This window comes from Rhodanobacter sp. DHB23 (assembly GCF_014842975.1).
Taxonomy (GTDB): Bacteria; Pseudomonadota; Gammaproteobacteria; order Xanthomonadales; family Rhodanobacteraceae; genus Rhodanobacter_A.
Window position 1 is genome coordinate 112784 of the sequence record NZ_JACYXK010000027.1, and the last position, 57671, is coordinate 170454.

Here is a 57671-nt window from a genome sequence, read left to right on the forward strand (position 1 = left end):
TCCCGCACCCTGCTCCAGCTCGGCCAGCGCGTTCGCCAGCAGGTCGCGCGTCGGGTTGCCGCTGCGCGAGTAGTCGTAGGGGCGCTTCTTGCCGAAGCCCTCGAAGCTGTAGTTGGTCGAGAGGTGCAGCGGCGGCACCACGGCGCCGTGCTGGGTGTCGCTCTCGATGCCGGCGCGCACGGCGCGGGTGATGGAGGTGGCGTTGTCGCTCATGGGGTTGCTCCCGGAATCCAGAATGTCGTTGTTATGTGTGTTTCAACGCAGGGCTTCGCGCAGCAGCGGCGCGAGTTGCTCCGGCTCCTTGAGGAAGGCGTCGTGGCCGTAGGGCGACTCCACCACTTCCAGCGTGGCGGGGCCGCGCAGGCGGCGCTGCAGTTCGCAGAGGTCGGCCAGCGGCACCAGGCGGTCCGACGGGAAGCCGATCAGGGTGGTCGGCAGCGGCACCTGCTCGGGCGCCACGTCGTGCAGGTCGATGGACTCGGACAACGCGAGGAAACGGTCGGCGTCGAAGCGCTCGACGAAACGGCGTCCCTGGTGCTCGAGGTAGTCCTCGACCGGGAAATGGAAGCGCTCGCCGCGCCATTCCGGCTCGCCGGCGAAGCGGCGGCCGAACTCGGCGCTGCCGCGGTAGGTGGTGATGGCGAGCTGGCGCGCCAGCGCCAGCGCCTCGTCCAGCTGGCCGCTGGACTGGCCCAGCCGCACGATGCCGCGCTGCACGCTGCGCTGCGCGGTGGACAACGGGTGGGCGCGGTGCGCGCCGGCCAGCAGCACCAGCCGGTCGGCGCGCTGCGCGTGCCGCGCGGCGAACGCCAGGCCCACCATCGCGCCGTAGGACGAACCCACGAAGGCATGCGCCTTGACGATGCCCAGCGCGTCGAGCAGGGCGGCCAGCGCATCGGCCTGGTCCTCGCTGGAGATAGTGGCGGTGCCCAGCTCCGCCGGGGTAAGCCAGTCGATCGCCAGCACGCGGAAACGGGCGAGGTCGATCGCCGCATCCTCGGCCACCAGCGCCTGCCACCAGCCCGCCGCGGTATCGGCCGGCGCGGTGACGTCGCGGTTGGCGGAGATCCCGCCCTGCACGATCACGGTGGGCGCGTCCGGCGCACCGCACCACAGGTAGCGCACGTCGACTTCGCGCGGGCCGTTGCCGTACTTCGGGCTGAGCGCCAGCCGCCGCGTGCTGCGCTGCGCGCCCAGCGCGCGCGGCGCCACGGACGGGCCGACCACGTCGGCACAGGGAATACAGGTTTCGGGCTGCGGCTGGCTCATGCGTCTCTCCGTTCGGCATCGTCCTGCGGATGCCGGAGAGGAGCCCCGCGCAGATGCGGCACGACGCCGCTGCGCAAGCTGCCCATCTGCCGGCGTGCCTTCGCACCACCGCAGGAGTTGGCACCGTCGCGGAACATTCCGCAGGTTGCCCCGGCTTCAAAGGGCCTGTCCCTCAGCCGGTCTCGATGAGTACGGCGGATTCTGCATATGACTTTGCGCCATGTCAATAGACGTCTAAACGTCTGGACGTTCATATGGCCATTTGTCATGGGCGATTTGAACCGCACGACCGCTTCCTCCCCTCTCCCGAGAGCGGGAGAGGGGCTAAGGTAGAGGGCACGGATTTACCCAACCACCTCGCCCTGCCCGGACACCCTCTCCCGCCCTCGCGGGCACCCTCTCCCGCAAGCGGGAGAGGACTTCACCAGCCGGCGCAAGGCTTTGCCCGCATCCCGCCACGTACCAGCCAGTGCCGCTTCATGCGCAAACTGCTAGTTTTGCGCGGATGGACCACCCCACCTATCCCGACCTGCACGCGACCCTGCAGCGCGACGGCTTCGCCTTCGTCACCGCCGACGCCATGCGTGGCCTGCTAGACGCGGCCACGCTCGCCGACTGGCCCGTGTTCGCCGCGAGCTGGAACACACTGGGCGACGACGGCTACCTGGCCGCGCGCGGTCGCCACCGCCGCCGCCGGCACGCGGTTTTCGCCGCCACTGCCGATGGCGCAATCCGCCACGAGCCGCACCAGCCGCATTACCAGAGCGTGGCCTACAACGCCCTGCAGGGCGGCATCGAGCGCTGGTTCGAGCCGGTGGAGCCGGCCGTCGCGGACGGCGCCAGCCTGCAACGCATCCTCGCGTTCTGCCGCGACGGCTTCGGCGCGCTGGCACCGCAGGTGCGCAACTGGCGCATCGAAGTGCACCAGTTCCGCATCGAGGCGCGCGCCGACGCGGCCGGCGAGCCCACGCCCGAGGGCGTGCACCGCGACGGCGTGGACTACGTGCTGGTGCTGCTGGTCGACCGCGAGAACATCGAACGCGGCACCACCACCATCCACGCCCCCGACGGCCGCGAACTGGGCCAGTTCACCCTGGCCCGCGCCTTCGACGCGGCCCTGCTGGACGACCACCGCGTGTTCCACGGCGTCACCCCCGTGGTGCCGAAGGACCCGGCGCAGACCGCGCACCGCGACGTGCTGGTGGTGACGTTCAAGGCCGCCTGAATCCGCCCATCTCATGCAAGGAACCCCATGTCCCCACGCTTCCTGAAACGCGCCCTCGCACTCGCCGCGCTGCTATCCGTCGCACAGGCCGCGTTCGCGCAGACGCCAGCCACCGTGCAGCTGCAGGACCTCACCTGGACCGAGATCCGCGACCAGGTCCACGCCGGCAAGACCACCCTCATCATCCCCATCGGCGGCACCGAGCAGAGCGGCCCCTACATCGCGGTGGGCAAGCACAACCGCCGCGCCACCGTGCTGGCCGAGCGCATCGCGCAGAAGCTGGGCGACGCGCTGGTGGCGCCGACCGTCGACTACGTGCCCGAGGGCGGCTACGCGCCGCCGACCTCGCACATGCGTTTCCCCGGCACCATCACCATCCCGGACGCCACCTTCGAGCAGCTGCTGGCCTCGGCCGCGAACAGCTTCGCCGTGCATGGCTTCCGCAACGTCGTCTTCCTCGGCGACCACGGCGGTTACCAGAAAGACCTGCGGCAAGTGGTCGCACAGCTGAATCGGCAATGGGCCGGCACGCAGGCGCGCGCCTTCGCGCCGCCGGAGTATTACGAAGCCAGCTCCACCGGCTACGCGCAGATCCTGCGCCAGCACGGCGTCCGCGACGACGAGATCGGCACCCACGCGGGCCTGGCCGACACCTCGCTGCAGTTGGCCGTGGCGCCGCAGATGGTGCGGCTGGACGCGCTGCACAGCGCGCCGAAGCCCGGCACCGCCGACGGCGTGTACGGCGGCGACCCGCACCGCTCCAGCGCAGCGCTGGGCCAGCTCGGCATCGATGCCATCGTGGCGCGCACCGTCGAGGCGATCCGCAAGGACACGTCTGGGCGATAATGACTCGCTCGCTTTCCCCATTCCCACAGCGAAACCGATCATGACCCAACGCACCCGTCGTCCTCCCCGCCTCGCCCTGCTCGCCAGCGCCTTCGCCGGCCTCTGCGCCTCCGCCGCGGCCATGGCGCAATCCGTGGCCACCGTGCCCGGCATGCCGCGTGTGGTGAACCCCGCCGACATGTACAGCCAGGCCGGGCGCGACATGTTCAGCCCCGCCGTGGCTGGCGCGCTGCCGCGCATCTACGTGCCGAACCTGCGCGGCGACAGCGTCAGCGTGATCGACCCGGCCACCTACAAGGTGATCGACACCTTCAAGGTGGGCCGCAGCCCGCAGCACGTGGTGCCCGCGTACGACCTGCAGACGCTGTGGGTCACCAACAATTCCGAGGGCCGCAACACCGGCAGCCTCACTCCGATCAACCCGAAGACCGGCAAGCCGGGCGCAGCGATCCCGGTGGATGACCCGTACAACATGTACTTCACGCCCGACGGCAGGTTCGCCATCGTGGTGGCCGAGGCGCATGCGCGGCTGGATTTCCGCGACCCGCACACCATGGCGCTGAAGTTCAGCGTGAACGCACCGGAGTGCAAGGGCATCAACCACGCCGACTTCTCCATCGACGGCCGCTACGCCATCTTCACCTGCGAGTTCGGCGGCAAGCTGGTCAAGATCGACATGGTCGAGCACAAGGTGCTGGGCTACCTCGACCTCGACAAGCACGGCATGCCGCAGGACATCCGCGTATCGCCCGACGGCAAGGTGTTCTACGTCGCCGACATGATGGCCGACGGCGTGTTCCTGATCGACGGCGACAGCTTCAGCAAGATCGGCTTCATCAAGACCGGCGTGGGCACGCACGGCGAATACCCGAGCCGCGACGGCACCCGGCTGTACGTGGCCAACCGCGGCTCCAACAAGGTGCACGGCCCGCGCGGCGGCAAGGGCAGCGTGTCGGTGATCGACTTCGCCACGCGCAAGGTCGTCGCCAACTGGCCGATCCCCGGCGGCGGCAGCCCGGACATGGGCAACGTCAGCGCGGACGGCAAGACGCTGTGGCTGTCCGGCCGCTTCGACGACGTGGTCTACGCCTTCGACACCAGCACCGGCGCGGTGCGCAAGATCAAGGTCGGCGCCGAACCGCACGGCCTCGCGGTATGGCCGCAGCCGGGCCGCTACTCGCTGGGGCATACCGGCATCATGCGCTGACGGCAGGGCAGCATGCTTCCACGAAGAGCCCGGGCCATGACCCGGGCTCTTCGTTTCGGGACGGCAGCTATGCCTCGCCGTCGGCCCTACTCTTTGGCGCAGCCGCCGAACCGGCAAGGATGCCGCCATCGATGTGGAGTTCGCTACCCGTCATGTAGGTCGCCTCGTCCGAAGCGAGCAGGACGGCGACGGCCGCCACCTCTTCCGGCCTGCCGAAACGCCGCAGCGGCGTATCCCTGACGAAAGCCGTCATGTTCGCCTCGCGTTCCTCGCCGCTACCGAGCATCGGCTCCCACATCGGCGTGAGCACCGCGGCCGGATGGATGGCATTGCAACGCACGCGCAAACCCTGCTCCGCACAATAGAGCGCCACGCTCTTGGTGTGGTTGCGCACCGCCGCCTTGCTCGATGCGTAAGCGGCCGCCGCCGGGATACCGACCACGCCGGAGCGCGACGAGAGGTTGATGATCGACCCCGGCCCGGTCGCGCGCATCGCGCGGATCGCCTCGCGACAACCGAGGAACACACCGTCCAGGTTGGTTTCGTGCACGCGCCGCCACTCGGCAAGGCTGGCGTGCTCCGGATCGTGCGATACGAAGCCGGCCTCGAATCCCGTGATGCCGGCATTGTTCACCAGCACGTCGAGGCGCCCCGATAGCGCCAGCACCCGACCGACCGCCTTGCGCCACTGCGCTTCATCGCGCACGTCCAGCGGCAGGAACACCGCCGCCTCGCCAAGCCGCGATGCCGTCGCTTCACCGCACGCGGCATCGATGTCGGTCACATAGACCGACGCACCTTCATTGACGAAGGCCGCTGCGATGGCAGCGCCAATCCCCTTTGCCGCGCCAGTCACCAGCGCGACCTTGCCCTTCAGACGACCCATTGTTGCGTCTCCAGCAAAAAGTCATGGAAAGCGAGGCGCGCAGGCGCCTTGCCGTTGGCTTATTGCCTGGACGTGTTCATGGCACGCTGCTCCGCAGCTTCGAGGGAGGGCACGGATCATCCCCGGGATGGCCGGGCCGGCGCAACCCGGCCTGGGGCCAAGCGGGCCCGTGCAAGCTAGAATAGGCGGTTAGCACATCGACCGACGCCTCTCATGTCCACCCATCTCGACGAAACCCGCCGCCGCCGCACCTTCGCCATCGTCAGCCACCCTGACGCGGGCAAGACCACGCTGACGGAAAAGCTGCTGCTGTTCGGCGGCGCGATCCAGATGGCCGGCTCGGTGAAGGGCCGCAAGGCCGCGCGCCACGCCACTTCGGACTGGATGGCGCTGGAGAAGGAGCGCGGCATCTCGGTGACCTCGTCGGTGATGCAGTTCCCCTACGAAGGCAAGATCGTCAACCTGCTCGACACCCCCGGCCACGCGGACTTCTCCGAGGACACCTACCGCGTGCTCACCGCGGTGGACTCGGCGCTGATGGTGATCGACTGCGCCAAGGGCGTGGAGGAGCGCACGATCAAGCTGATGGAGGTGTGCCGCCTGCGCGACACGCCGATCATGACCTTCATCAACAAGCTCGACCGCGAGGGCAAGTCGCCGATCGAGCTGCTGGACGAAGTGGAATCCGTGCTCGGCATCGCCTGCGCGCCGCTGACCTGGCCGATCGGCATGGGCAAACGCCTGAAGGGCGTGTACCACCTGCTGCTGGACGAGGTGCACCTGTTCGAGCAGGGCAAGAACTTCACCCGGCAGGACTCCACCATCTTCAAGGGCCTCGACGCGCCGGGCCTCGAAGCCGCCCTCGGCAGTGAAGCCCTGGCCGAGCTGCGCGAGGAGCTGGAGCTGGTGCAGGGCGCCGCGCCCTCGTTCGACCTGGACGACTACCTCGCCGGCAAGCTCACGCCGGTGTTCTTCGGTTCCGCCGTGAACAACTTCGGCGTGCAGCTGCTGCTGGACTTCTTCGTCGAGCACGCGCCCGCGCCGCGCGCGCGCGCCACCACCTCGCGCGAGGTGCAGCCGGAGGAGGAAAAGCTCACCGGCTTCGTGTTCAAGATCCAGGCCAACATGGACCCCGCGCACCGCGACCGCGTGGCCTTCATGCGCGTCTGCTCGGGCACCTACAGCGCCGGCATGAAGATGATCCAGACGCGCACCAGCAAGGAGGTGCGCATCGCCAACGCGCTGACCTTCATGGCCAGCGACCGCGAGATCGTGGAAACCGCCTATCCCGGCGACGTGATCGGCCTGCACAACCACGGCACCATCTCCATCGGCGACACCTTCACCGAGGGCGAGCCGGTGTCGTTCACCGGCATCCCGAACTTCGCGCCGGAACTTTTCCGCCGCGCGCGTCTGCGCGATCCGCTGAAGATGAAGGCGCTGCAGAAAGGCCTGGCGCAGCTGTCCGAGGAAGGCGCCACGCAGTTCTTCCGGCCGCTGATGTCGAACGACCTGATCCTCGGCGCGGTGGGCGTGCTGCAGTTCGACGTGGTGGCCTACCGGCTCAAGGACGAGTACGGCGTGGACGCCGCGTTCGAGCCGGTGACCGTGTCCACCGCGCGCTGGGTGCACTGCGACGACGCGAAGAAGCTGGAGGAGTTCCGCGAGAAGAACGCGATGAACCTCGCCATCGACGGTGCCGGCGAGCTGGTCTATCTCGCGCCTTCGCGGGTGAACCTGCAGCTGGCGCAGGAACGTTCGCCCGCGGTGCGCTTCTCGGCCACGCGCGAGCACGCGACCGCGGTGGAGTTGTAACGCATCCTCGCGTGGCGGAAGTCACGCAGACGGAATGCCGTGCACCCGCTAGGCTCTGCGGCACTTCATCCAGGGGATAGCACGCATGAATCCGACACCGTCGCTCGCCTACGCCACGCCGGCCACCGCGCCGGCCTGGAAACGCTGGCTGGTCTGTTCACCGCTGGCGCGCATCGTGATCTTCATGGCGGCCTTCATCGTGCTGAATCGGGCGGCCTCGGCACTCGTCCACGCGCTCATGCGGGGCATGGCCAGGACACCGATGAGTTCGGCGCTGGTCTACCTGGCGGTCTTCGTACTGCCGGCGATCGTCACCTACCTGTTCCTGGTCCGCATCGTCGAACGCCGCAAGCCGGCGGAACTGGCACTGCGACGCTGGCCCGGCGCACTCGGCGGCCTGCTGGCCGGCGGCCTGCTGTTCAGCACGGTGGTCGGCGTGCTCTGGCTGCTGGGCAGCTATCACGTCACCGGCTTCAATCCGCACGCCGACTGGCTGCCGGCGTTGCTGCTCGCCGGCATCGGCGCCGGCATCGGCGAGGAGATCCTGTTCCGCGGCGTGCTGTTCCGCATCATCGAGGAAGGTCTGGGCACCTGGGCCGCACTGCTGGTCTCGGCGCTGTTCTTCGGTTTCGCCCATGCCGGCAATCCGGGTGCCACCGCATGGAGTTCGGCCGCCATCGCGATCGAGGCCGGCCTGCTGTTCGCCCTGCTCTACCACGTCACCCGCTCGCTGCCGCTCTGCATGGGCCTGCACGCGGCCTGGAACTTCTGCCAGGGCACGGTCTACGGCATCCCGGTGTCGGGCATGAAGGCCGACGGCTGGCTGGTGTCCACGCGCACGGGGCCGGACTGGCTCAGCGGCGGCGTGTTCGGCGCCGAGGCCTCGGTGGTGGCCTTGACGCTGTGCCTGCTGTGCTCGGCGGCCTTGCTGGCGCTGGCCCTGCGCCGGCACTCGGTGGTGCCGCCCAGCTGGCGGCGACGCTGAGAGCCTGTTCAAGGTCTCCAAGCCCCGGCGGGCGCCCGGCTATGGCCGGGTGCCCGCAGCGGTTACCCTAGTGCGCAGCAACTGCCCCGCGCACGACAGGGACGTGCGATGGCCAGTCCTCCGGAACATTCGGCGACACGACCATGCCCGCGACGACCCGCACCAAGCACCGGAAATACTCCTGGCTGGCGAACCAGCCGATCCAGCGCAAGATCCAGCTGGCCATCGTGCTGCTGCTCGGCGTGTCGCTGGGCGCCAACCTGCTCACGCTGGATTCGCTGCGCCAGCAGGACGTGGCGCGGCACTGGTACGTGCACACCTACGCGGTGCTGCAGCAGATCGACGAGATCACCCACGCGGCCAAGACCGCCCAGGTCGGCATCCGCGGTTACCTGCTCGACCAGCGCGCCGACGAGCGCTCCAGCTACCTCGCAAGCATGCAGGAATACCCCGGGCTCGCGCAGCAGCTGCGCAAGCTGACGGCCGACAACCCGCTGCAGCAGGCACGCATCGACCGGCTGGACAACCTGATGGCGCAATGGCGTCAGGAAGTGAATGTCGGCATGCTTGCGCCGCTGCAGAGACTCGAGACGCTGGACCCCGCGCAGCAGGTCACGGAAAGACAGCGCATCCAGGCCGACTACATCGAGCACCGCTCGGTGCGCGCCGACAACATCCTCGCCCAGCTCGACCTGATGAGTGCCGACGAACGGGACCTGCTGTCCAGCCGTACGGCACGCCTGGACAGCCTGATGACGCGCACCCGCGTGACCGACGGCGCCTTCACCCTGCTCATGCTGCTGCTGGGCATGATGGTGATTTCGCTGTGCTTCCGCCTGATCACCCGGCCGCTGCGGCGCATCACGGACCAGATGAGCCGGCTCGCCGCGCACGACCACAGCGTCGAGATCCGCCAGGTAGAACGTCGCGACGAGATCGGCGAGATCGCCCGCGCGCTGCAGGTGTTCAAGGAAATGGCGATCGAGACGCACGACAACGCCCGGCTGAAAGGCCAGGTCACGGCGATCTCGCGGCAACTGCAGGAGACCACCACCCACCGCGCCTACGCCGAACGGCTGACCAGCGAGCTGATGCCGCTGCTCAAGGCCGGCGTCGGCCTGTTCTACCTGCACGACGAACCCAGCGGGCGGCTGGACCTGATCGGCAGCTACGGCCTGCGGCTGGGTGCCGATCCCGCCGTGCGCTACCTGCCGGGCGAGGGCCTGGTCGGCCAATGCGCGCTGAGCCGCCAGCCGATCGAACTGGACCACCTGCCCGACGACTACCTGCGCATCGACTCCGGCAGCGGCAGCGCGCTGCCGCGCCACCTGTCGATCCGGCCGGTGCTGCTGCGCGACCGCCTGATCGGCGTGCTGGAATTCGCCGGCTTCGAGGCCCCGGCGGCGCTGCACCGGCAATTGCTGGAACAGCTGCTGCCGATGGTCGCCCTGTCGCTGGACAACCTCGGCCGCGCCGTCCGCACGCAGGACCTGCTGGAGCAGACCCAGGAGCAGGCCGACCAGTTGCATGTCGGCAGCATCACCATGCGCCAGCAGCAGGCAGCGCTGCGCGAGTCGCACGACATCCTGCAGGCGAAGACCATGGAGCTGGAGGAGCAGTCGCAGCGCCTGCTGGCCTCCGAGGAGGAACTGCGCGTGCAGGCGGAGGAGCTGCAGGCCTCGAACGAGGAGCTGCGCCTGCAGAGCGACACCCTGTACGAACAGAAGCAGACGCTGGTGGCATTGCAGGCGGACACCGCCGAGAAGGCGCGCGAACTGGCGCGCGCCAGCCAGTACAAGAGCGAGTTCCTCGCCAACATGTCGCACGAGCTGCGCACGCCGCTGAACAGCCTGCTGATCCTCTCGCGCAGCCTGGCCGAGAACGCGGGCCACCGGCTGGACGCCGAGGAAGTCGAATCGGCGCAGATCATCCACGACGCGGGCAGCAGCCTGCTGCGCCTGATCAACGACATCCTCGACCTGTCCAAGATCGAGGCCGGCAAGATGGAGCTGGCGCTGGACGACTACGCGCTGGAGGACCTCGCGCGCAGCCTGCGCCGCAATTTCGACCACGTGGCCCGCGACAAGGGGCTGGGCTTCGACGTGCAGCTGGTCGACGGGCTGCCCGCGCACATCCACACCGACCCCGGCAAGCTGGAGCAGATCGTCAACAACCTGCTGGCGAACGCCTTCAAGTTCACCGCCGCCGGCTCGGTGCAGGTGCGCATCGGCCATCCGGCCGCCGACCTGACGCTGCCCGTGTCGCTGGAAGACCAGCCGTTGCTGGCGATCAGCGTCACCGACACCGGCATCGGCATTCCCGCCGACAAGCTGGAAAAGGTGTTCGCCGCGTTCGAGCAGGTCGACTCCAGCACCAGCCGCCACTACGGCGGCACCGGCCTGGGCCTGAGCATCTCGCGGCGCATGGCCGCCCTGCTCGGCGGCGACATCGCGCTGCGCAGCGAGAGCGGCCGCGGCAGCGAATTCACCCTGCTGCTCCCCGAGCGCAGCGTGGCCGCGCCGGCGGCGGCCGCGGAACCAGCAGCCCCCTCGCCCATGCGGCCACTGCCCAACCCCGCGCTGCGGCCGGGCAACCTGCCCGACGACCGCGAACGCCTCGCCCCCGGCGAGGCGTCGATCCTGATCGTCGAGGACGACCCCGCGTTCGCCCGCATCCTCGCCGACATGGTGCGCCAGAAGGGCTACCCCATGCTGCTCGCCAACGACGGCGAAAGCGGGCTGGAGCTGGCGCGACGCTACCGCCCGCTGGGCATCCTGCTCGACGTGATGCTGCCGGGCATCGACGGCTGGACGGTGGCCGAGCGGCTGCAGGCCGACCCGGCCACGCGCTCCATCCCGGTGCACTTCCTCTCCGCGGCCGACGACGCCGCGCACGGCCGCGAACTCGGCGCGGCGGGTTTCCTCACCAAGCCGGTCAGCCGCGAGCAGATCAACGCGGCGGTCGACCGCCTGCTGCACGCGGCGCATGACCGCATGCGCCGCGTGCTGGTGGTGGAGGACGATGCCGCCGAACGCAGCGCCCTGCGCAACCTGCTGCGGCAGGACCGCGTCGAGATCGACGAGGCGGGCTCCGCCGAGCAGGCGCTGGAACAGATCGCGCGCAACGCCTACGACTGCGTCGTGCTGGACCTCGGCCTGCCCGGCCTCTCCGGCATGGAACTGCTGGAGCGCCTTGGCGCCGACGGCAGCGTGCCGCCAGTGGTGATCTACTCCGGACGCGACCTCAGCCGCGAGGAAAACCTGCGCATCCGCCAGTACACCGACAGCATCGTGATCAAGGGTGTGCGCTCGCCGGACCGGCTGCTGGACGAGGTCAGCCTGTTCCTGCACCGCATCCGCCAGCAGCCGTCCGCCAGCACGGCCACCGTCGCCGACGGGCTCGAGGGCCACCAGTTGCTGCTGGTGGACGACGACATGCGCAACCTGTTCGCGCTGTCGAAGGTGCTGCGCGGCTGGGGCCTCAAGGTCAGCATGGCGCAGGACGGCCCCAGGGCGCTGCGCATGCTGGAAGAGGAGGACGCGCTGGAACTGGTGCTGATGGACATCATGATGCCGGGCATGGACGGCTACGAGGCGATCCGGCAGATCCGCGCCCAGCCGCGTTTCGCGCAGTTGCCGATCATCGCGCTCACCGCCAAGGCGATGCGCGGCGACCGCGAGCAGTGCCTCGCGGCCGGGGCGAACGACTACCTCTCCAAGCCGGTCGACCTCGACAAGCTCAACGCGATGATCCGCGTCTGGCTGCGTCGTTGAGGCTCCAGTGAGTCGCGCGCCCGATGACATCGAGCTGGAAGGCATCGAACTCGACCTGTTCGTCGAGGCGATGCGGCGACGCCACGGCTACGACTTCGGCCAGTACGCGCCGGCCTCGCTGCTGCGCCGCGTGCGCCAGCTGGCCAAGCGCCACGGCGACGGCGACGGTGCGATCAGCACGCTCATCCATCGCGTGCTGCACGAGCCGGAACTGCTGCCGCAGTTGCTGGAAGGGCTGTCGGTGCCGGCTTCGGACATGTTCCGCGACCCCTCCGTGTTCCGCGCACTGCGCGAGCAGGTGCTGCCGCAGCTCGCCACGCACCCGCAGATCACCATCTGGCAGGCGGGTTGCGCGCGCGGCGAGGAGGTGTATTCGCTGGCCATCCTGCTGGAGGAGGCCGGGCTGTACGAACGCAGCCAGATCTTCGCCACCGACCTCAGCGAACTCATGCTGGAGCAGGCACGCGAAGGCATCTACCCGCTGCGCGCCGCGCAGCAATGGTCGCGCAACTACGTGGCGGCCGGCGGCAGCCATTCGCTGGCCGATTACTGCAGCGCGCGCTACGGCCTGCTCAAGCTCGACCGGCGGCTGCGCCGCAACGTCACGTTCGCCCAGCACAACCTGGTGGCCGACGAGGTGTTCTGCGAGGCGCAACTGGTGCTGTGCCGCAACGTGCTGATCTATTTCTCCAACCCGCTGCAGCAGCGCTGCCTCGCGCGGTTCCGCGACTCGCTGGTGCGTGGCGGCTTCCTCTGCCTGGGCTTGCGCGAGCGCCCGGGTTCCTCCGGAGCCGCGGCCGACTTCACGCCCGTGGATGCCAACCTGCGGATCTACCGCCGCGCGGCCGCAGCGGGGCCGGGGCCGTGAAGCGCCCGGCCGCGATCGTGCTGGGCTGCTCGGCCGGTGGTCCCGAGGCGCTGAGGGCCGTGCTGGGCGGGCTCGACCCACGCCTGCCGCAAGCGGTGCTGGTCTGCTGCCACACCGGCTCGGAGACGGTGGATCTGTTGTGCGAACTGCTGGCCCGCGCCTCGCGGCTGCCGCTGATCGAGGCCGCGGAGCGCGAGCCGGTGCGCGGCGGCGTGGTGCAGGTCGCTCCCGCCGGCTACCACCTGCTGGTGGAACGCGACCTGCACTTCACGCTGTCGGCGGATGCGCGCGTCAACCTGTCGCGCCCCTCGATTGACGTCCTCTTCGCCTCCGCCGCCGCAGCATGGCGCGACGCCCTGGTCGGCGTGGTGCTCAGCGGCGCGAACGCCGATGGCGCCGAGGGCATGCACGAGTTGCGCCGGCTGGGCGGTTGCGCCATCGTGCAATCGCCGGACAGTGCACTGGCCCGCGCGATGCCGCAGGCGGCCATCGACCGTGCCGGCGCCGACCACTGCGTTCCGCTGGATGCGATCGCTCCCCTGCTCAACCAGCTGTGCCTGCCATGAACGATGCACGCCCGAAGCTCCTGGTCGTCGACGACACCCGCGCCAACCTCGTGGCGATGCGCCGCCTGCTCGGCGACTGCGGCGCCGAGCTGGTCGAGGCGACCAGCGGCAACGAGGCGCTGGCGCTGTGCCTGGAACACACCTTCGCGCTGATCCTGCTCGACGTGAACATGCCCGACATGGACGGCTTCGAGGTGGCCACCCTGCTCGGCGAGGCCGAGCAACTGCGTGGCACGCCGATCATCTTCGTCACCGCTGCCTATGCCGACGACGTCAACCGCCTGAAGGGCTACCGCTCCGGCGCGGTGGACTACATCGCCAAGCCGGTCAACGACACCATCCTGCGCTCGAAGGTGCGCGTGTTCCTCGACCTCTACAACGCGCGCATGCAGTTGCAGCAGGCGCTGGGCGAGCTGTCCGAGCGCAACCGCCAGCTGCAGGCGGAGATCGCCGAGCGCCGGCGCGTCGAGGCCCAGGTGCGCCACCAGGCCACCCACGACATGCTCACCGGCCTGCCGAACCGCGCGCTGTTCCACGAGCGCCTGCGCGACGCCATCGCGCAACCCGCGACGCCGGGCCGCGGCTTCGCGCTGGCCATGCTCGACATCGACGGCTTCAAGGCGGTCAACGACACCCATGGCCACCCCGTGGGTGATGCCCTGCTCAAGGCCATCGCCGACCGCCTGCGCGAACACGTGCGCGCCGACGATACGGTGGCGCGGCTGGGCGGCGACGAATTCGCGCTGATCCTCGAAGACGCCACCGAGCTGTCGCTGCTGCTCCAGCGCTGCCAGCAGCTGTGCGACACGCTGGCCCTGCCCTACCCCTTGCCCGGCCCGTCCGGCGAGGTGGTGGCCAGGGTCAGCGCCAGCATCGGCATCGCGGTATGGCGCCACGACATGCCGTCGGACGAGGTGCTGATCCAGGCCGCCGACCGGGCGCTCTACGAAGCCAAGCGGGCCGGCAAGAACCGTTGCCTGCTCGACGTGGCGCACGCCGCCTGAGGCTTCATTCCCGGCGGCGTGGCGACAGCCACATCTCGATGCGGGCGCGGAACACCTCGGTACCCGCGCCGTCGCGCACCTGCACCAGCGCCGGCCAGGGATAACCCTCGGCGGACTCCGCGGCCGGATGCTCCGGCACCGCTGTCGCATGCATGTCGCCGCACGCCCTGGCGAGGTATTCGACCGCCATGCCCTTCGGTATCCAGCGCATGCCGGCGGGGATCGTGGCCTCGGTCATCATCCCCGCGCACAGTTCGGCAAGGTTGCACAGTGCGATCGCATGCACGGTGCCGATATGGTTGTGCACGCGGCGGCGGTCGCGCATCGCGATCTCGCAGCGCCCCGGCTGCAGCACCACGAAGCGTGGCGCGATGGTGGCGAAGTACGGCGCCCTGAGGCAGATCAGCCGGCCATAGAGCCAGCGCCCGGCAGGCGATCCGGACAACCGCTGCCACAGTTTCAACGCGCTGCCCATGTTCCTATCTCCTGACGGACGAACGGGGCGACCTGCGCCCCGTTCGTCCATGGTGCCGGCTGCGGCGAGGCTTACGCCGCGTCGGCCAGCTGCTTGCGGCGCTCGTCCGCGCGGGTCACCGCCGCGCGCAGTTCGGACGGATCGAAATCGTCCACCGAGATGAACTCGAACACCGCCGTGTGCACCCGCTTCAGCAGGTCGTGCTCGGCCTGGCTGAGCACGCCCGCGGCCAGCGCCTCGGCCAGCTGGCCGTCGTAGTCGTGCGCCTTGAACTGGCCAGCCTTCAGGCCCTTGAGGAACTTGCGCTCCACCGGCTCGGCGGCGATCACATCGGGCAGCAAGGCCTCCATGCGGCCCACCGTGTTGTTGGCCGTGGGCGTGAGGTACACCCATTCGGCAAGGCGCGCGCGTGCCTCGTTCGGCGCGGTGAGCAAGGTCGCGACACGCCGGCCCAGGCGATCCGACGGCGGCACCTCGCGGCGGCCGAACGGGAACACCAGCGCCCGCAGCACCCACGCCACCGGGCGCACCGGGAAGTTGCGGATGGCGCCGTCCAGCGCGTTCTGGATCAGCCACATGCACTCGTGGAAACCCCAGGCGAGGAACGGGCGATCCGCCTCCGGTCGGCCGGTGTCCTCGTAGCGCTTGAGCATCGCACTGGCGATGTACAGGTAGCTCAGCACATCGCCAAGGCGCGCGGAGAGCTTCTCCTTGAACTTCAGCTTGCCGCCCAGCACGCCCATGAAGGTGTCGGCGCACAGCGCCAGCGCCGCCGAGTAGCGGTTGAGCTTGCGGTAGTAGCGCCGCGTGTAGGCATCGCCGGCGGCATCGCCCAGGCGGCCGCCGGAGAGGCCCATGGCGAAACTGCGCACGGCGTTGGAAATGCCGAAGCCGATGTGGCCGAACAGCGCCTTGTCGAAGCTGCGCAGGCGATCGCCGTAGTCGGCGATGGACAGCGCCTGCATTTCCTTCAACACGTAGGGATGGCAGCGGATCGCACCCTGCCCGAAGATCATCAGGCTGCGCGTCATGATGTTGGCGCCTTCCACCGTGATCGCGATCGGCACGCTGTTCCAGCCGCGCCCGGCGTAGTTCCTCGGGCCGAGCTGCACCGCCTTGCCGCCATGCACGTCCATGGTGGCGCCGGCCACGATGCGCGCCCACTCGGTGGCGTGGTACTTGGCGATGGCCGAGGGCACCGCCGGTTTCTCGCCGCGGTCCACTGCCGCCGCCGTGGCACGCGACAAGGCGGTGGTGGCGTAGGTGAGGCCACCGATGCGGCCCAGCGCTTCTTCCACGCCCTCGAAGCGGGCGATGGCGAGCCCGAATTGCTTGCGCATGCGCGCATAGGTACCGGTGGCCACGGCCGAACCGCGCATCGCGCCGGTGGCATTGGAGGGCAGCGAGATCGCGCGCCCCACCGACAGGCATTCCACCAGCATGCGCCAGCCGTGGCCGGCCATCTGCGGGCCGCCGATCAGCGTGCTGAGCGGCGCGAACACGTCCTTGCCGTGGATCGGGCCGTTCTGGAACGGGATGTTGAGCGGGAAGTGGCGGCGGCCGATCTGCAGCCCCGGCGTGGAGCGCGGCAGCAGGGCCAGCGTGATGCCGAGGTCTTCCTTGTCTCCCAGCAGGTGCTCCGGGTCGTACATGCGGAAGGCCAGGCCCACCACGGTGGCGATGGGCGCCAGCGTGATGTAGCGCTTGTCGAAGGTAAGCCGGATGCCCAGCGTCTCGACGCCGTCGACGACCTGCTTGCACACGATGCCCACGTCGGGAATCGAGGTGGCGTCGGAGCCGGCGTAGGGGCCGGTGAGGGCGAAGCAGGGAATCTCCTCGCCCACCGCGAGGCGCGGCAGGTAGTAGTTCTTCTGCTCGTCCGAGCCGTAGTGCAGCAGCAACTCGGCCGGGCCCAGCGAGTTCGGCACCGCCACGGTGGACGCCACCGTCGCCGACATCGTCGACAGCTTCTGCAGCACCGCCGAATGCGCCAGCGCGGAGAACTGCAGGCCGCCGTACTGCCTGGGGATGATCATGCCGAAGAAGCGGTTCTTCTTGATGAAATCCCAGATCTCCGGCGGCAGGTCGGCCAGTTCGTGGGTGATCTGCCAGTCGTCGATCATCCCGCAGAGCTCCTCCACCGGGCCGTCGAGGAAGGCCTGCTCCTCCACGCTCAACTCGGGCCTGGGCTGCTTCAGCAACTCGTGCCAGTCCGGCTTGCCGGAGAACAGCTCGCCCTCGAAACCCACCGTGCCAGCTTCCAGCGCGGTCTGCTCGGTCTCGGACAGCTTCGGCGTGACCTTGGCGAACATCTTGAGCAGCGGCGCCGTGATCTGCCTGCGGCGGAAGCCGTCCATCAGCAGCGGCACGGCGGTGCCCAGTTCGATGACCAGCAGCAGGAAGGTGGTCCAGTGCGCGCCGGCAGCCAGGCCGACGAGCAGCGTGGCCACGGGCGCGACGATCGCGAACGTGCGCAGGCTGCTGCGGTGGTAGGCACAGGCGCCGGTGGCGACCAGCGCCGCCAGCAAGGTGAGTATCACGGCCATCTCGACTTCCTCGTTGCGGACAGGCTGTTGCGATCAGGCGATGCGCGCGCCCGGCCGGGCGTCTGCATCGTCCAGTGACTGGATGAAATGTGCGATCTCGCGGGTGAACGCGTCGTTGGCGTCGCCCGCCAGCATGTGGGTGGCGCCCGCCACCTCGACGTGGCGCGAATGCGGCGCCAGTTGCCGGAACTCGGCGACGGTGGCGTGCGACACCACGTCGCTGTGCTCGCCCGAGAGCAGCAGCACCGGCACGTCCACCCGCGCAGCGGCGGCGAACAGGCGTGGCTGGTAGCGCTCGCTCTCGGCGATCAGGTCGCCGGCCAGCAGGGCCGGGTCCCAGTGCCAGCGGAGACGGCCATCGCTGCCGGCACGCATCAGCGGGCGCAATTGTTCCTCGCTCTTGCGGCCGGGGCGATGCGGCAGGTGGGCGGCGATCTGCTCCGCGGCTTCGGCATAGCTGGCAAAGCCGGCCGGATGCGCCTGCATGAAGGCCAGGATGCGTTCCACGCCTCTGGTCTCCCAGCGCGGCGTGATGTCCACCAGCACCAGGGCACGAAACGGCGGCGGCTGTGTCTCGCCCGCGGCCACCAGCCCCAGCAGGCCGCCCATCGAGGCCCCGACCAGCACGGGCGGTTCGGGTTGTGCCCGCGCCAGCGCCAGCAGATCGTCCACGAACTGTTGCATGTGATAGGCGCCGCCCGGCACGCGCCCGCTCTCGCCATGGCCACGCGCATCGAAGCTGATGCAGCGGCAACCGCGTGCCGCCAGCGCGGCGACTGCGCCGCTCCACGCGCCGCGTGTCTGGCCGAAGCCGTGGGCGAACAGCAGGGTGGGCGCGCCATCCGCGTGATGCGTTTCCACGGCCAGCGATACGCTGTCGCCGGTGGCGACGGATTCGATGCAGGTTGCGTGGGTGATCGACTTATCCATACGGATGAGTATGGATTGCCTGCTCGAGTGCCGTCAACCCGCCCCCGTGGATTACAAAGCACGGCACAGCGGCTACCATACGGTCATGGATCCAAGCCCGAAGCCCGAACGTACCCGCCTCACCGCGGAAGACTGGGAAGTAGCCGCCCTGCAATTGATCGCCGACCAGGGCGTCGGCGCGCTGGCCGTCGAAGCCCTGGCCCGCCAACTGGGCGTCACCAAGGGCAGCTTCTACTGGCACTTCCGCACCCGCGAAGCCCTGCTGCAGGCCGCGCTGGAACGCTGGGAGCAGTACGGCGAGAACGAGGTACTGGGCCAGATCGAACAGATCGCCGATCCGCGCAAGCGCCTGCCCGAACTGTTCCGCCGCGTCGCGCACGAACTGCAGCCGCACCGCGTCTATGCCGCCCTGTTGAAGGCGCTGGATCACCCGCTGGTGGTTCCGGTGATGGCACGCGTGTCGCAACGGCGCACCGAGTTCCTGCACACCGCCTACCGCGAAGCCGGCCTGCCGCCACGCGAAGCGCTGAACCGCGCGCGGCTCACCTACGCTGCCTATGTCGGCTTCCTGCAACTGAATTTCACGCTGGGCCTGCCGCGCATCAACCACGAGGAATTCGACGCCTACGTGGAACACATGATCGCCACCCTGATCCCGGCCTGACCCGCCCAGGCAAGAGCTTGCGAAACGGCGCCGCTCGGCGCCGTTTTTGCGACCGTCATCCCTGAAGATCATGGCCCGCGCCATCGTCGACGCGGCGCAGAAAATCACCGCCGATGCTTTTTGCTGCATCCTTCCTTGCAATGCCAGTGTCCGCAAACTACGGTTCCTTCACCCTTTTTCATGAAGACCAGTGAGGACACGATGGCAAGCACCCTGGAAGCGCTCGAACGCTGGATCAACGACGTTGCGGCGCTTACCCGCCCCGCTAAGATCCACTGGTGCGACGGTTCGGAGGCCGAATACCAGGCGCTGGTCCGGCAGATGCTGGCCGACGGCAGCCTGGTCGAGCTCAACCAGCAGACCCACCCCGGCTGTTACCTGCACCGCTCCCATCCATCGGACGTGGCGCGCGTGGAGCACCTCACCCTGGTCTGCCACCCCACCGAGGAAGATGCCGGCCCGAACAACCACTGGATGGATCCGGCCGAGGCGCACGCGAAGATGGACGCGCTGTTCGACGGCTGCATGGAAGGCCGCACCATGTACGTGATCCCGTACTGCATGGGCCCGATAGCCTCGCCATTGTCGCGCTGCGGCGTGGAGATCACCGACAGCCCCTACGTGGTCGCCAACATGAAGATCATGACCCGCATGGGCAAGGCGGCGCAGGAGCGCATCGAGCGCGAAGGCACGTTCGTGAAGGGCCTGCACTCCACCGGCGAACTGGATCCGGAGCGCCGCTTCATCATGCACTTCCCCGAGGAGCGCACGATCAAGTCCTACGGTTCCGGTTACGGCGGCAACGCGCTGCTGGGGAAGAAATGCCACGCGCTGCGCATCGCCAGCAACCAGGCGCGCGACGAGGGCTGGCTGGCCGAACACATGCTGATCGTGGGCATCGAGAACCCGCAGGGTGAAACCCACTACGTCGCCGCCGCATTCCCTTCCGCCTGCGGCAAGACCAACCTCGCGATGCTGATTCCACCCGAGGGTTATCGCAGGGATGGCTGGAAGGTGTGGACGGTCGGCGACGACATCTGCTGGATGCGCCCCGGCGCCGATGGGCGCCTCTATGCGATCAATCCCGAAGCCGGCTTCTTCGGCGTCGCGCCGGGCACCAGCGACAGCAGCAATCCCAACGCGCTGAAGAGCATTTCGCGCGACACCATCTTCACCAACGTCGCCGTCACCGCCGACAACCAGCCATGGTGGGAAGGCCTGCCCGGCACACCGGTCACCGACTGGCAAGGCCGACCCTACGATCCCGCCAATGGCCCCGCCGCTCACCCCAACTCGCGCTTCACCGTGAGCGCGAAGCAGTGCCCCACGTGGTCACCCAAGGCCGAGGATGCGCAGGGCGTGCCGATCAGCGCCATCGTGTTCGGTGGCCGCCGCCCCTCCCTGCTGCCGCTGGTGATGGAAGCGCGCGACTGGACGCACGGCGTGCTGATGGGTGCGGCGATGGGCTCGGAAACCACCGCCGCCGCCACCGGCGCGGTTGGCGTGCTGCGCCGCGATTCGATGGCGATGAAACCGTTCTGCGGCTATCACTACGGCGACTATTTCGCGCACTGGCTGAGCTTCGACCGGCCCGGGGCACAGTTGCCCAAGATCTTCCACGTCAACTGGTTCCGCAAGGGCAAGGACGGCAAGTTCCTGTGGCCCGGCTTCGGCGACAACCTGCGCGTGCTGGAATGGATGATCGCCCGTGTGCAAGGCAAGGTGCATGGCAAGGAAACACCCATCGGCACCCTCCCCGCTGCCGGCGAGCTGAAGCTCGACGGGCTGGGCCTCGACAAGGCCGCGCTGGCCGAATTGCTCGACGTTGACCAGGCCGGCTGGCAGGCCGAACTGGCCGCCATCGGCGAATACCTTGCCAGTTTCGCCCCGCGCATGCCTGCGGCCCTGCATGCGGAACAGCAGCGCGTGGCCCTTGCGCTGGAAGCCACCGAGCGCAGGGTCGCCACGGCCTGAGCGCAGGTTTGCATCGCTGCGGGCCGCTGCCCGCGGCGATGCAAACCCTTTTGGCGCGGCGGGCATCCAAGCTGGCAAGATGATCGCCGCCTGTCCCGCCACCGACCGCTCGATGCCGCCAGCCCCCGCCGCCGACCACGATATCGACGACGCGCGCGCGGCCGCGGCCGGCGACCGCCGCGCGTTCCAGCGCCTGTACTGCCGGCACGTCGAACGCATCCACGGCGCGGTCTACCGACTGGCCGGCTACGACCATGCCCGTGCCGAGGACCTCACCCAGGAAGCCTTTGTGCGCGCGTGGCAGAAGCTGCCCGGCTTCCGCCACGAAAGTGCGTTCGGCACCTGGCTGTACCGCCTCTCGGTCAACGTGGCGCTGATGGAAATCCGCGCCCGCCGCGCCGATCCGGTCGGTTTCATGGACGAGGAACAACTGCCCGACCCCGGCGACATGCCGTTCTGCGCCGCCGAGCGCGAGGAACTCGAGCGCGCTATCGGCAAACTGCCGCCGCGCGCACGCGCCGTGCTGGTACTGCACGACGTCGAAGGCTGGCGGCACGAGGAAATCGGCGAGGAAATGGACATGGCCGTCGGCACGTCCAAAGCGCAATTGCACCGCGCGCGGCAGCTGCTGCGCCGTGCCCTGGGAGAAAACCCGTGAACGAATTCGAATGGCGCCAGCAGATGCGCAAACTGCGCGGACCCGTCACACCGCACCACGATCTGTGGGACAACATCGACGCCGCACTGGAAGATCGCGACGAAGGCGCGACACGGCCGCAAACCGCACGCCACGCGTCGCCACACCCCTGGCTGGCCGCCGCCGCACTGGCTGGCGCCTTCCTGCTGGCCGGCAGCATCGGCCTGCACCTGTACCGCAACGCCGGCGCCACGTTCGGCGACGCACGTGCGCTGGCCGACGCGCCATGGCGGCCTTCCGATCCGCGCCTGAGTGGCGCGGCAATCGAGTTGGACGCGGCGCGCATAGAGCTGCAGCAGGCCATGCAGCAGTCTCCCGATTCACCTTCGTTGCAGCGCCTGCTGGCGCGCACCGAGCAGCAACAAACGCAACTGCGCCATCTCGCCCAGGAGGCCGGCTAACCGCAGCCGGGAACGACCATGAAAACCGCCATCCGCTGCACTCCTTTGCTGTTGTGCCTGTGCGCAGGCCAGGCCTTGGCAAGTACGCCGATCAACCTGCAGCACGCCGCCACGCCCACGGCGCACATCAGCATCAGCAACATCTCCGGCGAAGTGCGCGTCACCGCCTGGGATCGCCCCACGGTACAGGTCGACGGCCAGCTCGGCGACGGCGCCAAGCCGCTGGCGATCACCGGCAGCGACGACAAGCTCGCCATCGAAGTGCAGCCCCAGGGCAACGGCGGCGGCTGGCTCAACTGGGGCGGCGACAACCGCATGGGGCCGACCATGCTAGACCTCCACGTGCCGCGCGGCGCGGCGCTGGACGTGCGCGTGGTCAGCGCACCGCTGGTGGTCGACGGCATGGAGGGCGGCAAGATCTCCGTCAACACGGTGAGCGGCCGCGCACGCATCAACGCGAACAGTCCTGCGCTCGACATCGAAAGCGTCAGCGGCAACATCGAGCTGGCCGGCCACGCCATGCAGGCCAACCTGCAGACGGTGAGCGGCGACATCCTCGCCCCTGTGCTGGGCGACCAGGCGAAACTGCAGACCGTTTCCGGCCGCATCCAGGCCAACGGCGGCCCCTGGCACCAGCTCACGCTGAGCACGGTATCCGGCGACGTGCAGCTCGCGGGCAACCTCGCACCCGACGGCAAGCTGGCCATCGACAGCATGAGCGGCAACGTGCAACTGCAACTGCCCGCCAGCGCCAATGCCACGGTGCACGCCAGCAGCTTCAGCGGCGACCTCCGCAGCGACGCCGGCACCGCACAGAAATCCGAGCACGGCCCCGGCAGCAAGCTCGATACCACCCTGGGCAATGGCAGCGGCTCGATCAACGTCCAGACATTCAGTGGCGACCTGCGTATCCGTACCTCGAACTGAATCGTCCGGCGCGATTCGAGTACCACAATCCGCCTCGAATCCCGGCTGAAAGCCCGGGCGACATTCGGGCCTCTGCCTGCCGCCACCCGGGTCAGGCATCGGCGCAAGGCTTCATGCCTTCTGTCCAGGCTGACACGCTCCAAATACCCAAAAAAAAGCCACCGGTCTTGCGACCGGTGGCTGAGTTGCATCGATGCTGCGGCTTGTCGGATCAGTAGTCGTAGGTCACCGACAGGCGCACGGTACGCGGCGGCGTGGTGTACAGCGGCTGCCCGTAGTAGTTGTTCGTGATCAGCGTGTTGCTGCCCGCGTCGAACCCCGACTGGTACGACGGATCCACCTGCAGGGCACGCTGCTGGTTCAACGCATTCATGACGTCCAGGTTGAAGCCCAGCTTGTTGTCGGCGAACGCCGGACGGTAATGCACGCCCAGGTTGAGCAACTCCGTCCACGGCGTATGGCCGTTCGAACCCGGCGTCACACGCTGGCCGTTGCACCAGTGGTAGTTGCCGGTACCGGAGTTGTTGTATCCGGTCGGATCGTTGTCACCACCCGGCTCATAGCCATCCGGGCCCTGCGTGTACGGGCCGAAGTAGCCCAAGCACTCCTTCGGCATGCCGGATTGCGCCAGCAGGGTGGCCGACACCAGCCATTCCGGCGAGATCTGGTAACTGCCGCGGATCTTGATCTGATGCTTGCGGACATTGGCGAACTCGCCGTACTGGCCGTCCATCAACTGCCAGCTGTCCCAGTCTTCCGTCTTGGAAATGTCTTCCTGGCCAAAGTCGGAGCGCACCTGGCCCTCGGTGTTGCCAAAGCCGCGGGTGAAGGTGTAGTCGATGCGGGCATACCACTTGCCGTCGAACGGATGCTCCAGGTACATGTCCAGCGAGCCGTACTTGCGCACGGCACCGCGGCTGAAGCCCCAGTCCTTCGTCGACATCGGCACGATGACGCTCTTGCTGCCATCGTTGGCTTCCAGCAGGAAGGTATTGGTCATGCCCGGATTGAACAGGACGCAGGTCGACAGCGCCGCCGAGTTGGAGTAGTCGTCGGGATTGAGACCCATGCCGGTCATCTTGTCGGCGACCCGGCTGTTGTCGCACACGTCGTCGATCGCGGCCTTCAGATCGCGCCACATGGCCTTGCCGCCGTACACCCAGTTGTCACCCAGCTTCTTGTCGAAGCCGACGATGAACTCGTCCAGGTACTCCGGCTTCAGGTTGCGCGCAGCGACCTGCTTGGCATCCTTGGGCTGGCCTGTCTCGCCGTCGGGCGAATTCCATGCCGTGCAATCATGCGGATCCACTGGAACGCCGGTGGTTTCGTTGACCGAGCTGAAGGTGCAGTTCGACGTCAGGTAGGTCGAGCGGTTGGCCGCACGCTCCGCCGCATTGTTCGGCAAGGCCAAGTAGTAGCGGCCCGCATTGCCGTAGATCTTGAGCGAGGAGTCGCCGAACACGTCCCAGCTGGCGCCGATACGCGGTTCCCACTGGTTCTTTTCGTCGACGAAGGCCTGGCCCAGATCGTTGTAGTTGGTGAAGCGATCGTTGCGCAAACCGATGCTGAGATACACGTTCTGGGCCACCTGCCAGTTGTCCTGCAGGTACCAGGCCTTCTGCGACATGGTCATGCTGGTCGCCCAGCCGATCTGGCGCCTCTGCGCGGTAGTAGCAGTGATGTAGCGCCAGTAATAGTCCTGCCCACTGAACGGGTTCTGGAAGCTCGGCCCCTGGTCGATGGCGCGGTAGTACATGTTGTCCATGCCCACCAGCAGGTCGTGATCGCCCAGCTTGTAGTCGAAGTCCACACGCAGGCCACGGGTGGAGTTCTTGGCACCCGGCGAGGTCCAGGTGGTATTGGTCTGGCCATTGCTCGGCTGGTAACCATCCGGTTGCTTGCCGAGGCTGCCCCTGGAAATGAACGGCAGCGGGCTGTCGTTGCCGTAGACGACCGGATCCTGGAAGTGTCCCTTGCCCGCCAGGACGCTCAACGTGGCTGCGTCGGTGATGTAGCTGGTGAAGTGCCCGACGTAGATCTGGGCATTGTCCTTGGCGACGTCGTTCTTGGTGACGTACGCGCCACGCTGCAGGGTATCGTAGTCGAAGTCATAGGTGGAACCGGCACCACGGCTGTTGTTGTCCTTCAGCGCGGTCAGTTCCAGGATGTTGCTGTCGGTGATGTTCCAGTCCAGCTTGCCGTAGAACTTCGAGTCCTTGTTGGCATAATCCTGCACCTTGGCGTTGTCGTTGTTCTCGACATTGGTGCCCTGGTCCTTGGTGGTTTCGGCCGCCAGGAACATGTACAGCTTGTCCTTGATCAGCGGGCCGCCCAGGTAGACGGAGTAGATCGTCTCCCAGTATTTGTTGTCGTTGCGGTACTGGCGAAGCGTACCCGGAGCGTTCGGATCCGACGCATTGTTCACCAGGCTGGTGGAAGCCGGGACGGGGGTGTTGCCGTAACGGTAGTTGGTCGGCGTGCCTTCAAACGAGCGCGGTTGCCATGCCACCTGCCCACCGAAGTGCCACTCGTTGCTGCCGCGCTTGCCGACCTGGTTGATCACGCCGCCGTCGGAACGACCGTACTTGGCGTCGTAACCGCCGGTGAGGGTTTCCTGCTGCTCGATGGCGCCGTAGGGCAACTGGAAACCGCCCAGGTTCTTGTAGGGTTCGCCAACGTTGTAGCCGTTAACGTAGTAGGCGTTCTCGGTCACGCTGGAACCGCCGAACGACACCAGCGACTGACCGGTCGGGCCCGTGAAGAAGCCGCTGCCCGAGGTGGTATTGGGCGCCAACAGGGCAATCGCCTCGGCACTGTGCGCCACCGGCAGGCGCTGCAGGTCAGCCGCGGTGATGACCGTGCTGGAATTGACGTTGGTAACGTCGATGGCGGGCAGCGCGTTGGCCGTGACAGTCACCGAGGACAACTGGGTTGCATTGGCATTGGCGGCGGCCGTGGCGAAGTCCACGCCAGCGGCGCCACCGGTGGTGACATAGGCGTTGTCGTGCGTGCTGACGACCTTGCCGCCCTGCTTCAGGCTGACCGTGTAGGTACCCACCGGCAGATGGTCGATGCGGTAATGGCCCGTGCTGTCCACCGGCACTTCGCGCATGAAGCCCGAGGTATTGGTGACCATCACGGTCTCGTCCGACGACGCCGGCGCCGAGCCGAAGATGCTGCCGACGGTGCTCTGTGCAAGCACGGCCCCGCTGAAGCTCAGGCCCATGGCGATCGCCAGGGCAGTTGGGCGCCAGCGCATGGCGTTAGCACTGGCCCGATAGCGAATACTCATCATGTGTCTCCCCAAAAATGGATGTCCAAACGGACGATTGACCTATCTCGTTCAAATGCTTCAAACCGGCAGATCTTGAAAGTCCCTTCGAATTCGCAAGCCGGCGACGCACGTGTTTGCGGCCATGCGAAAATGATCGCCTTGCCGCAAACTTATGACGCATGAACTTGCAGGTCAACAAAAATTTCATGTTTGCGCTTGACATCGCCATGCACGCGACCCGCCAAATGTTAAATTTTCATGCGATCCAGCAAGGCTTCACACCCGTGCGAATCCGGCCAGCCGCAGACGGCAGGCGTGGCAATTGAGCTCACCAGTTAGTGGCAATTAACCTTTACCCGATGAATGACTCGATGCCGCCACGGCTGCCACGTCCCAGCCGCACTCCACCCACATGGGCGATGTCCAGTTGGCCCGGATGCAGCATTCGCTGGAGTTGCGACTGGCTCAGACGCCGAACGACACCGAGGCATTGATCGAGCTGTCGAAGGTACTGTTCAGGCGTGGACATATCCGCGCATCCAGCCGACCGCTGCTGCAGGCCGCAAGCCGGCTGCCGTGCAATGCGCCGCTGATTGCTCCCCTTGCGCAACACCTTGTTGCGAATGGTGAAATTATTGCGGCAAGGGCCTGCCTCGGTCTGCCGGAACAAGCCCCGGAACCGCCTGCCGAGGTGTTGGGAGCTTCGCGATCGGCGATATCGCCAAGGCACTCGAACGGATCGAACTGGCCTTGCGCGCGGGCGCCGATTCGCCCGACGCACTGCACATGCATGCCCCGCTGCTGCAATTCAGCGGCAGGATCGACGAGGCACAGCTACACCTGGAGCGCATCCTCGAACGCTGGCCCCGATTCGGCGACGCCATGATGATGCTGGCATACCTGCGCAAGCAGCGCCCCGAAGCGCACCGACTGGACTGGATCAACAAACAATTGCGTCAAATGACGTACGAAATAACGGAAACAGGTCGTGAATTCGTACGCGTGCTTCAAGACGCTCGATGACCTGGGGCAGCACGACGAAGCTGGAACTCCCTGGCGCGCCGCAATGCAATCATGCATGCACTGAATCCCTACGACGCGCCAGCGAAGGAAGCTGTCGTCGACGCCCCTCAACGGCATGCCTGCACAGCCACGCCTGACGGCGGAGCGGCCTGGCCCATCTTCGTCGTGGGCATGCCCCGCTCGGGCACGACCCTGCTCGAACGGATCCTCGCCAGCCATTCGCAGGTCGCTTCGGCAAGCGAAATCATCGATTTCTGCGCCAGTTGCACTGGGTCGCCGATGTCGCGCCCGCCCAGTCGTCGAGCCTGCTGGAAATCATCAGCCGCAGCGACGACATCGACTACCGCGAGCTTGGCGAGCGCTATCTCAGGCAGACCCAATGGCGTGCGCATGGCAAGGCGTATTACGTCGACAAGCTGCCCGCGAGCATCCGGATGGTCGCCTTCATCCGCCGTGCCCTGCCGCACGCCCCCATCCTGCACCTGGCGCGGGATCCCATGGACACCTGTTTTTCCAACTACAAAACCATGTTCGGCAATATCTCACCGTACAGCTACGACCTCGAAGCACTCGTGCACTACATACGGGCACGGGAGCCATGCTCGACGTGCCTTACGATGCGCTGGTGCAGGATACCGAAGCGGCGGTGCGCCACGTCCTCGCACATTGCAGCCTGGCGGCCGAGACAGCCTGGTTCAATCCCGAGCGCAATGCCGCCCCAGTGGCCACACCCAGCAGCGCACAGGTGCGCGAAGCGATCCATGGTCGGGGATTGGGCCAGTGGCGCGCCTACGAATGGCAACTGGAGCCGCTGCGGCTGGCACTGTCAGCACACACCAAGCCCGAACCGCATCGCAAAATGCCACCGCATGGCGACGGCGTTTTGCTGGCCGGCTATCGGGATCAAAGATCCTGGTGATATTGCACGTAAGGCGTGCGCGACTGATCCGGCTCGGGGCCGGCTGGCGTGTTCGCCGGCGCGCCGGACGACCACAGGTTCTGCGCACCCACGCTCAGCGAGCCTTGCCACGGCAGGTGCCAGGTCACGCCGAGGTCGATGCTGTTCCAGCGACGGTCGGGGCTGTAGCCATTGCCTGGCAGGCCGGCCAGCGGCTGCATGGTGCGGCCGATCAGGGTGCCGCTGACCGGGCCGTGGTCGACGCCGAAGCTGATCGCCTTCTGGTCCAGCGTGCTGATGCCCAGCAGGTTGCCTGGCAACAGGTGGATGCGGCCAACGCTGGCACCTACGTCCAGCCCGCTGTTGGTGCCCAGCGCCAGGCGGCCGCGCGCATTGAGTTGCGAGCTGCTGTCGAAGGCGGCAAGGCCATCGACACTGGGCGCCTCGCCCGGCAGCACGCGTGGCAGGCTGGGGCTGTTCGGTGTGTTGTTGGCACCCACGCTCACACCGAGGCTATAGGGCCCATTGAGGTAGGTGGCACCCACTTCGCTGCCGACCACGCGCAGCGGGCTGTTGACCCAGGACTGCTGGCTGACATTGGCGTTCGCCTGCCAGTTCGGCGCCAGGCTGTATTGCAGGCTGGTGCCAAACAGCGTGGAAGCGTCGACGGCGTGGAAGGACAGCAGCGAATTGCGCTGGGCCTGCACGCCATTGCTGCCGTCCGCCTTGAGCACGAGCAAGCGACCGTCCGTGCCGCGCCACAAGGGCATCACCAAGCCGGGTTTCACTTCGGCCACCTGCGCCGGCGGCTGTTTCAGCAGCTGCGCGGCCAACTGGCCGTTGGCGTCGTCCACACCCTGACCGGCCGCCGCGAACGGCAGCAGGCACAGCAGCAATGGGACAAACAGGCGGCGCATGGGTGGGCAGGCTCGATCTGGCGGCTATCTGCCGGAATAGGCAGCTAAAGTCTATCGCATTTTACATTTAACTAACACCGACGCAAGGGTCCGGTACAGTTATGGGCGCAAGCTGTGACCCTCTTCTCGGCAAGGAGGTTCGCGCCGCATCGCTCCCCCAACTGGCGCAGCACCGACGCGCAGGATATAACGGGCACTTCGCCGAATCCCGCCCGCCTGCCGCCTTGAAGAGTCCAACCTCCATCCCGCCACGCTCCACGCCGATACCAGTCTCGGCCGCGGACCTGGCTGGCATGCCGGCGGCGCTCGAACAGTTGTTCAAGGCGCAGGACAGCGCAAGCGTGCTGGAAACTTGCGCGCGCATCCTGGAAGACTTCGGAATCACCGGCCGGCTGCACTGGCAATCGCCGGCGGATCAAGATGCGGAACCCCACGGATGGCGCCACGAGCTGGCGGAAGACATCCAGCACCAGTTGGCGCTCGTGTTGAGCCGCGACGAACCGGTTGCCGCGCCGCTGTGCGGCAAGCTGGCCTGGCTGGGTCGGCTGGCCAGCGCCCGCCTGAACCAGCTCTCCGAATCCGGCCGCCTGTACGAGGCGATCTCCCGGCTGGCAATGGCCGAACGCCTGCAACGCGCCCTCTATGCCATCGCCGAGCAGGCCAGCGCCGAACAGGACATGCCCGCGCTGATGCGCTCGCTGCACACCATCGTCAGCAGCCTGATGTACGCGGAGAACTTCTATATCGCGCTGTACGACGCCGCCAGCGACAGCGTGCGCTTCCCGTACTACGTGGACAGCCTCGACGTCGACGTGCCCTCGCCCGAACGCAGCGTGCCGTTGCACGAACTGCTGCACGGGGTCACCTGGAACCTGCTGCGCCATGGCCGCCCGCTGTTCGGCGCCATCGACGAGCTGGCGCAGGAACTCGGCGGCCAGTTCCAGTTGCACGGCACGCGCTGCGAACACTGCATCGGCGTGCCGCTGTTCCGCGCCGGGCAGGTCGTCGGCTGCATCGTGGTGCAGAGCTATCGCGCCAAGATGCGCTACACCCGGCACGACCTCGACCTGCTGAGCTACGTGGCGCAGCACGTGCAGACCACGATCGAGCGGCGCAGCGCCCACGTGGAACTGGAGCGCCGCGTGGCCGACCGCACCACCGCGCTGCGCGAAGCCAACCGCGTGCTGCGCCAGCAAGTGCTGCAGCGGCAGCGCGGCGAACGGCTGCAGGCGGCGCTGTTCCGCATCGCCGAGCTGGCCGGCACCACCGACAGCCTCGACGACTTCTACCCCGCCGTGCATCGCGTGATCGGCGGCCTGCTGTACGCGCGCAACCTGTACATCGCACTGATCGACGAGGAAACCCAGTTCATCACCTTCCCCTATTCGGTGGACGAGGTGAACAGCGAGCGCCCGCCGCGCCTCCGCGGCGGTGGCGCCACCGAATACGTGCAGCGCACCGGCAAGCCGCTGCTGGCCGACATGGCGACGATCGATCGCCTGATCGCCAGCGGCGAGATCGTCAACCCGGGCGTGCGCTCGGTGTGCTGGCTGGGCGTGCCGCTGAGCTGGGGCGAGAAGGTGCGCGGCGTGCTGGCGGTGCAGAGCTACAGCCCCGAGCACACCTACAGCGAACGCGACCAGGAACTGCTCACCTTCGTCAGCTACCACGTCGCCAACGCGCTGCAACGCAAGCATGCCGATGCCGCGCTTAAGCAGGCCTACGCCAGCCTGGAGCGCCGCGTGGTGGAGCGCACCCGCGCACTGGGCCTGGCCAACCGCGACCTGCGCGAGCAGATCGCCGAGCGCGAGCGCATCGAACGCCGGCTGAAGTACGAGACCCTGCACGACTCGCTCACCGGCCTGCCGAACCGCACCATGCTGCTGCAGCGGCTGGAGCAAGCCCTGCAGCGTTACCACGCGGATCCGAAGGACCGTTTCGCCGTGCTGTTCATCGACCTCGACCGCTTCAAGGTCATCAACGATTCGGTCGGCCACCTGGTCGGCGACGACCTGCTGTTCCAGGTCGGCGGCCGCATCCGCGCCTGCCTGAAGACCCGCGACATCGTGGCGCGGCTGGGCGGCGACGAATTTGCCGTACTGCTGGAACAGGTACCCAACACCGACGCAGCGCAGCGCACCGCCGAACGCGTGCTGAAGGAGCTGCAGGTACCGTTCCGCCTGGGCGCGCGCGAGATCTTCACCTCCGCCTCGATCGGCATCGCGATGGCCGATGCGCACTACCGCCAGCCCGAGGAATTGTTGCGCGACGCCGACTCGGCGATGTACCACGCCAAGGACGGTGGCCGCCACCGCGCCTCGCTGTTCGACGACCGCCTGCGCTACGAAGCGCTGTCGCAGCTGCGCATGGAGGGCGACCTGCGCCACGCGCTGACGCGCCGCGAGTTCGTGCCGTTCTACCAGCCCATCGTGTCGCTGGCCGATGGCCGCATCGCCGGCTACGAGGCGCTGCTGCGCTGGAACCATCCCGAGCGCGGCCTGCTGCTGCCCCAGGACTTCCTGCTGATCGCCGAGGAAACCGGCTGCGCCGAGGCCATCGACTGGCTGGTCTTCGAGCAGGTCTGCGCGCAGGCCCCGCAGCTGCTTGGCGGCAAGGGCACGATCAGCATCAACGTCTCCGGGCTGCACTTCCGCTCGGACGATTTCGACGCCCGCCTGCTGGCGCTGCTGGACAAGTACCAGGTGTCGCCGTCCAGCATCCGCGTCGAGGTGATCGAACGCACGCTGCTGGACAACCCGGCGCAGGTGAAGCGGATGCTGGAGAACCTGCGCCTGCAGGGCATGGGCATCGCACTCGACGATTTCGGCACCGGCTATTCGTCGCTGAGCTACCTGCACCAGTATCCGTTCGACGCACTGAAGATCGACCGCTCCTTCGTCACCGAGCTGGACAGCGACCGCAAGGGCCAGGGCGCGGCGGTGATCCGCGCGATCCAGGTGCTGGCCGATGCGCTGGGCATGCAGGTGATCGCCGAGGGCATCGAGAACACCACCCAGCAGCAGGCACTGCTCGACATGGGTTGCCGCTACGGCCAGGGCTTCCTGTTCGCGCGGGGCCAGGCCGCCGAGTACTGGCAGCGCCCGGAAAACCGCTTGGCGTAGGCGCGGCTTCAGCCGCGGCCGGGTGCGCGCGGATCGCGGCTGAAGTTGCTCCTACGCCGTGCCGGAGGCGGCCGCGCCGCCCGCGTCGCGCAGCAGGTGTTCCGCGTCGATGCGGTCGAATTCGTAGCGTTGCGCGCAGAACTCGCAGTTCACCTCGATGCGGCCGTCCTGCTCCGCCAACGTGGCCTCCACTTCCTCGCGACCCAGCGAGCGCAGCATCGCCACCACCCGCTCGCGCGAACAACTGCAGCCGAAGGCCAGCGGACGCGGCTCGAACAGGCGCACGGATTCCTCGTGGTACAGGCGGTACAGCAACTGCTCCGGCGCGGTGGCCAGCAGCTCGGCCGCACCCAGCGTGGCGGTGAGGTGCATCACCCGCGTCCATGCATCCTCGTCCTGGGCCGCGCCATGGCCGCCCTCGTCCGGCAGCTTCTGCAGCATCAGGCCCACCGCATGCTCGCCATCGGCGGCCAGCACCAGCCGCGCGGGCAACTGTTCGGACTGCGCGAAGTAGTTTTCCAGCACGCCGGCCAGGTCCGCCGCGCGCAACTCCACCAGGCCCTGGTAGCGCTGGCCGCGCTCCACGTTGCCGATGGTGATCGCCATCACCGCCTGCGGCAGCGAATCCAGCGGCAGGGACTCGGGCAGCGACGGCTCCCAGCGCGCCAGGCCGCGCAGGCGGCCCTGGTCGGTGCATTCGGCGAACAGCAGGCGCAGCGCGCCGGCGCTCTTCAACTGCACCGACAATTCGCCGTCGAGCTTGATGTTGGCGGTCAGCAGCGCGCTGGCGGCCAGCGCCTCGCCGAGCAGGTCGCGCACGCCGGCAGGGTAATCGGCGCGACCGGCCACCTCGCGCCATGCCGGCCCCAGCCGGACCAGCGCGCCACGCACGCCGGCGCGTTCGAGCAGGAACCGGTGCAGCACATCTTCGACAAGTACGGTTTCCACGCGGATACCTCGCAAAGCAAACCCGGGAGATGGGGGCGGACGACCGCCGCGCAATGGGTACAGCCTATACTGCCGCGGGTCTCCACCATCCATCCGCCATGTTCCGTCGCCCACCCCTACGCCGCCTGCTGCGCCGGATCGCGTTCGCCGCACTGGCCTGGCTGGGGCTCACCTGGCTGATGGTGCTGGTGCTGCGCTTCGTGCCGCCGGTCACCTCGGCGGTGATGGTGGAGCGTCACGTCGGCGCCTGGGTCCATGGCGAGCGCGACTTCCATCTGCGCCAGCACTGGGTGCCGTGGTCACAGGTGTCGCCCTGGGTGCCGCTGGCGATGGTGGCCGGCGAGGACCAGAAGTTTCCCTACCACCACGGCTTCGACTTCGGCTCCATCCACCAGGCCATCGATGCGGCCGACGACGGCGCGCGCCTGCGCGGCGCCAGCACGATCAGCCAGCAGACCGCGAAGAACCTGTTCCTGTGGAACGGCCGCAGCTTCGTGCGCAAGGGGCTGGAGGCGTATTTCACCGTGCTGATCGAACTGACCTGGCCGAAGCAGCGCATCCTCGAGGTGTACATGAACATCGCCGAGCTGGGCGACGGCATCTACGGCGTGGGCGCGGCCAGCGACGCCTATTTCCACGAACCACCCGCGCAGCTCGACCCCGCGCAGGCCGCGCGGCTGGCCGCGGTGCTGCCCAACCCGCAGCGCCTGCACGCCGACCGCCCCAGTGCCTACGTGCAGCGCCGCGCGGACTGGATCGAGCGGCAGATGCGGCAGCTCGGCGGCCCGTCGTACATCGGGAAGCGATGACTCTTTGCGATCGTCCCTGATCGCGGGGACCAAACTGGCGGCACCCCTGGCCGCACTTTGCGATGCCCTTGGCGATCATCCTTGATCGCGAAGATCAAATGGGCGGCCATCCCTGGCCGCACTTTCAAAAGGGTCGCTTCACGACACCGCAACACCCGCGGCCAATCCCGGCGCTAGACTGGTTGCGCCCTCATCGCGGGTTCGACCGGAGAGCTGGACATGCGGCAGGTCAAGCATCTGTTGGAAAGCAAGGGTGGCAGCCTCTACACCATCGCGCCGGATGCCCCCGTGCTGGACGCGATCAAGCTGATGGCCGAGCACCGCATCGGCGCGCTGCTGGTGATGCATGGCACGCAGCTGCTCGGCGTGGTGTCCGAACGCGACTACGCGCGCAAGGTGATCCTGCAGGGCCGCTCCTCGTCGCAGGCCACGGTGAGCGAGATCATGCGCACCGACCCGCTCACCGTGGGACCGCAGACCGACGTGCTGGACTGCATGCGCCTGTGCACCGACAGCCGCGTGCGCCACCTGCCGGTGCTCGACGGCGGCAAGGTGGTGGGCATCATCTCGACCGGCGACCTGGTGAAGGCGGTGATCGACGCGCAGGCCGAGCAGATCGAACACCTGGAGCGCTACATCACCGGTTGAAGCCGGGATCGGGGATACGGAAAGGCGCGTCGCGGCCGCTTCACGCGGCGCGCTTTTCTTCCGGCGCGAGATCGGGCGACCAGCCCGCGCGCGCCGACACCCAGGTGGCGAGCGTGGCCACGCCCGCGCCCGCCAGTGCGAGGCCGCCGATACCCACGCCCAGCAGGCGCAGGCCGCTCACCGCGCTGGTCACCGCGAAGTCGCCGAAACGCCACACCGCGGTCTCCACGAAGTTCTTGCCCTTGTAGCGCGTCTCGCGCGGCACGCGCGTATACAGCGCGTCCACCGCTGGCTTGGTCATGCCGTAGGCGAAGCCGCGCGTGGTCACCATCATCACGGCCAGCACCGGCACCGCGGCGCCCAGCAGCGCCACACTGCCGTGGCCGACCATCATCACCGTCAGCAACAGCGCCACGTTCACCAGCGAAGGCAGCACCAGGCCCCAGCCCGGGCCGAAGCGCACCAGCAGCCATCGCGTGAGCGTGAGCTGCAGCAGCACGCCCAGCGTGTTGGTGGCAAGGTCGAGGTCGTTGTAGAACGCGGTGCGCGCCACGTTGCCCGCGAAATGCAGCTTCGCGTAGTCGGCCACCAGCGCATAGGCCAGCGTGCCGATGCCGTCGCCAAAAAGCATGAGCAACGCCATGTAGCGCAGGAAAGGGCGCGACCACAGTTCGCGCACGCCCGCCCACAGCGAACCGCCGATCGGCTCGCCGCCCGGACTGCCCGACCTCGCCTGCTCGCAAGACGCGGACAAGTGCAGCAGCAGCGCCAGCGCAACCGCCAGCGCCAGCGCCGACACCACCAGCAACGGCGCCACGCCCAGCCAGTGCACCAGCAGGCGCGTGAGCAACGGGCCGCAGATCGCCCCGCCCATGCCGCCAAGCGCGATCAGCGAGAACACGCGGCGCGCCCGTTCGCTGGAGAAGATGTCCGCCATCACGCTCCAGAACAGCGACACCACGAACAGGTTGAACACGCTGCCCCAGGCGAAGAACACCACGCCCAGCTCCCGGGCGCCGACGCGATCCTGCGCCATGAAGGCCGGCACGAAGGCCAACTGGCAGACGGCGAAGAAGCTGTAGCTCCAGGCCAGCATGCGGCGCCGCGAGAAGCGCGCCACCAGCCAGCCGAACGCCGGCGTGAACAGCAGCATCACCGCGAACACCACGCCGTAAAACAACGGCAGCGACTGCGAACCCACTGCCCCGCTCAACTGGTCGCGCACCGGCCGGATGATGTAGTACGACGTCATCACGAAGAAGAACGCCAGCGCGGACAGCGCGGGCTCGGCGCCCTCGCGCATGGCGGCGGAACGAATCGGGCTCACGGGGGCATCCGGCACGGGCAGGGCCCGGGAAGGCGCAAGGCTAGCATGCGCTCCCACGCTACGTGCCGCCGCATGGCGGCGGCCGCAAGGCCTCACCGCGCGGCTGCATTGTCCCGGCATGCGAAGTACCGGAAAATCGGCGCTCCGCGTGGCCGATGGATCCCGTCCGCGTATTCCATCCCGGCGTCTCGCGCGCCGACCAGCCTTGCGAAGAAGATGCGGATTCGACACCTCGCCCTTGCCTGCGCCACCGGCCTCGCCTGCACCGGCATCCATGCCGCGCAGGCGCAACCGCAACCCCAGGTCCGGACACAGGCCAGGACCCAGGCTCCGCAACCGACCGTTGCCGCAAACATCCTGCCGCCGGCCAGCGCGGACATCGCCGCCGAGGAACTCCCGCAGGCGCGCATCCAGGCCGCGCTCGCGGACTACCAGCGCTGGCTGGGTGAACTCGATGCGCGCCATGGCGCCGCCGGGCTGGCCACGGCGGTGGTGATCGACGACAAGGTGGTGTTCGAGCACACCCAGGGTTATGCCAACGCCGCCACCCAGGCGCCGGTGACGCCCGCCACGGTGTTCCGCCTGGCCTCGCTGTCCAAGGCGTTCGCCACCGCGGCCACCGGTATCGAGGTCGACCATGGCAAGCTGGGCTGGGACACGAAGCTGGCCGACGTGCTGCCCTATTTCAAGCTCAAGGACGTGCAGGCCACCGAGCAGGCCACCGTGGCCGACATCCTCGGCCAGCGCGTGGGCCTGCCGCACAACACCTACGACAACCTGCTCGAGGACGACGTGCCCTACGACGAGCTGGTGCGCAAGCTCGACGAGGTGGACAACACCTGCGCGCCCGGCCTGTGCTACGGCTACCAGAACGTGGCCTTCAGCCTGATCGGCGACGTGCTGTTCGCGCGCACCGGCAACTTCTTCGACAAGCTCGTCGACCGGGACATCTTCAAGCCGCTGCAGATGCAGACGGCCAGCTACGGACGCTCCGCACTGGAATCCAGCAAGAGCTGGGCGCGCCCGCACCACGCCGGCAGGAACCACGGCTGGATCCCGTTCGAACCCAAGGAAGCCTATTACCGCGTGGCACCGGCCGCCGGCGTCAACGCCAGCATCCGCGACATGGAGTTGTGGCTGATCGCGCAGATGGGCGGCCGCCAGGACGTGCTGCCCACCGCGCTGCTCGACGTGCTGCACGCGCCGGGCGTGGCGACCCCCACCGAAGTGCGCGCCACCCCATGGCGCCATGCGCGGCTCAGCAATGCCAGCTATGCGCTCGGCTGGCGCGTCTATACCTACAGCGGCGAGACGCTGTTCTTCCACGCCGGTGCGGTGGCCGGCTACCGCACCATGATCGGTTTCTTCCCGAAGTACCACGCCGGCGTGGTGACCTTGTGGAACTCCAGCGGCGCGATGCCCAGTGGGCTGATGCCGATGGTGTTCGACGACCTGCTCGGCCTGCCGCACGTGGACTGGGCCGGCGTGGAAAGCGCCACCCCGGCCAGGAGCGCACCGGCCAAGGCCAGGCCTGCGCGCAAGGCGCGCAAGCACCCGCAGCACTGAACCATCTCCAGGCGTCCCGCGCCGCTGGATCGTGCACGGGCTCCGGGAGCTTCACCCAAACAAAACGGCGCATGCGATGCATGCGCCGTTTTGTTTCCGCGAGTCGCGCGACCGGTCAGCGGCCGGTGCTGAACTCGATCTTCTGCTGGGACGTGCTCTCCACCGGATTGCCGTCGCGCATCGCCGGCTTGAAGCGGTAGTGATCGATCGCCTCCGTGGCGGCACGGTCGAACACGTGGCGTGGCTGTGCATCGATCACGTGCACGTTGCTGGTGGTGCCATCCGTCGTGACCGTGAAGCCGACCAGTACCCAGCCGCCCTGGCCGGTGCGCAATGCCGCGGTCGGATACCTCGCCTGCACCGCCTTCAGCAGCACGGCGCTGCTGTCCTGGGCGCCGGCGGTGTCGGCCGATGCGGCCTGGGCCTGCGGCTGCGCGGCCTGCTGCGGCTGCTCGGCAGGCTTCTGCTGCCTGGTCTTGGCCTGCTCGGCGGCCAGCGCCTGCTGCGCCTGCAACTGCTCGGCCTGTTTGGCGGCTTCCTGCTTCTCGGTAGCGGCCTTTTGCGCAGCGAGCTGCGCCGCCTTCTGCTGATCCTGCGCCTGCTGCTCCTGCTGGTTGGCCAGCTTGCGCTGGGCATCGAGCTTGGAACGCAGGATGGTCAGCGTGTAATTCGCCGGGTCGGCCTTGGCCAGCAGGTCGATCTCGCGTTGCGCTTCGTCGAAGTTGCGCGAGTTGACCGCCTGCTCGGCATCCGAAGCGGCAAACGGGAAGGTCTCGCGCAAGGCGCTGGTCGCCACCGGGTTGTCCGGCTGCTTGGCAAGCACGCGCAGGTAGAACTCGAACGCGTTGTTGCCCGCGGGCGACAGGTAACGCTGCGCCTTCAGCGCCTTGCTCGCCTCGTTCAACAGCTGGTTGACGTCCAGCGCCTGCAGGTTGGCCGGCGCGGCCTCGGCCGGCGCCGCCTTGCCCGACGCGGGCACCGAGGGCGCACCGCCGGCATCGAGCTGCATCTGCTGCCGGTAGGGGCGGACGATCAGGAACCACGACGACGCGGCGAGCGCGGCGACGATGGCGACGATGGCAATGGCAACGGGCCGGACGGCCCCGCGCGCGCGATGGCGTGCGATATAGGTATATCGGGTACCCATGGTCTCTCACCGAGTGTCGACAGATACCCGCGCTTTCCCCCTGTGCATCCAGGTGCGACGAGTCCCCGACTCGGCCGCGGCGCGGATTGACGACAAGGTAACCGCATTGCGGCAAGGTGCGCAAATCGCGCGGCCCGGCCACACAAGCCGTGACGCATGCCAGGACAGCATGGCAGCCGCCATGCCAGGGAAGCCCCTGCCATTCCTGGCCCGGGCGTCACCGGCTTTCCCTGCGCCGGAAACGAAACGTCCCGGCAGGGCCGGGACGAAGTTCCGAATCGATCTCCCCACGCTGGGCACCGCGGGGAGAGAAATCGCTTGATGCCTGTTGTTGTGTTGCTTACTTCTTGGCGGTGGTCTTGACGGCCTTCACCACCTTGGCGGCGGCAGGCTTCTTCGCAGCAGCCTTCTTGGCTGCCGGCTTCTTGGCAACCTTCTTCACAGCGGCCTTCTTCGCGGCTGCCGGCTTCTTGGCGGCAACCTTCTTCACGGCAGCCTTCTTGGCGACCTTCTTCACGGCAGCCTTCTTGACGGCCGGCTTCTTGGCGGCGGCCTTCTTGGCGACCTTCTTCACGGCGGCCTTCTTGGCAGCCGGCTTCTTTGCAGCGGATTTCTTGGCAGTGGCCATGGTTCGTCTTAGCTCCTCATCGGTTGGCAGTGGTTGCCCAGTAAAAGCGTGGAGGAACGCCTCAACCAGCAAATCGCTGTTGGTGGCGTGCCTCAAATTCTTCACCTGACGCTCGGTGCGCAGGTCGGACAGCGTTCGCAATACATGGAGCGGAATCGAAACGGTGATCTTGCGTACTGCGTTCGCTTTCTCGCCGTGCTCCACGTAAGGCGTGATGAATTTCGGTGATGCCATGTTGCCGTTCCCCATGAACTTGGGCGAAAGCTATTCCGTAAGATTTCAGCTGTCAATGGATTTTGATCGGCAAATCAATCCCTTTCGCCAAGCCGCCTGCGCCGGCCGCGCCAAGCCGGCGCCCGAGCCGTCCATGGCGGCATTTTCTTTTGGACGTCCAGACTTCCATACGTAAAATCGCCACGAAACCCATGTCCGGCGCGAAAGCACTATAAACAAGGCACTTCGTGCCTCGTTCGAGTGCGACGCGTAAAAACCGGAACGACATCGCAGCCATCCGACGAAGCGAGCCGGGCACGTACCACGACGACTTCCCGCCAGATGAACAGGACGCGACCGACCGGACCCGTCGACGATCGCCGACGGGAGCAATCCGTCGTCACGACCGACGCCTAAATGCGCCCCGACCACCTCGCCTCGATGGCGGTGGCGCCCTGGAGACTTCGCCGGAGCGAGTACCGACACCCCATGCCGGCATGGCAAATGGACGTCCATTTGCCATGCCGTCGCGACACGACGGGCGCCGGAAACGACGACGGCCGCGCAAGGCGGCCGTCGTCGAGCCCATTGGACGGGAACTCAGTGGTCTTCGTTCTCGACCAGTTCCTCGTAGGCGCCGGCATCCAGCAGCTGATCGAGCTCGGCGCGGTCGCTCATGCGCACCACGTAGATCCAGCCCTCGCCCCAGGCGTCTTCGTTGATCGTCTCGGGCTTGTCGTTGAGCGTCTCGTTGACTTCCACCACCTCGCCGGACACCGGCGAATAGATGTCCGAGGCGGCCTTCACCGACTCCACCACGGCGGCCGCGTTGCCGGCGGTGACGCTAGCGCCGATTTCCGGCAGCTCCACGTAGACCAGGTCGCCCAGCTGGCCCTGTGCATGGTCGGAAATGCCCACGCGCACCAGGCCGCCGTCCTCGACGCGGGCCCACTCGTGGGATTTGTTGAACTTCAGGTCGCCGGGGATCTCGCTCATGGTCGGGTCCTATGTCGGGTCTGGAAAGGATTCGGAGTCGGGCGGCCATTCTAGCCGCAAGAGCACGTGCGGTCAGATGCCTTCGCAGGGCTTGCCGTCGCGCACGAAGGGATACTTCACGAGGCGCACGGGCAGCTCGCGTCCGCGAATGTCGACGCGGACCGCACCGGGTTCGCCGGCCGGAATGCGGGCGAAGGCCACGGCCTTTTCCAGCGTGGGCGCGAAGCTGCCGGAGAGGATTTCGCCCTCGCCGCCCGCGGTGAGCACTTTCTGGCCGTGGCGCAGCACGCCCTTCTCGTCCAGCACCAGGCCCACCATCACGCGCTTCACGCCGGCGGCCTTCTGCTGCTCCAGCGCGGCACGGCCGATGAAGTCGCGGCCTTCATCCAGCGCGATGGTCCAGCCGAGGTTGGCCTCCCATGGCGAGACGGTTTCGTCCATGTCCTGGCCGTAGAGGTTCATGCCGGCCTCGAGGCGCAGCGTGTCGCGGGCGCCGAGACCGGCCGGCGCGACACCGGCCGCAGCCAGCGCTTCCCACAGCGCCACGGCATGCTCGGCCGGCACGAGGATCTCGAAGCCGTCCTCGCCGGTGTAGCCGGTGCGCGCCACGAACAGCGGCATGCCGTGCGGGCCCTGCGCGGCGGCGGCGGCGAACTTGCCGAGCTTCTCGATGCGCGCGCGATCCACCTCGTGCAACAGGCCCAGCACCTTGGCGCGGGCGTTCGGGCCCTGCACCGCGACCATCGCGAACTCGGGGCGCTCCTTCACCTGCACGCCGAAGGCCGCGGCCTGCTTCTCGATCCAGGCCAGGTCCTTGGCGCGGGTGGCGGCGTTCACCACCAGCCGATAGAACTCGTCGCCGAGGAAGTAGACGATCAGGTCGTCGATCACGCCGCCCTGCTCGTTGAGCATGCACGAGTACAGCGCCTTGCCGTGCGCCTTGAGCTTCTCGACGCTGTTCGCCAGCAGGTGGCGCAGGAAGTCCTTGGTGCGCGCGCCATGCAGGTCGATCACGGTCATGTGCGAGACGTCGAACATGCCGGCGTCGCGGCGCACCGCGTGGTGCTCCTCGATCTGCGAGCCGTAGTTGATCGGCATGTCCCAGCCGCCGAAGTCGACCATGCGGGCGCCCAGCGCGCGATGGGTGGCGTTGAGTACGGTCTTCTCGGTCATCGCGATGGCGCCTTGCGGGGATAGGAGACGCCCATTATCTCCTGCCCGCACGAGGCATTCCAAGCCGCGGATTCAGTGCGCGGCCGTGTGGATGCAGCGGAAGGTGAGGTTGATGCGCGCCTCGGCCAGATTGCGCATGCGCGGCAGCTCATGTCGGCACAACCGCTGCGTATCGCCGGCCATGCGCAACAGGCTGCCATGCGGCAGCAGCAGCTCGGACGTGTCGCCGGGCTGCGCGGATTCGCCACGCGCGCGGCGACGGCGAAGACGGAAACGCCGCTCCGCCCCCAGGCTCAGCGAGGCGATCACCGGCCGCGCCCCCAGTTCCGGCTCGTCGTCGCTGTGCCAGCCCATCGCGTCGCCGCCGTCGCGGTAGAGGTTGGCCAGCACGCTGTTGAAGCGCGCGCCGCAGGCCTGCTCCACCCGCGGCCGCAATGCGGCCAGCGCCGCCGGCCACGGTTGCGGCTCGAAGCGGCTGCGTGAATAGGTGTAGGTGGCGCCGGGATCGCCGATCCAGCAGCTCAGGCGCGGCGACGCGACCTCACGGCCGAACAGGCGGATCCGGTGGTTCTCCCAGGCAATCGCCCGCCGCAGCTCGACGAACAACGCATCCGCCTCGACCGCGCCAAGCCATGGCGACCACAACGCCACGTCGGCACCCGGCAGGACGATGCGTCGCCAGCCGCTCATGGCTCAGATGGCGTAACCGCCGCCCGCCGGCGCAGCGGCCCGCCCCAGCAGCTGCGCAGTCACCTGCTCGGCCAGCTCCTCGGCGCGCAGGCCTGCCGTATGCAGGTGCACCTCGGGCGACTCGGGCTGCTCGTAGGGCGCGTCGATGCCGGTGAAGTTGCGGATCTCGCCGGCGCGCGCCTTGCGGTACAGGCCCTTGGGGTCGCGCTGCTCGCACTCGGCCAGCAGCGTGTCCACGAACACCTCGACGAACTCGCCCGCGTCGAACAGCTCGCGCACCGAACGCCGCTCGCTGCGGTAGGGGGAGATCGCGCTGACCAGCACGATCAGGCCCGCGTCCACCATCAGATGCGCGACTTCGCCGATGCGGCGGATGTTCTCCACGCGGTCCTCGGGGGTGAAGCCGAGGTCCTTGTTGATGCCGTGGCGCACGTTGTCGCCGTCCAGCAGGTAGGTGTGGTGGCCCAGCGCATGCAGGCGCTTCTCCACCAGGTTGGCGATGGTCGACTTGCCCGCGCCGGACAGGCCGGTGAACCACAAGCACAGCGGGCGCTGGCCCATGCTGGTGCCGCGCACCGACTTGTCCACGTCCACGTGCTGCCAGTGCACGTTGGCGGAACGCGTGAGCGCGAAGTCCAGCATGCCGCAGGCCACGGTGGCGTTGCTCTGGCGGTCGATCAGGATGAAGCCGCCCAGCGTGCGGTTGCCGGCATAGGGCTCGAACGCGATGTCCTCGTCCAGGCCGATCGTGCAATAGCCCACTTCGTTGAGCGAAAGATGGCGCGCGGCCAGCTTGGCCTGCGTGTTCACGTCCACCTTGTGCTTGATCGACATCACGCGTGCATTGACCGTGCGCGTGCCGATCTTCAAGGCATAGATGCGGTTGGGCAGCAGCGCGTTGTCGCCCAGCCATACCACGTGACAAGCGAACTGGTCGGCCACCGGCGCGGGGCGCAGCGCGTCGGCGATCACGTCGCCGCGGCTGGCATCCAGCTCGCGGTCGAAGCACAGCGTCACCGCCTGCCCCTCGCCCGCACTCTCCAGGTCGCCACCGGCAGTGACGATGCGTTCGATGCGCGCGCGCTGCACGCCGGGCTGCACCACCACTTCGTCGCCGCGCGCCACGCGGCCGCCGCAGATCGTGCCGGCGTAGCCGCGGAAGCTCTGGTCGGGCCGGTTCACCCACTGCACCGGCATGCGGAAATCGTCCGCGCGCGCCGGCGTGGCATCAGCCGCTTCCAGCAGCTCCAGCAGGGTCGGTCCCTGGTACCAGGACAGGCGTGCGGAGCGCTCGCCCACGTTGTCCCCGCCCGGTGCGATCACCGGCAGGCAATCGACCCTGGCGATGCCCAGCGTCCGCGCCAGTTCGCGATAGGCCTCGGTGATTTCGCGGTAGACCGCCTCGTCGCAACCGACCAGGTCCATCTTGTTCACCGCCAGCACCACCTGGCGGATGCCGAGCAGGCTGCAGATGTAGGTGTGGCGGCGGGTCTGCGGCAGCAGGCCCTTGCGCGCATCCACCAGCACCACCGCCAGGTCGGCGTTGGAGGCGCCGGTGGCCATGTTGCGCGTGTACTGCTCGTGGCCGGGGCAGTCGGCCACGATGAAGCTGCGCCGCGCGGTATGGAAGTAGCGCCACGCCACATCGATGGTGATGCCCTGCTCGCGCTCGGCGTCGAGGCCGTCGGTGAGCAGGGCGAAATCCAGCGCGCCACCCGCCTCGGCATGCAGCTTGCGGCTGTCGCGTTCGAGCGCGGCGAGCTGGTCGTCCGGCACCATGCCGGCGTCGTAGAGCAGGCGGCCGAGCAGGGTGCTCTTGCCGTCGTCCACGCTGCCGCAGGTGATGAAGCGCAGCAGGCCCTGGTTGGCGTCGGGGGCGGCCATCAGAAATAGCCCTCCTGCTTCTTGCGTTCCATCGAGGCGGTGGGGTCGTGGTCGATCACCCGGCCCTGCCGCTCGGAACTGCGCGACTCCACCATCTCGTCAATGATCTCGTCCAGCGTGCCTGCGGTGGACTCCACTGCACCGGTGAGCGGATAGCAGCCCAGCGTGCGGAAGCGCACCATGCGCGTCTCCACCTGTTCGCCTTCGCGCAGGGTGAAGCGCTCGTCGTCCACCATGATCAGCGCGCCGTCGCGCGCCACCACCGGGCGCGGCTTGGCGAAATACAGCGGCACCACCGGGATGGCCTCGCGGCGGATGTACTGCCACACGTCCATCTCGGTCCAGTTGGAAATCGGGAACACGCGCACGCTCTCGCCCTTGCGGATCTGCGTGTTGAAGGTGTGCCAGAACTCGGGGCGCTGGTGCTTTGGGTCCCAGCGGTGCTGCGCGTTGCGGAACGAGAACACGCGCTCCTTGGCGCGCGACTTCTCCTCGTCGCGGCGCGCGCCGCCGATGGCCGCGTCGAACTGGTACTTGTCCAGCGCCTGCTTCAGCCCCTGCGTCTTCATCACGTCGGTGTGCACGGTGGCGCCGTGGGTGAGCGGCGAGATGCCCTGGCGCAGGCCGTCCTCGTTGACGTGCACCAGCACCTCGACGTCGCCCTGCGCGGCCACCTGGTCGCGGAACGCGATCATCTCGCGGAACTTCCAGGTGGTGTCCACGTGCAGCAACGGGATCGGCGATTTCGCGGGATAGAACGCCTTGCGCAGCAGGTGCAGCAGCACCGAGGAGTCCTTGCCGATGGAGTAAAGCATCACCGGCCGGCGGAAGCTGGCCGCCACCTCGCGGAAGATGTGGATGCTTTCGGCCTCGAGTTCGTCGAGATGGTCGGTACGCGGAGCGAGACGTGCGTTCATGGATTGCCGACTTCGGAAACGGTGTCCGGCCCCACTGCCTGCGAGGCCGAACAGGCATCCTACGCGAGCAGGACCGATTGCCCAAACAACCAGGTTGGCGGAAAGCTGCGCCAGATGGCATATGGCGCCCAAAACCGCCGGCAGGAGCGCACCCCGTGCGCGAATGCTTTTTGCTCCGATCAGACACCAGAGCCATCGCGCACAGGGTGCTCCTACAAAAGCGCGAGCCCGGGCGTCAGACGACGGCCGGATAGGCCGGATCGGCATCCAGCGTGGCGGCGCACACCGCGGCAAGTTCCAGCAGGCGCAGGTCCGAACCGCGCGCTCCCACCAGTTGCAGGCCCACCGGCATCCCGTTCGGCAAGGTGCCCATCGGGATGCTCACCGCGGGACACCCGGCGAGGCTGGCGAAACTGGTGAGGTCGGCATGGCTGGCCGGCTCCACGCCGCCCAGCGGGAAGGCACCGCACGGCGTGGTGGGCAGCACCAGCACGTCGATCTGCGCGAACAGCCGGCGCATCTTCAGCGTGGCCGCGTCGAGCACGCGGTCGGCCTTCGCATAATCGGCCGCACTCTTCTGCCCGGCATAGGCCAGCATCTCGCGGAAACGCGTCGACACCGGATGCGTGGCATCGGCCAGGTCGTCCGCGAAGGTGCCCAGCATCTCGGCCTCCATCAGCAGCAGGCCGGCACGGCGGGTACGCGCGAAATTCCAGTCGGCGAAGTCCACCGTGCGGCGCTCGCCCAGCGCATGCGCGAGTTTCTCCAGGGCCGACTCGAACACTGCCGCCACTTCCGGCTGCACGCCGGCCGCAGCGAGATCGGGCAGCAGGCCGCTGCGCAGCTTGCCCGGTTCCCAGTCCGGCAGGTCCAGCGCCACGCGGCGACGGCGCGAGCGTGCGTCGTCGGCGTCGTAGCCGGCCAGCACCTGCAGCAGCACGGTGAGGTCGGCCACGCTGCGCGCGAGCAGGCCCACCGCGTCCAGCCGCCGCGCCGCCGGCACCAGGCCGCGCGTGGAAATCTCGCCATGGGTGGGCTTGAGCGCGTACACCCCGCAATAGCTGGCGGGAATGCGGATGGAGCCGAGGCTGTCCGAGCCCACCGCCGCCGCGGCCAGGCCGGCGGCCACGGCCGCTGCCGCGCCGCCCGAAGAACCGCCCGCACCGAAGCCCGGCCTCCATGGATTGCGGGTCGGGCCGTAATGCGGGTTGTCGGTGGCCGCGCCCAGCGCGCCCTCGTCCATGTTGGTCTTGCCCACCAGCACCGCACCGGAAGCACGCAGCCGCGCCACCACATGCGCATCGTCCGTCGCTGGCGCATCGCGCCCCGGCAGGCCGGCGCGGGTGGGCCAGCCGGCGATGTCGAGGTTGTCCTTGATCGCCACCGGTATGCCGTCCAGCCGGCCGATCACACCGTCGCGGCGGCGGCGCTCGGCGGTGCGTGCCTGTTCCTGCAGCAGGCCGGGGCTCAGGCCCACGTAGGCATTGAGTTGCGGATTGATGCGTTCGATCGCCTCGGCATAGGCCCGGGCCACGGCCTGTGGGTTGGTGCGCCCGATGGCCAGCCAGTGCAGCAACTGGCATACGGTGGCGCGGCGCAGGTCCAGGTCGGTGATCGGCGGCAGCGAACTCATCGGCATTCCTTCATTTTTGCGTTCATCCATGAACGCATGAATCAAGAAGCGGCCATCCTTGGCCGCACTCTTCAAATGAGCGTGGGTGGATTATTGCCATCCGCCGTGAAGCCGGCGCAAGCGGGTTTGCCGCGCAGCGCGCGAAAACGGACAATACAGCGACGAATGTGTCGTACCGACGACGCCGCACACCAAATCTGCCGGGGAAGCCATGAGCGAACGCGAAACCATGGAATACGACGTCGTCGTGGTCGGCGCCGGGCCGGCCGGACTGTCGTTCGCGATACGGCTGAAGCAGCTCCAGCCCGACACCACGGTGTGCGTGATCGAGAAGGCCTCGACCATCGGCGCGCAGATCCTCTCCGGCGCGGTGATCGAACCTGGCCCGCTGGACGCCCTGCTGCCCGGCTGGCGCGACAACCCGCCACCGATTTGCGTCCCCGCCACCGACGACGAGTTCTGGCTGCTCAGCAAGACCGGCGGCCGCAAGCTGCCGGTGCCGCCGGGCATGCACAACCACGGCAACTTCATCGTCTCGCTGGGCGCGCTGTGCGCATGGCTGGCGCCGCAGGCCGAGGCGCTGGGCGTGGACGTGTTCCCCGGCTTCGCCGCCGCCGACACCATCTTCAACGAGGATGGCTCGGTCGCCGGCGTGCGCATCGGCGACATGGGCGTGGCGAAGGACGGTTCGCACAAGGCCGGCTACACCCAGGGCATCGACATCAAGGCCAAGGTCACCGTGCTCGCCGAAGGCGCGCGCGGCAGCCTCACCAAGCAGCTGATCAAACGCTTCGAGCTCGATGCCGACAGCGATCCGCAGAGCTATTCCATCGGCATCAAGGAGCTGTGGCAGGTGCCCGCCGGCCGCGTGCAGCCGGGCAAGATCGTGCACAGCTTCGGCTGGCCCGCCGACAACCACACCTACGGCGGCAGCTTCCTCTACCACCTCGACAAGGACCGCATCGCGCTGGGCTACGTCAGCGGCCTCGACTACAGCGACCCGGACTACCAGCCGTGGGAAGCCTTCCAGCAGTGGAAGAACCACCCGCACGTGAAGGACCTGCTGGAAGGCGGCAGCATCCTCTCCGCCGGCGCGCGTGCGATCGTCACCGGCGGCTGGCAATCGCTGCCGAAGTGCGAGATGCCGGGCGCGCTGCTGATCGGCGACACCGCCGGCCTGCTCAACGTGCCCAAGGTGAAGGGCACCCACCAGGCCATCCGCTCAGGCATGCTTGCCGCCGAGCACCTCGCCGTTAGCGGACTCGCCCCGGCAGGTTTCGATGCGAAGCTGCGCGGCTCCGAGGCGATGGCGGAACTGAAGAAGGTGCGCAACATCAAGCCCGCCTTCAAGAAGGGCCTGTGGTTCGGCCTGTTCAACGCCGCATGGGAAACCGTCACCAGCGGCCGCTCGCCGTGGACGCTGAAGAACAAGGCCGACTGGTCCTCGCTGCACAAGCTCGGCCAGTGCGAGGAGCCGAAGCGCGACTACGTGCAGCCGCGCGAGCTGCCGCCGCGCGACCGCCTCGCGGCGGTCTACTTCGCCGCCACCGAGCACGACGAGGACCAGCCCATCCACTTGCACGTGGCCGACACCTCGGTCTGCGTGACGAAGTGCGCCGAGGAATACGGCAACCCCTGCACCCGCTTCTGCCCCGCCAACGTCTACGAGATCGTCGACGACGAGGCGGGCAAGCGCCTGCAGATCAACGCCGCCAACTGCGTGCACTGCAAGACCTGCGACATCAAGGACCCGTACCAGATCATCAACTGGGTGACGCCGGAGGGTGGCTCGGGGCCGAATTACCAGAATCTGTGAGGATACGGACGGCTAGTCGCGCCTGACCGCACGCAGGAGTTCGGCAGGGCATGCCCCTTCCATACCGCACAGGCCATCCCACAAGCCACGCAGCATGCAACGCAGGTTGCGCCACCTGGGACCGATTAGAGTCCCGAACAGGAACAGTTTGACCAGCACACGCGGCAGGTCCTGAGCGATCCAGATGCGAGGCACATGCGGCATGCGATACAGCCGCAATCGGTTGCGCATCATGTAGTACAAGCGCACTGGCCCGTGTACCACGATCTGGCCGACACCAAACGGCAATTGGCGACGCGCATCCCCCAGCCGGTGCTGCATCAGTGCCGCGCATACTCCGTACAGTGCGTAGCCCCGCGCCCGCGCGCGAAAGCTCCACTCCATGTCCACATTGTCGATGAACAGGCCCTCGTCCATCGGGCCGACCCGGTCGAGCACTTCCATTGGAATCAGGCTGCCTGAGCTGATTAGAAAATCGCACGGGATCGACTGCATGGCGCTCTCGCACCAGAGCTTGCGACTCAATGGAAACCCTATTCGCACGAACGGCGCATCCCGGTTTTCGCGCAGATCCTGAAAGCGAGGCCCCACCGCGGCCACCCGTCCGGCCGACGACAAGGCAAGCAAAGCGGACATCAATGCCGCCACCATGCCACCTCCCGGCTCGCTGTCCTGGTCGAGCAGCAATACATGCCGGTAGCCGTGCGAGCGCGCCCATTCGATGCCGATGTTCTGTGCCGCAGCCAGCCCCACGTTGTGCGACAGGCCCAGCAGTTCCCCATCGCCCACCGCGAGCCTCCGGCCCAGATCCAGTTGCCAGCCGTCGTCGCCTGCATTGTCGACCAGTACTACTGCACCGACCTGGGGCATCATGCCGTCAACCAGCCGACGCAGCGCCGCGGGCTCCGGGCGATAGCTAACGATCACCGCACAGACAGTGACGGCTGCAGGTTCAGTCATGGCGCAACAGATCACGCAAGATCGAACGTCCGCCGGTGCCATACCGCCTATAGCAGCCTGCACGAGCCTCTTTCAGGATCGGCGACAACCGCCGCAGCCACGGCAGCCGCCCCAGCGCCACCCGCTGCTCGAAATGAACGCGCTTGTGTCGAACCTGCGCAGCCCGCTCGCTGGCGCAATCGGTTTCGGCTTGCAAGAGGAAATCCTCCAGGCGCTGCAAGCGTATTGCCTCGGCAGCCAATTGCTGGTTGCGCGGCAACCGCAAGTCGCGCCATTTCATGGCCAGCGTGCGCTTACTCATGCCGATCTGGTTGCCACCATGCTGACGGTAGTCGATCAGCGGCTGGCCTATGAAATCCATCCGCCCACTCGCAGCCACCACGGCAGCCAGCCATTCGTCGTGAATCCAGCCATCTGCCACCGGCAGCATCATGCCGACCACCTGCCGGCGGAATGCGGCGGTGGCTCCGGTCACGAAACTACGACGCAATACCACCTCGAACGCACGCCCCTGGTGGATGGCCTGCTTCTCCTGCACCGTTAGCTCCAACGCCTCGAACAGCGAACAGCCCAACCCATCACCTCGTGCATCCACCAGCCGAGCATCACTGTGCAGCAACAGCAATTGCGGATCGCCCTCGAAACGCGCAGCCATCAATACCAGCTTGTCGGCACGCCAGACATCGTCCTGATCGCACAGGAACAAGACGTCCCCAGTGGCACGTCCCAGCGCACTCGAAAAATTTTCTACATAGCCCAGATTGCGAGGATTGCAATGCAGTTGTGCATCAATGCCCTTTGCTCGTGCCTGTTTCACGAAAGCCTGCAGGATTTCGACACTCGCATCGCAGGAGCCATCATCGGCAATCACTATCTGATCCGGCAACCGTGTTTGCATTAGCAAACTTTCGAGCTGCGGCTGCAGATGGGCCGCCCCGTTGTAGGTACACATCACGATGGAAAGCCGGATTTGCGTCATGGCTCGTTGCCTCCGCTGGCGACTGTCCATCGCTGGCCGCGCAGATGCAGCGTCTCGGAATGGCATAGGGCGGGGCATCATACTAAAACGGCCGCCCGGCAGCCGGCAGAACCGCCGGCTCGGGTTAGAATAGCCCACTGTTTCATTACCGTATGCGCCCTGCGGCGCCCGCAGAAGGGATCATTAATGAAAATTCTGGTCGGTTACAAGCGCGTCGTGGATTACAACGTACGCATCCAGGTCAAATCCGACGGTACCGGCGTGGTCACCGACGGTGTCAAGCTGTCCGCCAACCCGTTCGATGACATCGCGCTGGAAGAGGCGCTGCGGCTGCGCGAGAAAGGCGTGGCCGAGGAAGTGATCGTGGTCGGCATCGGCCCGGCCGATCTCACCGCTCACCTGCGCAATGGACTGGCGATGGGTGCAAACCGGGCCATACACGTGCTGACTGCCGACGCCACGCAGCCGCTTACCGCCGCCCGCGTGTTCCTCAAGCTGATCGAAAAGGAGCAGCCTGGTCTGGTGATCCTGGGCAAGCAGGCGATCGACGACGACGCCAATCAGACGGGCCAGATGCTCGCCGCGCTGTGGGACCGTCCGCAGGCCACCTTCGCCAGCAAGGTCGAGATCGCCGGGGACAAGGCCACGGTGACCCGCGAGGTCGATGCCGGGCTGGAAGTGATCGAGGCTGCACTGCCAGCGGTGATCACCACCGATCTTCGCCTCAACGAACCGCGCTTCATCAAGCTGCCCGACATCATGAAGGCAAAGTCCAAGCCGATCGAGACTATCGAATTCGGATCACTAGACGTCGAGGCACACGACCACCTGAAGACCACGCACTATGCGGCGCCGGCCAAGCGCAGCAAGGGTGTGATGGTAAAAGATGCCGCCGAACTGGTCGCGGCACTGAAGCAGAAGGGGCTTTTGTGATCGCCCTTGGTCAAGCCCCGGCCAATCATGGCCAGACTCTCGAATAAAGCCCCTGCTTCCCAAGTTTGAGGAAACCCCATGAGCAAGATCCTGGTCATCGCCGAACACCTGGACGGCAAACTCAACTCCTCCACCGCACGCGCCGTCAGTGCAGCCATCGCCGTGAAGGGCGAGGTGATCGACGTGCTGGTGCTGGCCGACAGCGTCGATGCGATCGCCACCGAGGCGGCGAAGATCAACGGCGTGAGCCGTGTGCTCACTGTCGCCCGCAGTGAAAACGCGCATGCACTGGCCGCCGTGCTGGCGCCGCAGATCGCCAAGACCGCCGCCGGCTACAGTCATGTGTTCGTGCCTTCCACCACCTTCGGCAAGGACGTCGCCCCGCGCGTGGCTGCCCTGCTCGGCGTGGCGCAGGTCAGCGACGTGATGAGCGTGGAAGGCACACATACCTTCAGGCGCCCAATCTACGCCGGCAACGCAATCATCACGGTCGAAGCCGATGCCGCCCACACCGTCGTTGCCACGATCCGTTCGGCTTCCTGGGGCGCCGCAGCCACGGGCACCGGCAGCGCCCCCATCGAGGCATTGACCGTCGATGTCGCGCTGCCCACGCATACCCGTTTCGTCGAACTGAAACAGGGCAGCAGCGACCGTCCCGACTTGCAGAGCGCCAGCAAGGTCGTCTCTGGAGGACGTGGTGTTGGCTCGAAGGAAAACTTCGACATCATCTTCAAGTTCGCTGACCGGATCGGTGCCGCCGTCGGCGCCTCGCGTGCCGCAGTCGATGCCGGCTACGTGCCCAGCGACCTGCAGGTCGGCCAGACCGGCAAGATCATCGCCCCCGAGCTGTACGTGGCGATCGGCATCTCCGGTGCGATCCAGCACCTGACCGGCATCAAGGACGCCGGCACCATCGTGGCAATCAACAAGGACGGCGAGGCACCAATTTTCGAAGTGGCGGACTTCGGGTTGGTTGGGGATCTGTTCAAGCTCATCCCTGAACTGGAAGCCCAGTTGCGTTGAGCACCGTCCGGAACTGAGCCAGCAACGGCTCAGTTCCGGCGAAACTCTGCACCGAAGCTGCGCCAAGGTCTCGCAGTCCTCCGAGCTCAGTCGTCGCCTTCACGTTCAAATCCCTGGAGGCGCGTTTCCTCCCGCACGGCTTTAGAGGGAGACGATGTGAAGTACTTTATCCATATTCCAAAATCCGCGGGGACCTCCTTGCGCGCAGCCATGGTCGCGAGCGGCGCAGGCAACGTGCGGCTGAAACCCATCTACGATCGCGCCGACCACGAACAGTTGCTGCAACGCCCTCCCCGGCTGCCATGCGATGCTTTGCTGTTCGGGCATTTCTCGTTCGGCTTGCATCGGGTGATCGCGGACGACAGCCCCGAATACACGACCGTTTTGCGGAATCCAGTGGAACGGGTGATATCCCTGTATCACCACCATCATCGCTTCCCAAGCTCACCGTACCATTCACTGCTGAACGAGCGTCGGTATACCCTCTCGGACTTCGTGCTTTCGGGACTGACCCCCGAGACAAACAACGAAGTGGTGCGCAATTTGAGCGCAAGCTACGGACGCATCCCCCTGTTGTGTGACCGGCTGGCAAATACATGGTGGCGCGCCACACGGGGTGTTGGCACCCGCCAGATCGACGAGCGCTTCCGCTTGCGCCGTGCGCTTGGCAACGTAGAACGTTTTTTTGTCCACGTGGGTTGCATACCCAAGCTGCAGGAGACCGTCTGCTTCCTGGAAGAATGGACTGGCCTGCCTCCGGGCACGTTAAAGCCGCCGAGGGAAAACGTCTTCCTCGGCGAAAGAGAGGAGGTCGGCCCGTCGACCCTCCAGGTGTTGGAAAACGCCAACGAACTTGATCTGGAACTTTACGAGATGACCCTATCGGGTCGGTTGCCAAGGAAGAAACCGCAACGCACCTCGCTGCCCTAGGCGTTCCCGGCCCCCACGCGCGCGCGTACCCAGGTACCAAACCGCCAGCTGCGCGAACTGCGCAGAGTGGACAGGTAGCGCTCCAACTGAGGACCGTTCATCGCCCACAGCATGGGATAGGTCCAGCGCCGGCCGGCCATCGCAGCCAAGCCGCGCATCGGCGCACCGACACGCCAGGTACGACTGTGCAACAAGTTGTGAATTTCTTCGCGCAAGGCGTTCTCGTACTGTGTGGCGTCAAGGTGGGGATCGGGCTGCGGTCCCGGCGCCGCCAGATAGCGACGATTCCAGTCATGTACCAGATGACGTATGCGTGTCGCGCTACCCGGCTCCAACAGAATCGGCTTGGCGTCCAGCTTGCGCCAGATGGCATAGTGGTTTGTTTGCCATTCTTCGATGGAATGGGCCGTGTATGAGGACTCCGCGTTGTCCCACTTGCGGTAGATGGAGGTGATTTCCCCGTCGCTCGCCACACCACAAATCTCCGCCGTCCGCATCAGGAAATCCCAATCCTCGGTGGTGGTCAGGGTCTCGTCGAACTCGATCTTGAGGTCGTGGAAGCAGGCGCGCGGAAAAGCCAGCGACACCGGTGGGGTGGCGTTCTCCACCAGGTGCTGGAAGAAGTCGAACTTCACGGGGTAGCAGGCCTCGAACGAGCCTATCGAGCGCACCGAGCGGCTACTCACGCCAGTTTTCACCGGTTGCCACGTCTGTGCCACGTTGGCGCTGCGCAGGACCCGCCCCGGGTTGGCAGCCGCCAGGCGCTTGAACTCCTCCACCCAATGACCCAGGACGATGTCGTCATCGTCCAGGATTGCAACATAGTTTCCGCGGGCCGCACGGAAGCCCACGTTCAACGGGGTGGTGCGCGTACCATGGTCGACGCGAATCAGTCGCACCCGCCGGCGCAGGTCGGCATGCGTATCGTCGATCACGCGCTCCACCGCGAGTTGCGCTTCATGGCTGAGCTTGTGCCCGATGACACACACCTCGAAATCCTGCGAGGTCTGTGCGGACAGGCACAGCAATACATCACGCAGGGTATCGATACGCTTCCCCTGGGTACGGGTGACAACCGACAGGAACGGAGCGACATCCGGCACCTCATCCGCACCCCGCAGGCTGGGGCCTGGCAGATAGGCGCCCACGAACTGGTTGATGCGCGCGCAGCGGTCCACACCATCACGCAGTCGTGCGAGATGGTCATGCAGCGGAGTGCCTTCGGCCAGCACCGGATGCAACGCCGGGAAGTGCTGGTCACTCTTGTCCAGGGTGACGTTGTTCTCCCCGATCAGGTGCCAGCCACTACTGAGCAGCAATGAATGCACCAGACTTTCGCTGAAGAACCGTACATGGGTGATGTCCAGCAGGCCGGTGTCCGTGTAATCCCATTTTCCGAAGGCCAGTTTGAAACCCACATCGCGATGCGCCACGTTCGGCACCGAGACCACCAGCACGGCAGCACTGTTTAGGGCGATCCGCCGCAGCATTGCCAGGATCTCGGCACCATTGTAGACATGCTCCAAAGTGTCGATGATCGAGAGCGATGCCACCTTGCGACCGGCCACCGCTGCGGTGATCGCGGCTTCGGCAGCGACAGGATCGGCCAGATCAAGAGCAATCCCGACAAAACCGCGCTCGTTCAGTGAGGCCAGTGCCTCATCGTCGCGGTCAAAGCCGATGTACTCACGTCCCACGTGGTCACGAACATGCTCGGCCATACGCCCGAAGCCGCAACCGATATCAAGGTGCAAGCCCTGCCCACCGGCAGAATGGTCCTGCAACAACCTGACAACATGACCATATACGTTGTCGTGATAGAACGGATTGTCGTAGTTGCTACTCATAGACTGTACCGGTGTTTGGTGTAGTAGTCGCCCACGAATTCTGCGACAGCGCCCTTGACGTCGATCTGCTTCGGCAACCTGCCTTCCTCCATGCGGCGATCGAACTCATTTGCGGCCTTGCGCAGATGCGGCAAATCCGAAGCCGCGAAGCTCTTGAGCAGGCGCTCGGCGATGTCCTTGCGTGAAAACTTGTAAGCCATCAGCAGCGCGGCCTCCGCGGAGTAGTACTGCTCCGAACTGGTGGGCGCCCATTGCCCATTGGCGCCCAGCCGCTTATCGTGAAACACAACCGCCGAGGGTTGGTAGATGATCCGGTACCCTGCAAGCCTGGCGCGCCACGAGAAATCCACGTCATCGCAATACAGGAAGAAGGTCTCCTGATCGAAGCCGTCCAATTCGCGGATCACGTTCATCGGGATCAGCGCACAAGCCGTGGTGGCCCAACCGGTCTCCCCGGTGAGTTTGTGGTATTCCTTGGGATGCTCGATGGGCAACTGGCGCGCCTCCACCATCCCCACGTGGGGATCGTCCAGCGGACGCGCCAGTTCGATCAGGGCGTCGGGAGCCAGCATCACATCCGGATTCATGATCAGCAACGCCTCCCACTCTGTCTCCTGGACCTGCGCATCCACGATCAACGTGTTGTGACCCTTGGCCGACCCCAGATTCCCATCGAAGAACAGGTGGTCAATCCGCGTGATCGCCGGGTGGGCTTTGCGCACGGCGCCCAGGAATTCGTCGTCCAAGCAGGCGCGCGGAGAACTGTCGCCATAAGCCAGCGACACGGACTTGAACACCCCTGCCGCGACCGCCAGATCTGCGGCGCGATTGAGGTGCGCGATGCTCTGTTCCACACGATTTTGCTCGTTGCCGTACAGCACGGAATGTACCCGCAGGTGGCCTGCGTTTTGCCGGTTTTTTTTGATGCTCATAACTTGGTGAGTTCCGAAGGCTGTTGATCGATCCATGCGCAAAGTTGGCGAACGCCTTCGCGCACAGGCACCTTGGCTGACCAGCCAAGCCCCGCTCGCGCCGAGGCATCACTGCAAGCCGCATGGCGCACATCGCCATTGCGGTACTGTCCCGTGACGTGAGGTGCCGGCGCACCATAGATAACCGCTATCTCGTGGGCCAACTCGGCGATCGAGATCGAGGCCCCAGTACCGACGTCGGCCAGCACACCGCTCATCTCGTCCACCGAGCAACGGATGATCGCATCCGCCACGTCGGTTATGAATACGAAATCACGGCGCATCGCCCCGTCTTCGTACAAGGGAATACTCTTGCCTGCTTTGGCCATGCGCGCGAACAACGAGACAATGCCGGTATAGGGATTGCTCAATGATTGGCCGGGGCCGTAGACGTTTTGTAGGCGCAGCACATTGAGCGCCACGTTGAAAGAACGCGTCCACGACGATAGAACATGCTCCTGGGCCAACTTTGTGGCGCCATAGATGCTGGTCGGATGCGTCTGGGTCCGTCCTGCCACGAACGATTCGCTAATCATGCCCGGAAAATCCCATTCCGCTGCGGCTAGCATCCTGTCGCTGCGCTGCCCGGGGTAACGCTCTGCCCCTGCCGAATCGCGCCAAGCGCCCTCGCCGTACACAGCGCGACTGCTGGACAACACAATGCGCCGCGGCAGCGCCTGATGGCGCGCGAAACCATCCAGCATCTGGGTTGTGCCCACTACGTTCACCAGGGCGTGGCGACTGCCCTCCGTCAATGACTGGCCGGTCCCGGTTTCCGCAGCCAGATGTATCACCACCTGGGGCCAAAATTCTCCGAGCAATCTATCCCAGGTATCGGGCTCGGTGACGTCCGCTTGTACCAACTGCACCGCCGGGTCCAATGCCTCCGGGCGTTTTCTTGTTGGATGGATCTGCGGATGCAGGTTGTCCACGGCGATCACCCGACCAAACGCCTGCGCCAGCCGTGCGGAGATGGCGCAACCGATAAAGCCAGCCCCCCCGGTGACCAGGCAGGTGGTGAAGGGGTCAGGTCGTTCCATTGACACGCTCGATGAGTTGGACATCAGATTTCCTCGACAGGCTGTTGCGCGGCTTCAGCGCCAGCATCGGCTTTTCCACGAAATGCCAAGAAAGCACAGCCAATAGCAGCGCAGGGGGGAGACTTAGTAGAGCATTTGACCATGGACCCAGCTGACCATGGGTCAACCGGTTGACGATCTGCTGGCACAGAAAGCCATAGAGATAAATGCCATATGAAAAATCACCGTATTTGCCAACACCACTGAGTAAGGAATTGGCATTCAGCGCCACGGCAAGTGTCACGTAAGGCACCAGTACATA

The 57671-nt window shown here is 66.9% G+C and carries 50 protein-coding genes, 1 pseudogene and 1 riboswitch (2 of these 52 running past the window's edge); of the genes and pseudogenes, 26 read left to right on the forward strand and 25 right to left on the reverse strand.

Translation table 11 applies throughout. The annotated features are described in order from the left end of the window. Together metB and IHE47_RS10370 are read right to left on the reverse strand one after the other, a co-directional pair. Positions 1–213, reverse strand: partial view of a cystathionine gamma-synthase gene (gene metB, locus IHE47_RS10365; RefSeq protein ID WP_192105818.1) — the 5' portion only. 978 nt of this gene lie to the left of the window's left edge; 213 of the gene's 1191 nt are visible here — the first part of the coding sequence; the start codon lies at positions 211–213; its stop codon lies beyond the left edge, outside the window. A 42-nt stretch (positions 214–255) separates the two neighbouring features. Further along, entirely contained in the window at positions 256–1269 is a 1014-nt protein-coding gene (locus IHE47_RS10370; protein WP_192105819.1) for a homoserine O-succinyltransferase, read from the reverse strand. 79 nt (positions 1270–1348) lie between these two features. Beyond that, a riboswitch (SAM riboswitch) is annotated at positions 1349–1461 on the reverse strand. 313 nt (positions 1462–1774) lie between these two features. Here IHE47_RS10370 and IHE47_RS10375 point away from each other — a divergent pair. From IHE47_RS10375 to IHE47_RS10385, 3 genes are read left to right on the forward strand one after another with little or no spacing between them, the layout of a single operon-like run. Further along, positions 1775–2494, forward strand: a complete 720-nt coding sequence (locus tag IHE47_RS10375; RefSeq protein WP_192105820.1) for a 2OG-Fe dioxygenase family protein — start codon at positions 1775–1777, stop codon at positions 2492–2494. Between the two features lie 27 nt (positions 2495–2521). Then, positions 2522–3340 carry a creatininase family protein gene (locus IHE47_RS10380; protein WP_192105821.1) on the forward strand — a complete coding sequence of 273 codons (819 nt, stop codon included), beginning with the start codon at positions 2522–2524 and terminating at the stop codon, positions 3338–3340. 40 nt (positions 3341–3380) lie between these two features. After that, entirely contained in the window at positions 3381–4547 is a 1167-nt protein-coding gene (locus IHE47_RS10385) for a YncE family protein (protein ID WP_192105822.1), read from the forward strand. 67 nt (positions 4548–4614) lie between these two features. Here IHE47_RS10385 and IHE47_RS10390 read toward each other — a convergent pair whose 3' ends face one another. Next, positions 4615–5433 carry a glucose 1-dehydrogenase gene (locus tag IHE47_RS10390; RefSeq protein WP_192105823.1) on the reverse strand — a complete coding sequence of 273 codons (819 nt, stop codon included), beginning with the start codon at positions 5431–5433 and terminating at the stop codon, positions 4615–4617. 213 nt (positions 5434–5646) lie between these two features. Between IHE47_RS10390 and IHE47_RS10395 the strand changes: the two genes are divergently transcribed. From IHE47_RS10395 to IHE47_RS10420, 6 genes are all read left to right on the forward strand, one after another. Beyond that, on the forward strand, positions 5647–7248 hold the full coding sequence (locus tag IHE47_RS10395) for a peptide chain release factor 3 (protein WP_192105824.1): 1602 nt from the start codon (positions 5647–5649) through the stop codon (positions 7246–7248). An 85-nt stretch (positions 7249–7333) separates the two neighbouring features. Further along, positions 7334–8233, forward strand: coding sequence for a type II CAAX endopeptidase family protein (locus tag IHE47_RS10400; RefSeq protein WP_192105825.1), 900 nt, complete (start codon positions 7334–7336; stop codon positions 8231–8233). 143 nt (positions 8234–8376) lie between these two features. Continuing rightward, positions 8377–12006: a response regulator gene (locus IHE47_RS10405; protein WP_192105826.1), complete on the forward strand. Its 3630-nt coding sequence runs from the start codon at positions 8377–8379 to the stop codon at positions 12004–12006. A 7-nt stretch (positions 12007–12013) separates the two neighbouring features. Beyond that, positions 12014–12874: a CheR family methyltransferase gene (locus IHE47_RS10410; RefSeq protein ID WP_343227470.1), complete on the forward strand. Its 861-nt coding sequence runs from the start codon at positions 12014–12016 to the stop codon at positions 12872–12874. Then, positions 12871–13440 carry a chemotaxis protein CheB gene (locus IHE47_RS10415; RefSeq protein WP_192105827.1) on the forward strand — a complete coding sequence of 190 codons (570 nt, stop codon included), beginning with the start codon at positions 12871–12873 and terminating at the stop codon, positions 13438–13440. Before IHE47_RS10410 ends, IHE47_RS10415 begins: the two co-directional genes overlap by 4 nt. Continuing rightward, positions 13437–14444: a diguanylate cyclase gene (locus IHE47_RS10420; protein ID WP_192105828.1), complete on the forward strand. Its 1008-nt coding sequence runs from the start codon at positions 13437–13439 to the stop codon at positions 14442–14444. Before IHE47_RS10415 ends, IHE47_RS10420 begins: the two co-directional genes overlap by 4 nt. 4 nt (positions 14445–14448) lie before the next feature. On the opposite strand, the gene IHE47_RS10425 is transcribed toward IHE47_RS10420, so the two are convergent. The 3 genes from IHE47_RS10425 to IHE47_RS10435 form a co-directional block, all read right to left on the reverse strand. After that, the gene (locus IHE47_RS10425) at positions 14449–14919 is read right to left on the reverse strand and encodes a hotdog fold domain-containing protein (protein WP_192105829.1); all 471 of its coding nucleotides are present in this window, start codon (positions 14917–14919) and stop codon (positions 14449–14451) included. A 71-nt stretch (positions 14920–14990) separates the two neighbouring features. Further along, complete coding sequence (locus IHE47_RS10430) at positions 14991–17465, reverse strand: acyl-CoA dehydrogenase (RefSeq protein WP_192105830.1); 2475 nt, start codon at positions 17463–17465, stop codon at positions 14991–14993. Between the two features lie 33 nt (positions 17466–17498). Further along, complete coding sequence (locus tag IHE47_RS10435) at positions 17499–18395, reverse strand: alpha/beta hydrolase (protein WP_192105831.1); 897 nt, start codon at positions 18393–18395, stop codon at positions 17499–17501. Between the two features lie 85 nt (positions 18396–18480). Here IHE47_RS10435 and IHE47_RS10440 point away from each other — a divergent pair, with 85 nt between their 5' ends. The 5 genes from IHE47_RS10440 to IHE47_RS10460 all read left to right on the forward strand — a co-directional run bounded on the left by IHE47_RS10440 (position 18481) and on the right by IHE47_RS10460 (position 23058). After that, a complete protein-coding gene (locus tag IHE47_RS10440; protein ID WP_192105832.1) occupies positions 18481–19059 on the forward strand; it encodes a TetR/AcrR family transcriptional regulator in 579 nt (192 codons plus the stop codon). A 201-nt stretch (positions 19060–19260) separates the two neighbouring features. Then, positions 19261–21033, forward strand: coding sequence for a phosphoenolpyruvate carboxykinase (GTP) (locus IHE47_RS10445; protein WP_192105833.1), 1773 nt, complete (start codon positions 19261–19263; stop codon positions 21031–21033). A gap of 112 nt (positions 21034–21145) precedes the next feature. Next, positions 21146–21691: a sigma-70 family RNA polymerase sigma factor gene (locus tag IHE47_RS10450; protein WP_192106077.1), complete on the forward strand. Its 546-nt coding sequence runs from the start codon at positions 21146–21148 to the stop codon at positions 21689–21691. After that, a complete protein-coding gene (locus tag IHE47_RS10455; RefSeq protein ID WP_192105834.1) occupies positions 21688–22131 on the forward strand; it encodes a hypothetical protein in 444 nt (147 codons plus the stop codon). Before IHE47_RS10450 ends, IHE47_RS10455 begins: the two co-directional genes overlap by 4 nt. Positions 22132–22149: 18 nt before the next feature. Next, positions 22150–23058, forward strand: a complete 909-nt coding sequence (locus IHE47_RS10460) for a DUF4097 family beta strand repeat-containing protein (protein ID WP_192105835.1) — start codon at positions 22150–22152, stop codon at positions 23056–23058. Between the two features lie 211 nt (positions 23059–23269). Here the strand turns inward: IHE47_RS10460 and IHE47_RS10465 are convergent, their stop codons facing one another. Continuing rightward, positions 23270–26350: a TonB-dependent receptor gene (locus IHE47_RS10465; RefSeq protein ID WP_192105836.1), complete on the reverse strand. Its 3081-nt coding sequence runs from the start codon at positions 26348–26350 to the stop codon at positions 23270–23272. Positions 26351–26511: 161 nt separating this feature from the next. Between IHE47_RS10465 and IHE47_RS10470 the strand changes: the two genes are divergently transcribed. The 4 genes and pseudogenes from IHE47_RS10470 to IHE47_RS10490 all read left to right on the forward strand — a co-directional run bounded on the left by IHE47_RS10470 (position 26512) and on the right by IHE47_RS10490 (position 28274). Continuing rightward, positions 26512–26658 (forward strand): hypothetical protein, encoded by a 147-nt coding sequence (locus tag IHE47_RS10470; RefSeq protein WP_192105837.1) that lies wholly within the window; start codon positions 26512–26514, stop codon positions 26656–26658. Between the two features lie 424 nt (positions 26659–27082). Further along, a complete protein-coding gene (locus IHE47_RS10475; RefSeq protein ID WP_192105838.1) occupies positions 27083–27355 on the forward strand; it encodes a hypothetical protein in 273 nt (90 codons plus the stop codon). Positions 27356–27526: 171 nt separating this feature from the next. After that, a pseudogene (locus IHE47_RS17755) lies at positions 27527–27885 on the forward strand (sulfotransferase); the annotation flags it as partial. 68 nt (positions 27886–27953) lie between these two features. Continuing rightward, positions 27954–28274 carry a hypothetical protein gene (locus IHE47_RS10490; protein ID WP_192105839.1) on the forward strand — a complete coding sequence of 107 codons (321 nt, stop codon included), beginning with the start codon at positions 27954–27956 and terminating at the stop codon, positions 28272–28274. Here IHE47_RS10490 and IHE47_RS10495 read toward each other — a convergent pair. Next, a complete protein-coding gene (locus IHE47_RS10495) occupies positions 28259–29170 on the reverse strand; it encodes a hypothetical protein (protein ID WP_192105840.1) in 912 nt (303 codons plus the stop codon). The two genes, IHE47_RS10490 and IHE47_RS10495, sit on opposite strands and share 16 nt — an antisense overlap. A gap of 293 nt (positions 29171–29463) precedes the next feature. On the opposite strand from IHE47_RS10495, the gene IHE47_RS10500 reads away from it, so the two are divergent. Then, positions 29464–32292 carry an EAL domain-containing protein gene (locus tag IHE47_RS10500; protein ID WP_192105841.1) on the forward strand — a complete coding sequence of 943 codons (2829 nt, stop codon included), beginning with the start codon at positions 29464–29466 and terminating at the stop codon, positions 32290–32292. Positions 32293–32343: 51 nt separating this feature from the next. Here IHE47_RS10500 and IHE47_RS10505 read toward each other — a convergent pair whose 3' ends face one another. Next, positions 32344–33240 (reverse strand): Hsp33 family molecular chaperone HslO, encoded by an 897-nt coding sequence (locus IHE47_RS10505; protein WP_192105842.1) that lies wholly within the window; start codon positions 33238–33240, stop codon positions 32344–32346. 98 nt (positions 33241–33338) lie between these two features. Here IHE47_RS10505 and mtgA point away from each other — a divergent pair, with 98 nt between their 5' ends. Continuing rightward, positions 33339–34049 (forward strand): monofunctional biosynthetic peptidoglycan transglycosylase, encoded by a 711-nt coding sequence (gene mtgA / locus IHE47_RS10510; RefSeq protein WP_192105843.1) that lies wholly within the window; start codon positions 33339–33341, stop codon positions 34047–34049. 219 nt (positions 34050–34268) lie between these two features. Further along, positions 34269–34697: a CBS domain-containing protein gene (locus IHE47_RS10515; RefSeq protein ID WP_192105844.1), complete on the forward strand. Its 429-nt coding sequence runs from the start codon at positions 34269–34271 to the stop codon at positions 34695–34697. Positions 34698–34737: 40 nt separating this feature from the next. Here the strand turns inward: IHE47_RS10515 and IHE47_RS10520 are convergent, their stop codons facing one another. After that, positions 34738–36000: an MFS transporter gene (locus IHE47_RS10520; RefSeq protein ID WP_192106078.1), complete on the reverse strand. Its 1263-nt coding sequence runs from the start codon at positions 35998–36000 to the stop codon at positions 34738–34740. Positions 36001–36240: 240 nt separating this feature from the next. Between IHE47_RS10520 and IHE47_RS10525 the strand changes: the two genes are divergently transcribed. After that, entirely contained in the window at positions 36241–37590 is a 1350-nt protein-coding gene (locus IHE47_RS10525; RefSeq protein ID WP_192105845.1) for a serine hydrolase domain-containing protein, read from the forward strand. A 115-nt stretch (positions 37591–37705) separates the two neighbouring features. Here the strand turns inward: IHE47_RS10525 and IHE47_RS10530 are convergent, their stop codons facing one another. The 9 genes from IHE47_RS10530 to IHE47_RS10570 form a co-directional block, all read right to left on the reverse strand. Next, positions 37706–38737: an energy transducer TonB gene (locus IHE47_RS10530; protein ID WP_192105846.1), complete on the reverse strand. Its 1032-nt coding sequence runs from the start codon at positions 38735–38737 to the stop codon at positions 37706–37708. A gap of 340 nt (positions 38738–39077) precedes the next feature. Further along, on the reverse strand, positions 39078–39599 hold the full coding sequence (gene metJ / locus IHE47_RS17865; protein WP_192105847.1) for a met regulon transcriptional regulator MetJ: 522 nt from the start codon (positions 39597–39599) through the stop codon (positions 39078–39080). A gap of 52 nt (positions 39600–39651) precedes the next feature. Further along, entirely contained in the window at positions 39652–39867 is a 216-nt protein-coding gene (locus IHE47_RS10540) for a hypothetical protein (RefSeq protein ID WP_192105848.1), read from the reverse strand. Positions 39868–40178: 311 nt separating this feature from the next. Further along, positions 40179–40574 (reverse strand): glycine cleavage system protein GcvH, encoded by a 396-nt coding sequence (gene gcvH, locus IHE47_RS10545; protein ID WP_192105849.1) that lies wholly within the window; start codon positions 40572–40574, stop codon positions 40179–40181. Between the two features lie 72 nt (positions 40575–40646). Then, entirely contained in the window at positions 40647–41747 is a 1101-nt protein-coding gene (gene gcvT, locus IHE47_RS10550; RefSeq protein ID WP_192105850.1) for a glycine cleavage system aminomethyltransferase GcvT, read from the reverse strand. Between the two features lie 72 nt (positions 41748–41819). Then, positions 41820–42437: an alpha-ketoglutarate-dependent dioxygenase AlkB gene (locus IHE47_RS10555; protein WP_192105851.1), complete on the reverse strand. Its 618-nt coding sequence runs from the start codon at positions 42435–42437 to the stop codon at positions 41820–41822. Between the two features lie 3 nt (positions 42438–42440). Beyond that, positions 42441–44321, reverse strand: a complete 1881-nt coding sequence (gene cysC, locus IHE47_RS10560) for an adenylyl-sulfate kinase (protein ID WP_192105852.1) — start codon at positions 44319–44321, stop codon at positions 42441–42443. After that, complete coding sequence (gene cysD, locus IHE47_RS10565) at positions 44321–45238, reverse strand: sulfate adenylyltransferase subunit CysD (RefSeq protein ID WP_192105853.1); 918 nt, start codon at positions 45236–45238, stop codon at positions 44321–44323. The genes cysC and cysD overlap by 1 nt, the downstream gene beginning before the upstream one ends. A gap of 235 nt (positions 45239–45473) precedes the next feature. Next, the gene (locus tag IHE47_RS10570) at positions 45474–46871 is read right to left on the reverse strand and encodes an amidase (RefSeq protein WP_192105854.1); all 1398 of its coding nucleotides are present in this window, start codon (positions 46869–46871) and stop codon (positions 45474–45476) included. A 211-nt stretch (positions 46872–47082) separates the two neighbouring features. On the opposite strand from IHE47_RS10570, the gene IHE47_RS10575 reads away from it, so the two are divergent. Then, positions 47083–48687 carry an electron transfer flavoprotein-ubiquinone oxidoreductase gene (locus IHE47_RS10575; protein WP_192105855.1) on the forward strand — a complete coding sequence of 535 codons (1605 nt, stop codon included), beginning with the start codon at positions 47083–47085 and terminating at the stop codon, positions 48685–48687. Positions 48688–48699: 12 nt separating this feature from the next. On the opposite strand, the gene IHE47_RS10580 is transcribed toward IHE47_RS10575, so the two are convergent. Together IHE47_RS10580 and IHE47_RS10585 are read right to left on the reverse strand one after the other, a co-directional pair. Continuing rightward, a complete protein-coding gene (locus IHE47_RS10580) occupies positions 48700–49647 on the reverse strand; it encodes a glycosyltransferase family 2 protein (protein ID WP_192105856.1) in 948 nt (315 codons plus the stop codon). Further along, positions 49640–50626 (reverse strand): glycosyltransferase family 2 protein, encoded by a 987-nt coding sequence (locus tag IHE47_RS10585; RefSeq protein ID WP_192105857.1) that lies wholly within the window; start codon positions 50624–50626, stop codon positions 49640–49642. The genes IHE47_RS10580 and IHE47_RS10585 overlap by 8 nt, the downstream gene beginning before the upstream one ends. A gap of 186 nt (positions 50627–50812) precedes the next feature. Between IHE47_RS10585 and IHE47_RS10590 the strand changes: the two genes are divergently transcribed. The 3 genes from IHE47_RS10590 (at position 50813) to IHE47_RS10600 (ending at position 53512) form a co-directional block, all read left to right on the forward strand. Continuing rightward, positions 50813–51559, forward strand: a complete 747-nt coding sequence (locus IHE47_RS10590) for an electron transfer flavoprotein subunit beta/FixA family protein (RefSeq protein WP_192105858.1) — start codon at positions 50813–50815, stop codon at positions 51557–51559. A 78-nt stretch (positions 51560–51637) separates the two neighbouring features. After that, a complete protein-coding gene (locus IHE47_RS10595; RefSeq protein ID WP_192105859.1) occupies positions 51638–52582 on the forward strand; it encodes an FAD-binding protein in 945 nt (314 codons plus the stop codon). A 156-nt stretch (positions 52583–52738) separates the two neighbouring features. Further along, entirely contained in the window at positions 52739–53512 is a 774-nt protein-coding gene (locus IHE47_RS10600) for a sulfotransferase family 2 domain-containing protein (protein WP_192105860.1), read from the forward strand. Here the strand turns inward: IHE47_RS10600 and IHE47_RS10605 are convergent. The 4 genes in view from IHE47_RS10605 to IHE47_RS10620 are tightly spaced (each overlapping or abutting the next) and all read right to left on the reverse strand, a layout consistent with a single transcriptional unit that may run on beyond the window. Further along, entirely contained in the window at positions 53509–55359 is a 1851-nt protein-coding gene (locus IHE47_RS10605) for a methyltransferase domain-containing protein (protein ID WP_192105861.1), read from the reverse strand. The two genes, IHE47_RS10600 and IHE47_RS10605, sit on opposite strands and share 4 nt — an antisense overlap. Beyond that, a complete protein-coding gene (locus IHE47_RS10610) occupies positions 55356–56291 on the reverse strand; it encodes a glycosyltransferase family 2 protein (RefSeq protein ID WP_225561766.1) in 936 nt (311 codons plus the stop codon). The genes IHE47_RS10605 and IHE47_RS10610 overlap by 4 nt, the downstream gene beginning before the upstream one ends. Further along, positions 56288–57394 (reverse strand): NAD-dependent epimerase/dehydratase family protein, encoded by a 1107-nt coding sequence (locus tag IHE47_RS10615; RefSeq protein ID WP_192105862.1) that lies wholly within the window; start codon positions 57392–57394, stop codon positions 56288–56290. Before IHE47_RS10615 ends, IHE47_RS10610 begins: the two co-directional genes overlap by 4 nt. After that, positions 57357–57671, reverse strand: partial view of an acyltransferase gene (locus IHE47_RS10620; RefSeq protein ID WP_192105863.1) — the 3' end only. It continues 759 nt past the right edge of the window; only the last 315 of its 1074 coding nucleotides appear in the window; the start codon falls outside the window, past its right edge; its stop codon occupies positions 57357–57359. Before IHE47_RS10620 ends, IHE47_RS10615 begins: the two co-directional genes overlap by 38 nt.

Coding starts and splice junctions, on each gene's coding strand:
- IHE47_RS10370 (WP_192105819.1), bottom strand. CDS start 1,269: ATGAGCCAGCCGCAGCCCGAAACCTGTATTCCCTGTGCCGACGTGGTC.
- IHE47_RS10375 (WP_192105820.1), top strand. CDS start 1,775: ATGGACCACCCCACCTATCCCGACCTGCACGCGACCCTGCAGCGCGAC.
- IHE47_RS10380 (WP_192105821.1), top strand. CDS start 2,522: ATGTCCCCACGCTTCCTGAAACGCGCCCTCGCACTCGCCGCGCTGCTA.
- IHE47_RS10385 (WP_192105822.1), top strand. CDS start 3,381: ATGACCCAACGCACCCGTCGTCCTCCCCGCCTCGCCCTGCTCGCCAGC.
- IHE47_RS10390 (WP_192105823.1), bottom strand. CDS start 5,433: ATGGGTCGTCTGAAGGGCAAGGTCGCGCTGGTGACTGGCGCGGCAAAG.
- IHE47_RS10395 (WP_192105824.1), top strand. CDS start 5,647: ATGTCCACCCATCTCGACGAAACCCGCCGCCGCCGCACCTTCGCCATC.
- IHE47_RS10400 (WP_192105825.1), top strand. CDS start 7,334: ATGAATCCGACACCGTCGCTCGCCTACGCCACGCCGGCCACCGCGCCG.
- IHE47_RS10405 (WP_192105826.1), top strand. CDS start 8,377: ATGCCCGCGACGACCCGCACCAAGCACCGGAAATACTCCTGGCTGGCG.
- IHE47_RS10420 (WP_192105828.1), top strand. CDS start 13,437: ATGAACGATGCACGCCCGAAGCTCCTGGTCGTCGACGACACCCGCGCC.
- IHE47_RS10425 (WP_192105829.1), bottom strand. CDS start 14,919: ATGGGCAGCGCGTTGAAACTGTGGCAGCGGTTGTCCGGATCGCCTGCC.
- IHE47_RS10430 (WP_192105830.1), bottom strand. CDS start 17,465: ATGGCCGTGATACTCACCTTGCTGGCGGCGCTGGTCGCCACCGGCGCC.
- IHE47_RS10435 (WP_192105831.1), bottom strand. CDS start 18,395: ATGGATAAGTCGATCACCCACGCAACCTGCATCGAATCCGTCGCCACC.
- IHE47_RS10440 (WP_192105832.1), top strand. CDS start 18,481: ATGGATCCAAGCCCGAAGCCCGAACGTACCCGCCTCACCGCGGAAGAC.
- IHE47_RS10445 (WP_192105833.1), top strand. CDS start 19,261: ATGGCAAGCACCCTGGAAGCGCTCGAACGCTGGATCAACGACGTTGCG.
- IHE47_RS10450 (WP_192106077.1), top strand. CDS start 21,146: ATGCCGCCAGCCCCCGCCGCCGACCACGATATCGACGACGCGCGCGCG.
- IHE47_RS10460 (WP_192105835.1), top strand. CDS start 22,150: ATGAAAACCGCCATCCGCTGCACTCCTTTGCTGTTGTGCCTGTGCGCA.
- IHE47_RS10465 (WP_192105836.1), bottom strand. CDS start 26,350: ATGAGTATTCGCTATCGGGCCAGTGCTAACGCCATGCGCTGGCGCCCA.
- IHE47_RS10470 (WP_192105837.1), top strand. CDS start 26,512: ATGAACTTGCAGGTCAACAAAAATTTCATGTTTGCGCTTGACATCGCC.
- IHE47_RS10490 (WP_192105839.1), top strand. CDS start 27,954: ATGCTCGACGTGCCTTACGATGCGCTGGTGCAGGATACCGAAGCGGCG.
- IHE47_RS10495 (WP_192105840.1), bottom strand. CDS start 29,170: ATGCGCCGCCTGTTTGTCCCATTGCTGCTGTGCCTGCTGCCGTTCGCG.
- IHE47_RS10500 (WP_192105841.1), top strand. CDS start 29,464: ATGCCGGCGGCGCTCGAACAGTTGTTCAAGGCGCAGGACAGCGCAAGC.
- mtgA (WP_192105843.1), top strand. CDS start 33,339: ATGTTCCGTCGCCCACCCCTACGCCGCCTGCTGCGCCGGATCGCGTTC.
- IHE47_RS10515 (WP_192105844.1), top strand. CDS start 34,269: ATGCGGCAGGTCAAGCATCTGTTGGAAAGCAAGGGTGGCAGCCTCTAC.
- IHE47_RS10520 (WP_192106078.1), bottom strand. CDS start 36,000: ATGCGCGAGGGCGCCGAGCCCGCGCTGTCCGCGCTGGCGTTCTTCTTC.
- IHE47_RS10525 (WP_192105845.1), top strand. CDS start 36,241: ATGCGGATTCGACACCTCGCCCTTGCCTGCGCCACCGGCCTCGCCTGC.
- IHE47_RS10530 (WP_192105846.1), bottom strand. CDS start 38,737: ATGGGTACCCGATATACCTATATCGCACGCCATCGCGCGCGCGGGGCC.
- metJ (WP_192105847.1), bottom strand. CDS start 39,599: ATGGCATCACCGAAATTCATCACGCCTTACGTGGAGCACGGCGAGAAA.
- IHE47_RS10540 (WP_192105848.1), bottom strand. CDS start 39,867: ATGTCGTTCCGGTTTTTACGCGTCGCACTCGAACGAGGCACGAAGTGC.
- gcvH (WP_192105849.1), bottom strand. CDS start 40,574: ATGAGCGAGATCCCCGGCGACCTGAAGTTCAACAAATCCCACGAGTGG.
- gcvT (WP_192105850.1), bottom strand. CDS start 41,747: ATGACCGAGAAGACCGTACTCAACGCCACCCATCGCGCGCTGGGCGCC.
- IHE47_RS10555 (WP_192105851.1), bottom strand. CDS start 42,437: ATGAGCGGCTGGCGACGCATCGTCCTGCCGGGTGCCGACGTGGCGTTG.
- cysC (WP_192105852.1), bottom strand. CDS start 44,321: ATGGCCGCCCCCGACGCCAACCAGGGCCTGCTGCGCTTCATCACCTGC.
- cysD (WP_192105853.1), bottom strand. CDS start 45,238: ATGAACGCACGTCTCGCTCCGCGTACCGACCATCTCGACGAACTCGAG.
- IHE47_RS10570 (WP_192105854.1), bottom strand. CDS start 46,871: ATGAGTTCGCTGCCGCCGATCACCGACCTGGACCTGCGCCGCGCCACC.
- IHE47_RS10575 (WP_192105855.1), top strand. CDS start 47,083: ATGAGCGAACGCGAAACCATGGAATACGACGTCGTCGTGGTCGGCGCC.
- IHE47_RS10580 (WP_192105856.1), bottom strand. CDS start 49,647: ATGACTGAACCTGCAGCCGTCACTGTCTGTGCGGTGATCGTTAGCTAT.
- IHE47_RS10585 (WP_192105857.1), bottom strand. CDS start 50,626: ATGACGCAAATCCGGCTTTCCATCGTGATGTGTACCTACAACGGGGCG.
- IHE47_RS10590 (WP_192105858.1), top strand. CDS start 50,813: ATGAAAATTCTGGTCGGTTACAAGCGCGTCGTGGATTACAACGTACGC.
- IHE47_RS10595 (WP_192105859.1), top strand. CDS start 51,638: ATGAGCAAGATCCTGGTCATCGCCGAACACCTGGACGGCAAACTCAAC.
- IHE47_RS10605 (WP_192105861.1), bottom strand. CDS start 55,359: ATGAGTAGCAACTACGACAATCCGTTCTATCACGACAACGTATATGGT.
- IHE47_RS10610 (WP_225561766.1), bottom strand. CDS start 56,291: ATGAGCATCAAAAAAAACCGGCAAAACGCAGGCCACCTGCGGGTACAT.
- IHE47_RS10615 (WP_192105862.1), bottom strand. CDS start 57,394: ATGTCCAACTCATCGAGCGTGTCAATGGAACGACCTGACCCCTTCACC.